This is a genomic window from Paraburkholderia sp. A1RI_3L (assembly GCF_048957895.1).
GTDB lineage: Bacteria > Pseudomonadota > Gammaproteobacteria > Burkholderiales > Burkholderiaceae > Paraburkholderia > Paraburkholderia kururiensis.
The window spans coordinates 1,195,842-1,251,219 of the sequence record NZ_JARCHA010000001.1; the positions used below are offsets into that span (position 1 = coordinate 1,195,842).

Below are 55,378 nucleotides of genomic sequence, written 5' to 3' on the forward strand. Positions count from 1 at the left end.
GGTACCCGATGTACGTCCCCGTCAGCAGCATGGTGAGCGTCGCTTCCATCGAGAACGCCGTGGCAGCGCGATTCAGATTGACGTGATGCGGCTTGTGGCTTTCGGCCAGGTACCCACGCTCGACATACGGGGCGGCCTCGATGGTTTCCATCAGGTTTACGCCGGTTGCAGTCGACAGCGGATGGTCGCGGCCGCAATAGAGTCCCTGCTCTTCGGAAAAGAGCGGCGTGTAGACGAGCCCTGAAAGATGGTGGTGAAACGCGCCTACCGCGAGGTTCAGCTTCTCGTCCAGCACCGCCTTTTCAAGGTCGCCTGGGGGCATCACATGGACGGTGAGATGCGTGCTGGCGGAGCGTTCCCTGAAGCGTTGCAGCGCCGTGACGGTAGGCGTGCCGGGGAAGGAGAGGAGGCCGTCGACAAAGCCGATGTCAAGCCGCGTTTTGGGCTGACCGCTCAAAGCGCCGATAGCGTCCAAAAAACGGCTTACGTCTGAAAAAAGCACGCGTGCGGCCTCGTAGACCGCGAGCCCTTCTTCGGTCACCTGGAACCCCTGGCGCCCACGGTGACATAGCGTCGTGCCGAGCCGTACTTCGAGATCGCGCACGGTGATGCTCAGGCGCGGCAGGCCCATATTCAGGACCGTCTGTGCAGAAGTGAACCCGCCGGCTTCGACTATCGTGCAAAAGATCCGAAGCGACTTCAGATCCACGTCTGACAGGTTTCCAAGCATGGTCTAGCTCGCCGGGTTTCTTCGGAGCGGTGGCCGCAAAGGTACCTCAGGGAACGCACCTCAATCTGTGACGACAGTACGTCGTTCGCCGGCGATTGTACGATACTGGGCCTGAGCTTCCGCTATCACGCAAAGCAGTTCGAACATCATGGTTGCGCCCACGAGTGCCGTACCGCCGGTGGGATCGAACGGGGGCGACACTTCCACAACGTCGGCGCCGATCAGGTGCAGGCCGCGCAACCCGCGGATCATCTGCTGCGCTTCTCGTGTCGTGATGCCGCCAATTTCCGGTGTGCCGGTACCCGGGGCGAAGGAAGGGTCGAGTGCGTCGACATCGAAGCTGACGTAGGCGGGTCCGATACCTGCGACGCGCCGTGCTTCGGCAATCGTCCCGGCAACGCCCAGCGCGGTGAATTCTTCCATTTCGATGATGCGCACGCCCGCATCTCTTGCGAAGTCGAGGTCGTCCGCGGAGTACACCGAGCCGCGAATGCCGATCTGAACCGTGCGCTTCGGGTCCAGAAGCCCCTCTTCGATTGCGCGGCGAAACGGCGTGCCGTGCGTATACGGGTTGTGGCCGAAATAGGTGTCGTTAGTGTCGGAATGAGCGTCGAAGTGAATCATCCCGATGGGCCGGTGCTTCGCAATGGCGCGAAAGATGGGCAGCGTCACCAGATGATCGCCGCCTGCCGAAATCGGAATGGCGCCCGCACGATGAACGGCGCTGTAGAAATGCTCGATCTGCCGCAGCGAATCGAGAAGGTCGATGGGATTGACCGGGGCATCGCCGACATCGCCCACTCTCAGCAGATCGTACGGCGCGATCCTGCTGACGTGATGGACCTTGCGCATGAGGCTCGACATGTTGCGAATTTCGCGCGGCCCGTGCCGTGCTCCGGCCCGGTTGGTGGTGCCGCCGTCCCAGGGGACGCCAATCAGCGCAATATCGACGTCCGCGAAGTTCGATACGGCAGGAAGGCGCATGAACGTGGAAAGACCCGCAAATCGAGGAACAAGTCCGGCGTCGACGGGTTGCGGCAGGCTGCTGGTCATGTGTGGTCCTTCGACAGACTGGTGAGAACGGCCTTCACGGTAGCACCTGGCGCCCGCGCTGAAATTCCCCAAACGCGCAAGCCAACTTTCGCGAAACCAGAACTTCTCTGCCTGACTCACCGGATTGCTCTCTGGTTGCGCGAAGTCGACTTCCTTCATGCGACATTGAACCGGCATCCTTGCCTGAATACATTGAAGCCACGCCTGTGGCATGCGGAATGCAGCCGGCTACCTATTTTTCAGGAGGGATTTCTCGATGAGCACAACGATCAGCGACGCCAGTCTGTCGAACTTCTGGATGCCGTTCACGGCGAACCGGCAGTTCAAGCGCGCGCCGCGCATGTTCAGGTCCGCGAAGGGTATGTACTACATAACGGACGATAACCGTCGTGTGCTGGATGCAACGGCTGGCCTGTGGTGCGTCAACGCAGGTCACGGTCGTCCGGAAATCATCGAGGCAGTCGCCGCTCAGATCAGAACCATGGACTACGCGCCGACGTTTCAGATGGGGCACGAGCTTGCGTTCGAAGCAGCGGCCCGAATTGCGGATTTCATGCCGGGGACCCTCGACCGGATTTTCTTCACGAACTCCGGCTCGGAGTCGGTCGACACGGCGTTGAAGATGGCGCTCGGCTTCCGTGCGATCAACGAAGATACCGATGGAGATTTCCGCCTCGATCCGCTGGGCCCACTCGCGGGCCTGCTGCTTGGTATCGAACGTCCGGTAGATAGGTTTGTGTCCGCGCTTGCGGAATTCGGCGCGCCAGTAGGCGCGGCGCTGGCTGATGTATGCCATCCAGAGACTCCATGCGAAAGGTTAGGCTCGCTTGGTCTGGATTCTCCGTTCCGGCAAATTTCCGGCAAAGGGTACGTTTTAGACATCGCCGGCCCATCTCTGGGCGAAAAAAAAGCACTGACGCTCGCGCGTAAGTGCTTGATTCCCTTCAGTACCCACCCGATAGGGTAGGTGGTAGGCCGTACTGGATTCGAACCAGTGACCAACGGATTAAAAGTCCGCTGCTCTACCAGCTGAGCTAACGACCCGAAAGAAGCGGGATTGTACCGGCGCCCCCCAGGCCTGTCAATCCGCCGCGCCGTCGGGAACGTTGCGCAGAGGTGCCCGTCGTCGTACGTAAACACGTGCGGCAGAAGCGAATACGAAAAAGCCCGGAACACCTCGTGTTCCGGGCTCTTCGTCGAGAGGCGCGCGTAGCGTTGTGATGCGGTGCGCGTTGCTTTGCGTGGCAGCGGGGCTGCCTTGTTATTTGATTTGCGAAAGCCTGCTTTGTGCCGATTGCGCGACGCTGGAACTGCCGTATTGCGCGAGGATCTGTTCGAGCGTCTTGCGGGCCGCTGCTTTCTGGCCCTGCTCGAGCTGATTGTTCGCGATGGCGAGCAACGCTTCTGGCGCACGCGGACTCTGCGGGTAGTTCTTCACGACGCCGTCCCATGTGGACGTCGATCCCTTGTAGTCCTTGAGCGCATAGAGCGCATTGCCGAGCCAGTACTGCGCACTTGGCTGATAGGGGCTTTGCGGGTACTTCGCGATGAAACTGCGGAACGATGCTGCCGCGTTCTTGAAGTCGCCGTTGCGGAACTGCTGCGAGGCGGCGTTGAACGCATCCGTTTCGCCGGGCTGCACGATTCCCTGCACGCCATCGACGGTCTGCTGCTGCGGCTCGAACTTCTTGAGCCGCCCGTCGAGGTCCGTGTAGTAGTCCTTCTGCTGCTTCTGCAGGATGGACAACTGATTCGCCAGGTCTTCGTTCTGTCCACGCAACGTCGCCACCTGCTGGTTGAGCTGGTCGAGACGGTTGGACTGGTCGAGGATCGTGCGTTGTGCCGCGGACAACTGGCTGGTCAGGTTATCGGTCTTGGTGCGCAGGTCGAGAATGGCCTGACGCGCTTCGTTGTCGTCGAAGAGGCCAGCATGCGCCGGTGCCGCCGCAAAGGCGGCGCCGGCGACGGAGGCAGCTGCGGCGAACCGCAGCCAGGAGATACGGTGTGACATACGCCCCTTCATCCCATGCGTTCGTTACTGTTGGTACACGAGGTCGGCACGACGGTTCTGCGACCACGATGCTTCGTCGTGACCGAGGGCAACCGGCTTCTCCTTGCCGAGGCTCACAGCTTCCATCTGCGAGTCGGGCACGCCGAGCAGCGACAGCGAGCGACGCACGGCTTCGGCACGCTTCTGGCCGAGCGCGAGGTTGTACTCGCTCGTGCCGCGTTCGTCGGTGTTGCCCTGGATCAGAACGTGACGCTGCGGGTGCGTCTTCAGGTATTGCGCGTGCTGTTGCAGCAGCGGCTGGTACTCGTCCTTCACCGAATAGCTGTCGAAGTCGAAGTAGACGCTGCGCTTGGCGAGCGGGCTGTTCGGATTGTTCAGCTCATCCACCGTCACCGGTGCGACCGCGTTCGGGTTCGGCTGCGTGCCCGACACCGCACCCTGGTTCGCGTTGGGATTGACGGGGGGCGTGGACTTACAGGCGGCCAGTGCACCAATCATCAGTACGGCCAAACCCAAGCGGAACTTTTTCGACATCATTATTGCTCTCCTAAGTGTCATTGCATGAAAGGACCCCAGGACGGCTCGCGTACGCTGCCGCCCGGAACGGACAACACCTGGCGAACACGACCGTCGGTCGAGACTGCCGCCAGCACGCCACGGCCGTTCACCTGTGTGGCGTAAAGAATGTACTGACCGTTCGCCGCAAAGCTCGGCGATTCGTCGTGCACTGTGTCGGTCAGGCCTGTGGCCGTACCGGAATCGAGGTCCTGAACATACAGCTTGAATGCGCCGCCCACGCGTGAGATGTACGCGAGCTGTTTGCCGTCGGGGCTGACGCGAGGGCTGGTGTTGTAGTTGCCGGTGAAGGTTACGCGCTGTGCCGCGCCAGCGCTTTCACCCTGAGCCGGCATGCGGTAGATCTGCGGCTGGCCGCCGCGATCGCTCGTGAAATAGATCCACTTGCCGTCAGGCGAGAAGGTGGGTTCGGTGTCGATCGCGCTGCTTTGCGTGAGGCGGCGCAGGCCGGAGCCGTCTGCGTTGACGGCGAAGATCTGCGTATTGCCGGTGCGCGAAAGGGCGACGGCGAGCGTGCGGCCGTCCGGCGACCACGCGGGCGCACTGTTGTTGCCCTTCTGGTCGGACACGATGACGCGGCGACCCGTGGGCAGGTCATGGATATAAACGATCGGCTTCTTCTTTTCGAAGGAGACGTATGCGACCTTGGTACCGTCCGGCGACCATGCCGGCGAGATGATGGGTTCCGGGCTGGAGAGCGCGATGTGCGCGTCCTGACCGTCGGAATCGGAAATCTGCAACTGATAGCGGCCGCCTGTCCTGATGACGTACGACAGCCGTGTGGCGAACACGCCCCGCGTGCCGAGCAGTTTGTCGTAGATGTAGTCGGCCACCTTGTGGGCGCTCATTCTGAGGCCGCTTTCGGGGCTGACGAGAACGAGGCCGCCAAGGCTTTGCTGCTTGACCGTGTCGTACAGCCGGAAGCGCACTTCGTACTGGCCGTTCGGCAGGCGGTTCACGCTGCCGGACACGAAAGCGTCTGCGCCCTTTGCCTTCCAGGCGCCCAGATCGACCGAGTCGGTTTCCGAGACAGGCGTGCTGCCCGCATCGATGTTGCTGAATTTGCCGCTGCGTTGCAGATCTTGCCGGATGATCGTGCTCACCTGCTGCGGCGCGCTCGCCTCATTGGCGAAGTTCGCCGTGGCGATCGGAAACTGCGTGGAGCCGACGCCCGTCACGAGGACATTGAGCTGCGCGTGAGCGGCGCCGCAGGCGGCAATGAGGCACGACGCGAAAAGGGTCCGCAGGCCAGGCTTCGTCATCAAACTCATGCTGTGTCGCTTCCCGAAAAGTCAATTCTCAACACTTTGTAACAGCAAAGAGACCGGCTGTAGCCAGAATCGTTCCCGCTTGTTGCCGTGCCGCAGGGCCGCAGGGCCATCAGCCGGCCGGTCGCAGGGTAATCGTAAAGCTTGGCGGCGTCTTGCCGTTCGTATCGAGCGGCATCGGGTCCGAGCGCTGGACGGCCCGCAACGCGGCGTCGTCCCACTGCGCGTTCCCGCTGCTGCGCGTAATGGTCGCAGAGAGCAGCGTGCCCGTCGGCGCGCAGCGTACCGCAACCACAGTTTCGAGGCCCTGCGTTTCACCCGACCACACGACATTCGGACGCACACGCCGCTGCACCTTCTCGGCGTAGCCGGGCGACGCCGCAGTCCCGCCTGCGCCGCTGCCGGTGCCGCTTTTCGCGAGACCGTTGCCGCTTGCGCTGTCACCGCCGCCCGCCATGCCCTGCATTTGCGCAATGCGCGCGCGTCGTTCCTGATCGAGCTTCTTCGCCTGCGTTTCAGCCTGGGCCTTCGCCTGAGCCGCCTTTGCTGCGGCGGCCTGTTTCTGCGCCTCAGCTTGCGCCTGCTTTTGCTGTTCGATCTTCTGCTGCTCGAGTTGCTGCTGCTTTTTCTGTTCCGCGAGCTGCTGTTGCTTGAGCTTCTCGGCGGCCTGTTGTGCCTGCTGTTCCTGCTGCTGCTTGAGCTTTGCGGCCTTCTGCGCGGCCAGTTGCGCCGCCTGTTCGGCTGCGAGCTGCTGCTGGCGCCGTGCTTCGGCCTCTTGCTGTTGCTGTAGTTTCAGGCGCTGCTGTTCAGCAAGCTGCGCCGCACGCGCCGCCTCTTCCTGCTTGCGTTTCTTTTCCTGCAACGCGATGTCGGCTTCTTCGTCGCGCACCGGCGGGGCCGGCGCGGCGGGAGCCGGAGGCGGCGGCGCGGGTTGCGGCGTCGAGAGGTTCGGCACCTCGGTCCAAAGCTCCGCCTCGGCGCCGGCGGGCGTGCTGTTTTGCCAGTGGATGCCGTGGTACAGGAAGAACCCCAGCAATACATGCATCACCAAAGCGAGCAGGAACGCTCGACCCGTGCCGCGTTCGCGCGGGGGCCGGAGCGGATAGCTTGAAGTCCTGCGGATCATTGCGATTTGACGAGCAGTCCGACGCGTTTGACGCCGCGAGCCTTGAGGTCGGACATCACATTCATGACGGCTTCGTACTTGACGGTCTTGTCGGCGGCGATCACGACCGGCTGATCGGGATGCGACTGTTCGCGATCCACGATGAAGCTGTTCAGATCGGCGCGGGCCATGTTTTCCTGCTGCGTGGCGCCGCTGTCGTCCTTGTAGCGCACGCTCATGTTGCCGTCCGCGCGGATGTTGACGACCACGGGCGGCGTTTGCTGCTGCGGCGCGGCGCCGCCGACGGTGGGCAGGTTCACGATGGAGGGCGCGACGAGCGGCGCGGTCACCATGAAGATCACGAGCAGCACCAGCATCACGTCGATGTACGGCACGACGTTGATGTCGGACATCGCGCGGCGCTGGCGGCCGCCACGCATGCTGGAACGAACGGGGGTTGAACCGGCCATCGTGGACTCCTGATGCTTAGTGCGCCTGGCGCTGCAAAATGTTCGAGAACTCTTCGATGAAGGTCTCGAAACGGATTGCCAGCCGGTCGATGTCGTGCGCGTAGCGGTTGTAGGCCACCACAGCCGGAATGGCCGCGAAGAGGCCGATGGCGGTTGCCGTGAGGGCCTCCGCAATGCCCGGCGCGACGTTTGCGAGCGTGGCCTGCTGCACGTTGGCGAGACCGCGGAACGCGTTCATGATCCCCCACACCGTGCCGAAGAGACCGATGTACGGGCTTACCGAACCCACCGAAGCGAGGAACGCGAGATTGGCTTCGAGCGCGTCCATTTCGCGCTGGAACGCTGCGCGCATCGCGCGGCGAGCGCCGTCGAGAATTGCACCCGGATCGTTGAGCCGCTTCTCTTTGCCTTTCAGAAACTCGCGCATGCCGGACTCGAAAATGCGTTCAAGCGCCCCGATGGTGTGGCGGTTGTTCGCGGCGCTTTGATAGAGCGCCTGCAGGTCGCCGCCCGACCAGAAATCACGTTCGAAGCGTTCGGTCTGCGCGCGGGCGCGGCGAATCGCGAACCACTTGCGGAAGATGAACGTCCACGACATCAGCGACAGCAACAGGAGCAGCCCCATCACTGCTTGTGCCAGCAGGCTCGCATTGAGAACGAGAGAAATGATCGAGAGATCTTGTGTAGTGTTCATAGAGGTTCGTTTTGGCGTTCCCCAGAGGGGCGTCCGGGTGCAAGGCGTCCCAAAGCGTTTTGTCGGCTAACCGGAAGCGTCGCTGAAAGCCTTGTGCAGCATGGCTTCCGCATGGTTTGGCCGATGTGAGTTCACTGGCGTCGTAACAACGGTGCTCAGGCGCTAGCCGTTGACGAGCCGGCTATGCTTTTTGCTGGTCCGCGCCGCAGCGCGTCGAGCACACGCGGGGGAATAGCGGCCGGGCGAAGGGTCGCGCCGTCCACGCAACCCACACGGATGTTGCCCGTGGCGAGCAGCGCGCCGTCGCGCCACGCTTCCTGTGCGAAGTCGACCGAGGCGCGGCCGATTCGCTCGATACGGCTCAAGGTCGTGATGACGTCGTCCAGCCGGGCCGGCGCCCGGTAGTCGACGGCAGTGCTGCGTACGATGAAAAGCGCGCCGGCTTCTTCGGCGAGCCTGTGCTGGTCCACGCCGCATGCGCGCAGCCACTCGGTGCGGGCTCGCTCGAAAAACTTCAGGTAATTCGCGTAGAACACGATGCCGCCCGCGTCCGTGTCTTCGTAGTACACGCGGATCGGCCACATAAAACCGGTCCCTGTACCGGACTGGCTGGTCGACATATTCATGCCGCGCATTCTACCGGAACGAAGAGGCATGTTGCTTTTTCGCTGCAAACCGCCCGGAATGCCGCTTTTGCGTCTGCCGGAGCGGCCAGCACAGTGACATGCCTCCACGCTGCGCCTTCGTGCCTTATCCGCGGTGGATCGTGAGCCCGGCGAACGATTGAGCGACCGGCATCAACTCGATCGTGTTGATGTTCACGTGGGCCGGACGCGTTGCGATCCAGTAGATCGAATCCGAGATGTCTTCCGGCGTGAGCGGCTGCACGTCCTTGTAGACGGTCGCGGCCTTCTCGTCGTCGCCACGAAAGCGCACGTTGGAGAACTCCGTGCCGCCACACAGACCCGGTTCGATGTCGGTGACGCGTACCGCCGTACCGGCAAGATCTGCACGCAGGTTCAGACTGAACTGGCGCACGAAGGCTTTTGTGGCCCCGTACACGTTGCCGCCGGGATACGGCCAGGTCCCCGCCACGGAGCCGAGATTGAACACGTGGCCGCGGTTGCGCTCGACCATGCCGGGCAAGAAGGCGCGCGTCACGTGCACGAGGCCGGTGCAGTTGGTATCGATCATGGTTTGCCAGTCGTCGAGCAGGGCCCGCTGCGCCGGTTCGAGCCCCAGCGCGAGGCCGGCGTTGTTCACGAGCACGTCGACTGCGGCGAATTCGGCGGGCAGGGCAGCCGGAGCGGCTGCGACCGCTGCGCTGTCGCGCACGTCGAGCTCGAACGGCAGAACCTTGTCGCCCAACTCGGCGCACAGCGCGTCGAGGCGGTCTTTGCGGCGCGCGGCGGCTACCACGCGGTGACCGCCCTTCACAAAGGCGCGGGCGATGGCGGTGCCGAATCCTGCGGACGCCCCGGTAACGAACACGATCATGGCTGCTCCTCGTCGATATAGGACGAATTAACGAAGGCCAAAGCCTACTTCCAATGCCGCGCTGCGGCAATAAAGGCCACGTCGGGCGTGGTGCGGCGGCGCTCACGGCCCGTGAAAGGCGCGCCGACACCCTCGGTTGCCTATTGCCGGCGCTTCCAATAAACTAACGCGCTCGACCCTGCGTGACTGGCGATAGAACCCTTCAGGGTTCAAGGTGGAACGACCCACCGTGAAGCGCAGGGAGCCGTTTTGCCGTTCGCCTGGGCAGCCGTGATCCGCGCGCCGATGTATGCGCTGCCGGTGGCTGTCCTGCCTCGTGTGTGGCACCTCTTCATCCGCCACGTCAAGGCTGGCTCCTCCGCCAGCAGCGCCGCGTACCCGCTACGCGTTTCGCGCGAAATCCGGTCAACCTGAACACACTTAACGGAACCCGTATGTTTGACAGAGCCGAAAGCACCATCGCCAACGTCGATCCCGAAGTCTGGGCGGCGATCGAACAGGAAAACCGCCGTCAGGAAGACCACATCGAACTGATCGCGTCGGAAAACTACACGAGCCCGGCGGTGATGGCCGCTCAAGGTTCGCAACTGACGAACAAGTACGCGGAAGGCTATCCCGGCAAGCGTTACTACGGCGGCTGCGAGTACGTGGACATCGTGGAGCAGCTCGCGATCGACCGCGTGAAGCAGCTCTTCGGCGCCGAAGCCGCGAACGTGCAGCCGAATTCGGGTTCCCAGGCCAATCAGGGCGTGTTCTTCGCCATGCTGAAGCCGGGCGACACGATCATGGGCATGAGCCTCGCGCACGGTGGCCACCTCACGCACGGCTCGCCCGTCAATATGTCGGGCAAGTGGTTCAACGTCGTGAGCTATGGTCTGAACGAAGCGGAAGACATCGACTACGACGCCGCCGAAAAACTCGCGAACGAGCACAAGCCGAAGCTGATCGTGGCCGGCGCATCGGCGTTCGCGCTGCGCATCGACTTCGAACGTCTTGCGAAGATCGCAAAGAGCGTGGGTGCCTGGCTGATGGTGGACATGGCGCACTATGCCGGCCTCGTTGCCGCGGGCGTCTATCCGAACCCGGTGCCACACGCCGACTTCGTGACCACGACCACGCACAAGAGCCTGCGCGGTCCGCGCGGCGGCGTGATCCTGATGAAGGCGGAATACGAGAAGGTGATCAACTCGGCGATTTTCCCCGGCATCCAGGGCGGTCCGCTGATGCACGTGATTGCGGCGAAGGCCGTGGCGTTCAAGGAAGCGCTGTCGCCTTCGTTCAAGGCGTATCAGCAGCAGGTAGTGGAAAACGCGCGCGTGCTGGCCGAAACGCTCGTGAAGCGCGGTCTGCGCATCGTGTCGGGCCGCACCGAAAGCCACGTGATGCTGGTGGACCTGCGTCCCAAGCACATCACGGGCAAGGCGGCGGAGGCCGTGCTCGGCGCGGCACACATCACCGTCAACAAGAACGCGATTCCGAACGATCCGGAAAAGCCGTTCGTGACGAGCGGCATCCGCCTCGGTTCGCCCGCCATGACGACGCGCGGCTTTGGCGCGAAGGAAGCCGAGCAGGTGGGCAACCTGATTGCCGACGTGCTCGACAATCCGGAAGACGCGGCCACGATCGAGCGCGTGCGCGCCCAGGTGGCGGAGTTGACGAAGCGCTTCCCCGTCTACCGCTGATCGGTCATGCGCTGCCCCTTCTGCCGTCATGAAGACACGCAGGTCATCGATTCCCGCGTGTCCGAAGATGGCGCTGCCATTCGCCGGCGCCGTCGCTGCTCGGCCTGCGACAAACGTTTTACGACGTACGAGCGGGTCGAGCTGGCGATGCCGGCGGTGGTCAAGAAGGACGGCAGCCGCACTGAATTCGACCGGCGCAAGATTGTTGCCAGCATGAAGCTGGCGTTGCGCAAGCGTCCCGTCTCCGCGGACGCTATCGACGCCGCCGTGGCCCGTATCGAATATCAACTGCTCGGCAGCGGCGAACGCGAAGTGCGCAGCGAACGGCTTGGCGAACTGGTCATGAACGAGCTGCGCGAACTCGACAAGGTCGCGTTCGTGCGCTTTGCTTCGGTGTATCGGCGCTTCGAAGACGTGTCCGAATTCGAGGACGTGATCGAGGAGTTTCGCCGGATGGCTGGGCCGGCTGCGCCGGACAAGCCTGGTCGCAAGCGCTGACGGTTCTTCTTTCCTCATTCGCAGTTCCTCTCTCTTTTCTCTGGCGCCGGCCGACGCTACCGGCATGAGCACACATTGTTGTGCGTCGGTCGCCTGCTTGCCACCTGGCCGTTCGGCCGATTGTGACGTGTGCCCGCCTGCCGCTAGATTCACTGCATCCTTTTTTGTGGGGACTGCGGATGAATCGGTACGCCACTCACTTTCTTCAGGCTCGCGCCTTCACGCTGACTGAAACGCTCGTCGTCGTGGCGTTGCTTGCCGTGCTTGCCGTTGCGGCGACCCCTGGCATCGTCGCGTGGCGGGCGCGCGATCAGGTAGACGCGCGTGCGCGGGTCTTGCTTGGCACGTTTGCTTACGCACGCAGCGAAGCGGTCCGGCGAGGCGCACGCGTCACGGTTTGCCGCGCGGACGCCGGCGGCAACTGTCTTGCCGCAGGGGCGGCTTGTCCCTCAGGCGCCGCCGACTGGTCGTGCGGTTGGGCCGTGACGGTGACGCAGGGTGGAGCCGTGTCGGCGCTTCGCATTCAGGCTGGCTTGCCGTCCGTGAGTGTGAGTGGCGCACTGACTGCGATTGCATTTACGCCACCGGCCGGGCAGGCGATCGGCAGCTTGCGTAACTTCGAACTTTCTCCTCGACCCGCAACAGCTGCAATGAGCGGCAACCGTTGGCGGCGCTGCATTCGCATAGCGGCAGGCGGCCGCGCGCGGATGACCGAGGGCGCGTGCGGAGCATCGTCGTGAATTCGGCCCGAAGAGCACTCAACCGCGGGACGTCGCTGATCGAAGTCATGCTTGCCGTCGCGCTCACCGCTGTCTCGGCACTCGGGCTCATGGCGACGCAGCTGTGGATTGCGCGGCATGGGCATGACTCGGAACTACACGAGCGTGCGGCCCTGATCGCCGATGCAGTAGCGGAATCCACGCATTCGTCCGACGCATCGGATGCCATCAATAGAGCGGCCGTTGAGCAATGGAAGCGTCGCGGCGCAGACACCGCGCCCGGAGCGGCGGTATCTGTTCTGCCGAGCGGCAACGCGTCTGTTGCAATGGTTATGTGGCCCGCTATCCGAAACGCGTCAGCCGCTGGCCAGATCATCGATCCGGCCACTGAGTGCGGCGACGCGCCAGCGCCGCCGGGCATGGCGTGCGTGGCCATCGCGTTTGCGCAATGAGGCCGCCCATGCACCGTATTGGCGACCACGCACGAGGCTCGGCCAAGGTCCACACAAAGAGTCGTCAGAAGGGCCACACGTTGCTCGAGCTAACGATCGCGATCGCGCTCGGTCTCGCCATCACGATGGGCGCCGTTGCGCTGTACCGGTCGCAGCGAGCGGCGTTCACCGCAGCCGCAGATCAGGAGCGAATGCGCGAAGCCGGCATGGCGGCACTCGTGCTGATTGGCGATCAGATCCAGATGGCGGGCTTCGTGCCTGCCACTACGCCTAAGGGCCAGGTGGCCATGCCGCTATTCGGTTGTGCCGGCGCGCGCCCCATCGGCCCCGACGACGCGCTCGCCTGCGAGGCCCTACCGGGAAGTGCGAGCTCGGACGGTCTCGCTGTGCGCTACATCGGCGACGGGGCATCGACGTGGCCTTCGGCGACCGGGCAGCCGACCGACTGTCTGGGCCAGTCCGTGGCGGACTCCGAAGCCGGGCTCAACGCGGGTTCCACCACGATCGTCAACCGCTACTACGCGAAGACAAGCGGTTCGACCAGCGAGCCGGAACTCTATTGCGAAGGGACCGGAAGACCAGGCGTTGCTCAGCCTCTCGTCGAGGGTGTGGAACGACTACGCGTTCGCTACTGGCTTGCCGGTGTGCAGGAGGCGGTCGAGGCTTCCGCCGTGGCGCGCGATCAGTGGAGCCGCGTGGTCGGCGTGGATGTGTGCGCACAGGTGCGTGGCAGCGCGACCGGACGCCGCGTGCGCTATGTGGACTGCGATGGCGTTGCGATTGGGCCCTCGGACGGGCGGGCGCGAACCACCTTTTCGAGTTACGTGACGGTTCGCAACAGTCCGGCGAAATCGCCATGACGAACCGCTCTCGCATGCCATGCCTGCAGCGGCAAACGCAGTCTGCGAAGCCGCCGCTTTCCGCCCATGCGGCAACGCGGGTCTGCCGCGCCGACGGGGCAAAGCGCGGCGCAGCGTTGCCCGTCGTGCTGGTGGTGATATCGACCATGCTGGTTTCATCCGCGGCATGGCTTGAGATGTCGTTGATGTCTTCGCGACAGGCGAGCGCGGTTGCGGATCATCTCCAGGCGTTTCACGCTGCGGACGCAGCGCTCACGGTTTGCGCGCGAAGACTCGTTTCAAGTCGTCGCGCGAATGGCGACGCAACGCTCATAGCGAGCCTTGCGCAAAGCGACCCGCAAAACTGGAAGAGCGAGACGTGGTTCGAGTCCAATGCGTTCGCACCTGTCCCGCAGTGGCCGGGGTCGGTCACACCGCCGCAGTGTGCGGTTGAAGCTTGGTCCATTCCCTCGCGTCCGCAGGCCGAGGCATTCGCCGTCACGGCGAGGGGATATGGCGCAACGCGCGAGACCCAGGCGTGGCTTCAACTGCAACTCGTGATCGAGGATGGCCACGTGGAGCGGCACTGGCGGCGTATTGCCGCGCGGCCGTTTTAACCGGAGGAGACGAGCGGGATGAGACCGAACGCAGTACGTGCCTTCACGCTGCTCGAACTTGCCATTGCGCTGGCGATTGCCGGGGTGCTCGCTGCATTCGCAATTCCTTCGTACCGAAGTCAGGTGGCAAGGGCACATCGGGCTGATGCGGCCGCAGCGCTGTATCGCGCTGCACAGTTCGTCGAAGCAGCGGCACCGGCCAGCATTCAGGAATTGCCCGCGGGCCTGGATCAGGCGCCGTCATCGGGGGCTGCAATCTACAAGCTTCGCCTGCTGGCCGCCGACAACACCAACGGAGGCTACGCGATCGAAGCGGAGCCGGCCGACGCAGGGCCGATGCACGGCGACGCGTGCGGCGCCTTCGTGCTAGAAGCAACGGGCCGTCGGTCGAATCGTGGCGGGCCGGGAACAGGCACGACTAGCACGGATGATTGCTGGAGCGCCAGATGAGCCCACGATACGAACAGGCATGGGCGGAAACGGTGTCTCGCCCGCATCCTCTGCCGCCGATGAACGCGGGCAGGGAATGCGGCGAGCCTATGCCCGTGAGCAGCGTCGCCCAGGCAGACGCAGGGGCGACGCCAGGCTATTCCGCAAGGCCCACATCACCGTCTGCGGCGTCGGCCGAGTCTTCGGCTTCGCGCTTTTCCGCCTGGATCTGCCGCCAGATGCGGAATGCTTCCCACGCACCCAGCGCGACGGCGCCCCACTTGAGAGCCGGCTTTGCGCCCTTGGCGATGCCCGCACGGAGCGGCTTGGCGAGCAGCAGCGAAAGGAGCGAGCCGACAAGCGGATGGTCCCGCAGCAGCAGGCCAATGCCCGCGCCTTTTGCGCCGCCTTGCCCGAACATCGGCAAGAGGAATCGCAGCCAGCGGAAGTGCGTCACGGCGTGTTTCAGTTCGAACGTCGCCTCGGCGAGTTCCATGCGCTCCACGTCGGCACGCACGAGCAACAGTTCTTTGCGCAATGCCCGCAGTTGCGGCGCGGAGAGGTCCTTCGGCGGAGGACGTTTGGGACGAAAGGCGGTGTCCGGTCGGTTCTGGCTCATGGCGAGGGCGGAGGCAAAAAAGTTGAGGCGACGGATTCAGGAGCGGACCCGGCTACCGGTTCAGGCGGCTGGCGAGACGGCGGCCTCGCCAGCGCCGATGCAACGCGCGAACGCAACACATGGACGCAATGCAGTACGCAACACATGAAGGCCAGGGCGAGCGCATGCACCTGCCCTCAGTCTTTCCTGAACAACTCGCGGTCCTTTTCGAACTCGGCGAGGGTGGATTCGAACACGAGCGGCGCGTTGCGCAGTCCGTTGCGCGCCTTGAGCGCGCAGAACAGTGCGGCGATTGCGTACACCGCCGTGATCGCGGCTAGCGCCTGCCAGCGCCAGGTGTCCCAGAACGCGATGGCCACCAGTGCCGTGAGCGCGATCAAGGCCATCGTGGCCAGCATCATTGCGGCGAGTCCGAGGAACAGTACGCCGAGCAGGCGATCTTTCTCCTCGGCCAGCTCGATGCTGATGAGCTCGAGCCGCGTATGCAGGATGGAAAATATGGAGCCGACTATGCGGCGCACCGGACCGTGACCCGCACGTTGCGATTGAGTATCTGTCGTCATGGCGAGAGTGCGTTGCGCGCGTCTGGGCGCGAGAAGATGCGGACCGGCGCGCAATCGGCCGGCACGAGAGCGCGGCGGCACACCGGAGCGAAACTCCGGCGGCCACGCCGTGCGTTACTTGCGGTTGATCAGCAGGCCGATCAGCACGCCGACGCCGGCGGCGATGCCGATCGAAGACCACGGATGTTCGTGCACGTAGTCGTCGGTGGCGCGGGCCGCCTTCTTGCCTTTCTCGATGACCACCACCTGGACGTCGGCGGCCTTTTCCTTCGCCTGTTTCAGACGGGTGAGCGCGGTCTCGCGCAGTTCGGAGGCTCGCTCGCCGGTGGCGCTCGCGGCCTGCTTCAGCAGGTCTTCAGCGTCCGCGAGAACAGTTTTGATATCCGACATCAGTCTCTCCTTGTTGACTTCTGACATTGACAGCTCCCTTCGGGTCACGCTACGCATGAATCGTAGTCAAAGAAACGATCGGTGGCGAGCAAGCCGCACGGCACGTGCCGGGGGCGACGCAGGATCCGTTCCTGGCGCCACAGGCTGCCCGGTCCACCGTTGACCATTGATGATCCCATGACGGAGTGGATCTGTCCCGCAAAGTTTCCCTCATCGCGCCCGAAATTACAAAATCTCATAAAGTAGTGACGCGATGTTTGTTCGTGGTGCGGGTCGGCGCTCGTATGCTGTAAATTTATCAGTCCGCCCAGGGCGTTCCTGGACGGGCACGAACCCATCAAGGAGCCGCATCATGAGTCTACGTCTTGGCGACATCGCGCCCGATTTTGAACAGGATTCGACCATTGGCCGCATCAAGTTTCATGAGTGGCTGGGCGATAGCTGGGGCGTGCTGTTCTCGCATCCCGCCGATTTCACGCCGGTGTGCACGACGGAACTCGGCCTCACCGCGAAGCTCGCCAGCGAATTCGAGAAGCGCAACGTGAAGACGATCGCGCTCTCCGTCGACAACGTCCAGTCGCACAAGGACTGGATCAACGACATCAACGAAACCCAGGCCGCGAGCGTCGGCTTTCCGATTCTGGCCGACGGCGATCGCAAGGTCTCGCAGCTGTACGACATGATTCATCCGAACGCGAACGAAACGCTCACGGTGCGCTCGCTCTTCGTGATCGATCCGAAGAAGAAGGTGCGGCTCATCATCACCTATCCGGCCAGCACGGGTCGCAACTTCGACGAAGTGCTGCGCGTCATCGATTCGCTGCAACTCACCGACAACTATCAGGTTGCCACGCCGGGCAACTGGAAGCAGGGCGAAGACGTGGTGATCGTGCCGTCGCTGCAGGATCCGGACGTGATCAAGCAGAAATTCCCGAAGGGCTACAAGGCGCTGCGTCCGTACCTGCGCCTGACGCCGCAGCCGAACAAGTAAGCGACAAGGCCGCGCGTCACAACGAAAAAGCCACGCCGGCGAACCGGCGTGGCTTTTTTCTATGCTGCTACTAACGACGCATCAGCAACGCGGCGGCCCACCACCACACCACGCGAGCGAACCTCCCGCAAACACGCTCGCGCACGGGCCTTCAACTCAGAAAAATGCCTGAATCCCCGTCTGTGCGCGGCCGAGAATCAGCGCGTGAATGTCGTGCGTGCCCTCATAGGTATTCACGACTTCGAGGTTCACCAGATGCCGCGCCACGCCGAATTCGTCCGAGATGCCGTTGCCGCCCAGCATGTCGCGCGCGAGCCGCGCGATGTCGAGCGCCTTGCCGCATGAATTGCGCTTCATGATCGAGGTGATCTCCACGGCCGCCGTGCCTTCGTCCTTCATGCGTCCGAGGCGCAGCACGCCTTGCAGGCCGAGCGTGATTTCGGTCTGCATGTCGGCAAGTTTCTTCTGCACCAGCTGATTGGCGGCGAGCGGACGACCGAACTGCTTGCGGTCCAGCACGTACTGCCGCGCCGTGTGCCAGCACGATTCCGCCGCACCCAGCGCGCCCCACGCAATGCCATAGCGGGCCGAATTGAGGCAGGTGAACGGGCCGCGCAGGCCGCTCACGTTCGGCAGCATGTTCTCCTGCGGCACGAACACTTCGTCCATCACGATTTCGCCCGTGATCGACGCGCGCAGCCCCACCTTGCCGTGAATGGCCGGCGACGAAAGTCCCTTCCAGCCCTTCTCCAGAATGAAGCCGCGGATGGTGTCCTGGCCGTCTTCCTCGAGCTTCGCCCAGACCACGAACACGTCCGCGATCGGCGAATTGGTGATCCACATCTTCGCGCCCGAGAGCGAGAAGCCGCCGTCCACCTTCTTCGCGCGCGTGACCATGCTGCCCGGGTCGGAGCCGTGGTTGGGCTCGGTCAAACCGAAGCAGCCGATCCATTCGCCCGTGGCGAGCTTCGGCAGGTACTTCTCCTTTTGCGCGTCCGAGCCGAATTCGAAGATCGGCACCATCACGAGCGACGATTGCACCGACATCATCGACCGGTAGCCCGAATCGACACGCTCCACCTCGCGCGCGATCAGCCCGTAGCTCACATAGTTGAGGCCGGGGCCGCCGTACTGCTCAGGAATGGTCGGGCCGAGCAGGCCCAGCTCGCCCATCTCGCGGAAGATGCCCGCGTCGGTGCGTTCGTGGCGGAAGGCTTCGAGCACGCGCGGCGCGAGCTTGTCCTGCGCGTAGGCTTGGGCGGCGTCGCGCACCATGCGCTCGTCCTCGGTGAGCTGCTGGTCGATGAGCAGCGGGTCGTCCCAGTGGAACCGGGCGGTATCGGCCATGACGTCTCTCCTCGATCTGGCTGGAATCGTGCTTGACTGATGTTCCGCTATGCAGAACAATGTTTTGCAAATCAGCGCTCAGTGTACACGCGTTGTGCGGCCTATGCAGCTACCTGGCGTTGACCGGCCAGACCCCTGTTCCTGCATCCGCCGCATTCACCGCACCCAGCCATCCCTTGCTCGCCGCCATGTCCGCCCCCTCCGACATCACCGCACCCGATTCCTCCGCTCCCATCGACGAGCGCAAGTTCGTCGTCGCGCTTGCCCGCGGGCTCGATCTGCTGCGCGCGTTCCGTCCGGGCGAGACGCTGCTCGGCAATCGCGATTTCGTCGAACGCACGGGGCTGCCCAAGGCCACCGTCAACCGGCTCGCCTATACGCTGACCGTGCTCGGCTATCTGCGTTTCGACGAGGCGCTGGGCAAGTACGCGCTGGATGCCGGCGTGCTCTCGCTCGGCTTCGCGCTGCTCTCGGGCACGGACACGCTCGAACTCGCCCGGCCGCACATGCGCACCTTCGCACGCGAGGTGGGCGCGGCGGTTTCGCTGGGTTGCCGCGACGGCCTCGACATGATCTATCTCGACACGATTCGCAGCGAAACGGCGCTCACGCTCGGGCTCGCGCCGGGTTCGCGGCTCTCGATGCTCACGAGCTCCATGGGCCGCGCGTATCTCGCCGTTCAGCCGGAGGACGTGCGCGCGTCGTTGCTCGTGGAGTTGAAGAAGGCGGCGGGCAAGGGCGGCGCGGCGCAGGTCGCGGCCGCGCAGCACGAGATCGACGCGTTTGCGGGCGAGGGCTGCTGCTATTCGTTTCGCGACTGGCACGACGACGTCAACGCCGTCGCGGTGCCCTTGCGGGAGCCGCGCGACGGCCGGCTGCTCGTGCTGAGTTGCAGCGGACCGGCGTCGTCGATGGACGAGGCGGTGTTTCGCACACGCGTGGCGCCGAAACTCAAGGCGCTGGCGCGAAAACTCGGCGCGACGGGCTGATACGTCCAACACCTGCGCCCGAAAGACGCCACGAAGAAGAAAACGCCTCGCCCTTTCAGACGGCCTTGTTGCTGTGCCGCGCGAAGAGCGGCCCCTGCACGAAGCGCACGTCGTACTGCTGGAGCAGATCGAACTGCGCCGCATCGCGCACGCCGCTGAAAATGAGCGGAATGCGCAGCTTTCCCGCGTAGCCCACCAGCGGCTTCACCATCGAATCGCGCAACGCCGCGGCTGCGTCCATCTTGATGAAGTCGAGCCGCGCCATGTCCGACACCGACAGAATCTGCCCAGCGTTCGGCAGATTGCCCGCCACCTTGAACCCGTAAAGCTGATAGCTCTTCGTGAGATAGCCGAGAAACGTCTTGTGCGCCACCGCCGCGGGCGGCAGCTCGATCACGACGCGCGCCGGATTCAGTCCGAACGAGACGAGCACCGTCGAGAAGTGCCGCCCGTGGTCGTACTTCACGCTCTTCAATAGCCGCTCGTGCACGCGCAGGAACAGCAGTCCGTGTTGCTGCGCCCCGAAGAAATTGATGGCGTGCATCGCGCGCGCCATACGGTCGAGCGCAACAAGCTGCTGGTCGTCGGTCGCGTAGTCGAGCGGCTCGAATGGCTCGGGCCGCTCGCCGTCGGTGCGCTTCGTGATGGCCTGAAAGCCCAGTTCGTCGCCGAACCGGTCGGCGCTCTCCGGTTCGGACGAGAGCGACTGCGCGAGCCCATGCACGCTGATGTCGAAGATGGGCTCGTAGGCGCTGCCGATCTCCACACCGCCGAAGTGCGCGACCGCATGCCCCTCGTGCGCGCCGGTACCCATGGCGAGGTGCTCGCCGAGGAATGGATGCTCCGCGGCACGGGCGACAAGTTCTGAAGTGGTGAGGGCAATCATCGTGGTGGGTGTGGGCTTGAAAGGCGCATGGTGAGGCGCATTCGGGCCGCGCAGCAGGGCCCTCGGTTGGGCCGCGGGACGGGCCGCTTTATGCGTCGATGGTAGCAGTCTGCGCTCGCGGCACATGGACTTATTGGTCATATCCATATCGGTGTCGCGGCCTTCCGGGTGCAGGCCAGGGTTTACGTTGATTTCACTAAACGTAATTCGTTTTACTATGCGTAAATTGCGCCGCTGCGACACATAGGCGCACCCGAGAGACTCCACAAAAGACCCCCCACAAAAGCCCCCGAAGCGAGGAGACGCATCGATGACCCCCACCCCCGGCTTTTCCCCCGCGCCACGGCAATCGCAGGCTCCGGCCGCCACGCTCGACGTGGAGCGCGTGCTTGCCGAAGCGCATCGCCCCGGCTTCCAGGTCCTGTTGCTCGTGCTGTGCGGCCTGTGTCTCGTGATCGACGGTTTCGACGCGCAGGCCATGGGCTACGTGGCGCCCAGCGTGATTGGGGAATGGCATGTCTCGAAGGCTGCGCTGGGCCCGGTCTTCAGCGCGAGCCTCTTCGGCATGCTGCTCGGCGCGCTCGGGCTGTCCGTGCTGGCCGACCGTATCGGACGGCGTCCGGTGCTCATCGGCGCCACGGCGTTCTTCGCCGCCGCGATGCTTGCCACGCCGTTCGTGACCACGATTGCCCAACTCATGGTGCTGCGCTTCGTCACGGGCCTTGGCCTTGGCTGCATCATGCCGAACGCAATGGCGCTGGTCGGCGAATTCTCCACGCCCGCGCATCGCGTGAAGCGGATGATGCTGGTCTCCTGCGGCTTCACCGTGGGCGCGGCGCTGGGCGGCTTCGTGAGCGCCGCGCTGATTCCCGCCTATGGCTGGCGCGCGGTGTTCTGGGTGGGCGGTGTCGTGCCGTTGCTGCTGGCTGGCGCGATGGTGGCGGTGCTGCCGGAGTCGCTGCAATTCCTCGTGCTTAAGGGCCATGTGGCGCGGGCCCGCCGCTGGCTCGCGAAGTTCGACCCGACGCTCGCCGTGTCCGAGGCAACCCGTCTCGTCGTGCGCGAGAAGGCCGATGCCGGCGCGCCTGTGGCCGAACTCTTTCGCGCCGGCCGCGCGCCCGTGACGCTGATCCTCTGGGGCATCAGCTTCATGAACCTGATCGATCTGTACTTCCTCTCGAACTGGCTGCCCACGGTGATGCGCGCAGCGGGCTATACGCCTTCCACGGCGGTGATCGTCGGCACCGTGCTGCAGACGGGCGGTGTGATCGGCACGCTGCTGCTCGGCTGGTTCATCGAGCGGTTCGGTTTCGTGCGCGTGCTGCTTGCGTGCTTCGCGGGTGCGGCCGTGTTCGTGGGCGCGATCGGCAGCGTGGCCCACATGCTGCCCTGGCTGCTCGTCGCCGTGTTCGCGGGCGGCTTCTGCGTGGTGGGCGGACAGCCCGCCGTCAACGCGCTCGCCGGCCACTTTTACCCCACCACGCTGCGCTCCACGGGCATCGGCTGGAGTCTCGGCATTGGACGCGTGGGCTCGGTGATCGGGCCGCTCGTCGGTGGGCAACTGATTGCGCTGAACTGGTCCAACGCGGCGCTGTTCCATGCCGCTGCGGTGCCCGTGCTGTGCTCGGCGCTGCTCGTGGTCGTGCTCGCCGGCCTGTCGCGGCCGGGCACGAGTGCCGCCGTGGACGCCGCGTGAATTTCGCTTAAACCCTCGGCTTGATCCCGCAGCCTGAACCCCCGGCCTGAACCCTCGGCCTGACCCCGACCCATATCGCCTGAATTTTCATTGTTCCAGGGAGAACCGTTCCCATGACCCAAGCTCAATCGCTTCGACACGAGATCGAACCGGGCTACCAGTCCGGCTTCGCCAACGAATTTGCCACCGAAGCGCTGCCCGGCGCGTTGCCGGCGGGCCGCAACTCGCCGCAGCGCGCGCCTTACGGGCTCTATGCCGAGCAGCTTTCGGGCACGGCGTTCACCGCGCCGCGCGCGCACAATCGCCGCACGTGGCTGTATCGCATCCGTCCCGCCGCGATGCACCAGCCGTTCACGGCGTTACCGTCGGAGCGTCTTGTCGCCGACTTCGGCACGGTGCCGCCCACCTCGCCGAACCAGCTGCGCTGGGACCCGCTGGCCATGCCCATCGCGCCCACGGACTTCGTGGACAGTTGGGTCACGATGGCCGGCAACGGCTCGGCCAACGCGATGAGCGGCTGCGCGATTCATCTGTACGCCGCGAACCGCTCGATGAAAGACCGCTATTTCTACGACGCTGACGGCGAACTCCTGATCGTCCCGCAGCAAGGGCGCCTCGCCATCGCCACGGAAATGGGCCGGCTCGATATCGAGCCCTTCGAGATCGCCGTAATTCCGCGCGGCGTGCGTTTCGCGGTGAGCCTGCCCGATGGCGAGGCGCGCGGCTACATCTGCGAGAACTTCGGCGCGTTGCTGCGCCTGCCGGATCTCGGGCCGATCGGCTCGAACGGGCTCGCGAATCCGCGCGACTTCCTCACGCCGCAGGCGGCCTACGAAGACCGCGAAGGCGCCTTCGAACTCGTCGCGAAGATGGACGGCCGCCTGTGGCGCGCGGACATCGGACACTCGCCGCTCGACGTCGTTGCGTGGCACGGCAACTACGCGCCGTGCAAATACGATCTGCGCCGCTTCAACACGATCGGCTCGATCAGTTACGACCACCCGGACCCGTCGATCTTCCTCGTGCTCCAGTCGCAGAGCGACACGCCCGGCGTGGACGCAATCGACTTCGTGATCTTCCCGCCGCGCTGGCTCGCCGCGGAAGACACGTTCCGTCCGCCCTGGTTCCACCGCAACGTGGCGAGCGAGTTCATGGGCCTCGTGCACGGCGTCTACGACGCGAAGGCCGAAGGCTTCGTGCCGGGCGGCGCGAGCCTGCACAACTGCATGACGGGCCACGGGCCGGACGCCGAGACGTTCGAAAAAGCCTCGGCCATCGATACCTCGAAGCCCAACAAGGTGGCCGACACGATGGCCTTCATGTTCGAAACGCGCACGCTGATCCGCCCGACGCGTTTCGCGCTGGAGACCGCGCAGTTGCAGGCGCATTACTTCGAATGCTGGCAAGGCCTCAAGAAGCACTTCAACCCGGAGCAACGATGACTTACGCGACACCGTCCGCCGCCGCGGAAGCCCTCAAGGCGACGCTCGATCCTTCGCGAAAGAGCTGGATCGAAAGCGCCAACCATCCGCTGTGCGACTTTTCCATCCAGAACCTGCCGTTCGGCGTGTTCAGCGACGCACGTAATGGCCGGCGCCGCATGGGCGTGGCGATTGGCGACGCCATCGTCGATCTGGCCGCGCTCCACGACGCAGGTTTGCTCACGTTGCCGGGCTTGTCGGCCGATGCGGCGCGCGAGGTTCTGGCCGCCGCCACGCTGAACGCGTTCATGGCCGCGGGCCGCGACGTATGGCGCAGCGTGCGCATTCAGCTGAGCGACCTGCTCGCGCGCGATAACGACAACGCCGCGCTGCGCGACGCCGCCGCTTTGCGCGAGCGCGTGCTGGTGCGCATGGCCGACGCCACGCTGCATCTGCCCGTCGACATTCCGGGCTACACGGACTTCTATTCGTCGAAGGAGCACGCCACCAACGTCGGGGCCATGTTTCGGGATCCGAAGAACGCGCTGCTGCCGAACTGGCTCGAAATGCCGATCGGCTACAACGGGCGTGCGTCGTCGGTGGTGGTGAGCGGCACGCCGGTGCGCCGCCCCAACGGCCAGCTCAAGTTGCCCGAGCAAGAGCGCCCCGTATTCGGCGCGTGCCGCAAGCTCGACATCGAACTCGAAACGGGCTTCTTCATCGGCTGCGGCAGCGCGCTCGGCGAACCCATCGCATGCGAGACCGCCGAGGACCACATCTTCGGCATGGTGCTGCTCAACGACTGGAGTGCGCGCGACATTCAGCAGTGGGAATACGTGCCGCTCGGCCCGTTCAACTCGAAGGGCTTCGCCACGACGATCTCGCCGTGGGTCGTGACGCTCGACGCGCTCGAACCGTTTCGCGTCCAGCAGCCCGCTCAGGAGCCGGAGCCGCTCGCCTACCTGCGCCACGGCGGCCGCCACGCATTCGACATCGCGCTCGAAGTGCGGCTGCGTGCCGAGGGCGCGCGCGAGGCCACCACGATCTGCCGCACGAACTTCCGCCACATGTACTGGACGATGGCGCAGCAGCTCGCGCACCACACGGTGGCCGGTTGCAACACGCGCGTGGGGGATCTGATGGGATCGGGCACGATCAGCGGGCCGACTGAGGACTCGTCCGGCAGCCTGCTGGAACTCACGTGGAACGGCCAGCGGCCCGTCGCGCTGAAGGAAGGCGGCACGCGCAGCTTCATCGAAGACGGCGACGAACTCACGCTGGCGGGCTGGTGTGAGGGCGAAGGGTATCGCGTCGGCTTCGGCACCTGCGTGGGGATGATCTTGCCGGCAGTGCCTGTGGGCCAGTAAGCGGCGGGGCGGGGTTTTGCCTCGCCTTGCAATCTATGCGGGGGGCCTGCGCGGCTCGGCTCCGCGCTGGCATTGCCTCGCGCCAATCGAGGCTTAACCACAGCATCGCCTCGGCCCAATCGAGGCCCCACCGCCGCCTCACCTCACTGCGCGACCTGCGCTCCGCCGCGCCGCTTCTCCAGCACCGCTGCGACGAGGAACGCCAGGGCGCCCGCGAACAGCACGCCGATGAGCGCATCGTTGCCCACGCGCTTCATCAGCGCGCCCGCAATCAGCGGGCCGCCGAAGCTCGCCGCGCTCCACGTGGCACCCAGCAGCGCACTCGCGGACACCAGCGCGCCGCCGCGAAAGCGCTCGCCGCATGCAACCACGGCGAGCGTATAGACCGCGCCCGCCGCCGCGCCCAGCACGAACAGCAGCGGCCAGCGCAGCCACGACGCGCCCACGGTCCAGGGCAGCAGCGGCAGAAGCAGCAGCACCACGAGCCCCGCGCCGAGATGCACGCGCTCGCGGCCCAGGCGGTCCGCGAGCCAGCCAATCGGAAATTGCAGCATCGTGTCGCCCGCGAGCGTGACGGAGGCGAACAGCACCGCCACGCCGCCCGGAATGCCGTGCGCCATCGCGAAGAGCGGCATCAGCGAAAGCGCGAGGGTGTCGAAGAGCGCGAAGAACGCTGTGGCGAGCACGAGCGCGGGCATGAGCGGCAGCACGTGACGCCAGGTGCCGTGCGGCTCGTGTCCGCCCGCTTGCCGCGGTGTGGTGCGGATGGTGGCCAGCATGGGCAGCGCGGTCACGAAGATCGCGCCGCACAGCACGAAGCGCCACGCCGTCAGATTCGCGATCTGGCTCACGAGCACCGGCCCCGCCATCTGGAACAGCGTGAACGTGGTGGCGTAGAGAGCGACCACGCGGGCACGCGTGGCGTCGTTGGCCAGCTCGTTGACCCACGCTTCGCCGATCGTGAAGAGCAGCATCAGCGCCGCGCCGCAGAGCGCGCGCAGCGCGGCCCAGACCCACAGGTCGGGCGTTGCCTGCATGAGCGCCGTGGCCGCGGCCACCACGAGCACGGCACCGAAGATCACCTGCCGTCCGCCGAAGCGCTGCGTGATCCAGGCCGTGACGGGCACCACCAGCAGACCGCCGCCGGCCTGGGCCGCGGTGAGCAGACCGACGACGTCTGTGCCGTAGCCTGCGTCGGTGAGCGCGAGCGCGGTGAGCGGAAGCGTGGCGCCGGAGCCGAGCCCGACCACGGCTACGCTGAGAATGAGCGCGAAGAAATCGCGAGTGAGGATCGCCTTCATCGGGCGGCATGCTACTACGGGAACGGGCGCGAGGCCCGCGGCGGGTGCTGTCCGCTACGCGCAGGTAGTCGGCCCGGCAACCGGCACCCGTTGCGCGCGCCGCTCCAGCGTCGCCGAAACGAAGGTGAGCGCAAGCGCCCCCACTGCCATCGAGACGCCCACCCACGGCAGCGAAGTGAGCGGCGCGCCGGCGCCGATGGCGGCGCCCCCCAGCCACGCGCCCGTCGCGTTGCCCAGGTTGAAGGCGCCCTGGTTGAGCGTGGAGGCGAGATTGGGCGCATGGCTCGCGCGATCGACGATCAGCATCTGCAGCGGCGGCACGATCGCGAACGCGAGCACGCCCCACACGAACACGGTGGCCATGGCGCCGACGGCGGAATGCATCGTCACCGCGAACACCGTTTCGATCGTCGCGATCAACACGAGCACGGTGAGCAGCGACGGCATGAGCCGCCAGTCCGCGAGCCGGCCGCCCAGCGTGCTGCCCACCGTGAGCCCGAGGCCGAAGAGCAGCAGCACGAGCGTGACGGCGTGCGGCGTGAAGCCCGTCACGTCTTCGAGAATCGGCGTGATGTAGGTGAACACGGAGAAGAGACTCGCCGACGCCAGCACGCTGATGCCGAGCACCATCAGCACCTGCGGGTTCTTCAGCACTGTGAACTCGTGCACGAGGCTCGCCTTCTGCATTTCGATCTTCGCGGGTAGGCAGACGGCGAGCGCGATGGCTGCCGCCACGCCGATGCCCGTCACGGCCCAGAACGTGGCGCGCCAGCCGGCCAGCTGACCCAGCGCGGTGCCGAGCGGCACGCCCAGCACGTTGGCGAGCGTGAGCCCGGTGAACATGAGCGCGATGGCCTGCGCACGGCGATTCGGCGCGACGAGCCCCGCCGCGACCACGGACCCGATGCCGAAGAACGCGCCATGGCAGAACGCCGTGACGATGCGCGCGCCCATCAGCACCGCGTACCCGGGCGCGATGGCGCACAGCAGATTGCCCACGATGAAGATGCCGATGAGCCGCATGAGCGCCTGCTTGCGCGGCATGTTGGCCACGACGATGGCGACGATGGGCGCGCCGATCGTCACGCCGAGCGCATAGGCCGACACGAGCATGCCCGCGGCCGGAATGGAGACGGCGAGGTCGCGCGCCACGTCGGGCAGGAGCCCCATGATGACGAACTCGGAGGTGCCAATGCCGAATGCGGCAACGGCAAGAGCAAGCAGGGGCAAGGGCATGATGGCGCGGCCGTGGGCGTGGGGTGCGTGGGAGTTGCGGGGAGGCGGGCGCTCGCGCGTTCTCGGGACAAGGAAGCGGGCGACGGCCAGGTGAAAATCAGTAGGGGATTTTACCTAAGCCGAAAACACGTTGAAGCGCCCGTTGAAGCGGCGGCTGAAGACTGTTGTTTTTCACCTAATCCATTCATCGGAAAGGGTTTTCACAGGCCTTCCGGCATTCGGGCTGCGGCTGTCCAGGGCAGGGACCTCGACAGCCGCAGCCCGATTACGAGCCTCTGTCATCGAACTCCTTGCCGTGCCGTCCCGCGCCTGCCGAGAAGCGTGCCGCGCCGGCCGCGCCTTCGTCGATCAGCGCCTGGTAGCCGCCGGCGCCTTCGCGACGCAGCGCTTCGGCCATGTCGTCGAGCGGGCTGTTTTCCAGCGCCGAGCGGCGGTCCGCGCGCAAGGCGCCTTGCGGCAGGGCGGCGAGTTCCGCCGCGAGTTGCTGGGCCGCTGCGAGCGCCTCGCCTTTCGGCACGACGCGATTCGCCAGCCCGAACGCGAGCGCTTCATCGGCGTGGATGGCCCTGCCGGTCAGGATCAGATCGAGCGCGCGGGAGAGCCCGATGAGCCGCGGCAGCCGTATCGTTCCGCCATCGATCAACGGAATGCCCACACGCCGGCAGAACACGCCGAGCACTGCGTCGGCCTCCACCACGCGCAAGTCGCACATGACCGCCAGTTCGAGCCCGCCCGCCACCGCGTAGCCGGTAATCGCGGCGATGACGGGCTTCGAGCGCGTCATGCGCGTGGGCCCCATCGGGCCGGGGCCACTGCCGTCGGCATGAATCTCGTTGCGGCGCGCGTCGTCGGCGAGCGCCGTGAGGTCCGCGCCGGCGCAGAACGTGCCGCCTGCGCCGAATAGCACAGCCACGTGCCAGGCGACGTTTGCCTCGAAGCGGCGAAACGCGGCGGCGAGCGCCTCGGCGGTCGGACGGTCCACCGCGTTGCGGCGCGCGGGACGGTCCAGCACGATCGTCGCCACTGCACCGGTCGCTTCGATTCGCACGTATTCGCTGAAGGTTTCGCAGATCATGCCGTTCTCCATGTATGGACTGCGGTATGCGTCTTGCTTCTACGGTGCATCTTTGCTTGCGATGCGGCTCCCATGCACCTCGCATGGGCTTCGCGAAGGCGCGTGCGAGCTTGCGCAGGCATGCCTTGCGTGTCACACGCGTTTCACCGGCCGCTCGTAGCTTAGGCGCTTTTTTGAGGCCGCGAAGCTGCGGCAGCTGTGGCCGCGTGTGCGGCGAGAATTGAAATCGCCCTTGGGGCGATCGTCGTTGGAATAGTTCTGATCTCTGGTTCTGGTCTTGTCATGCTCATGTCCGATTCGAGTGCTGTGCCGCGCGGCTTCACCGAGCCGCTCTGGACCATTCCTCTGGCCAATCACCGGCACTACGACTACGTGCGTCTGAAGCGCGTGTTCACGTCGGACGGTTCGCGCCACGAGGTGGTGATCGTCGACGTGCGCAAGCTGCTGCAGTGTGCGGACCGCGACGACACCGACTATGTGCTCAAGCCTGTGCACGAGTGGCACGTGGGTAAGGAGCGCGGCATCCGCGAGTTCCTCGACCCGGACAACGAGCGCATTCCCGAGATGCCCTACGTGACCGTCACGCGGCGCCGCTCGCCGGGCTTTCTCGGCTGGATCGGCGTGGAGCACGTGGGCGTGGTGGCGTTTCGCAACGGCCAGCACCGTGCGCGCTATCTCGCCGATGCCGGCGCCGAGTGGCTGCCCGTCGAGGTGCACGAGCGCGAGGCCAGGCTGCTGCGCGAGTATTGCGGCTTGCCCGAGCCCGCACCGGAACTCGTGCTGTACGGTCAGGCCGGCAGCTGAACGAGGTTGCGCGGCTCGCCGTCGCGCCACGCCGCGAGGTTGGCGAGCGTGGTGCGGGCGATTTCGTCCATGGCCTCGCGCGTGAAGAACGCCTGGTGCGCCGTGACGATCACGTTCGGAAACATCAGAAGGCGCGCGAGCACGTCGTCTTGCAGCGGGCGGTTCGAATGGTCTTCGAAGAAGAGGCCGCCTTCTTCCTCGTAGACGTCGAGCCCCAGGTGGCCCAGCTGGCCGCTCTTCAACGCGCCGATCAGCGCGTTGCTTTCCACCAGTCCGCCGCGGCTCGTGTTGATGAGCATGGCGCCGCGCTTCATCTTCGCGATGGCCGCTTCGTCGATCAGATGATGCGTGGAGGGCAGCAGCGGACAGTGCAGGCTCACCACATCCGCTTCGGCCAGCAGCGTGTCGAGCGGCACGTATTGCGCGCCGAGCGCGAGCAGGTCGGCGGCGGGCGTGCCGGGGTCATAGGCGAGCACGCGCATGCCGAAGCCCGCCATGATGCGGCCGAACACGCGACCGATCATGCCCGTGCCGATCACGCCCACCGTCTTGCCGTGCAGGTCGAAGCCGAGTAGGCCATGCAGCGAGAAGTCGCCTTCTCGCGTGCGCGCCACGGCGCGCGGCAGCCGGCGGTTCAGCGCAAGAATCAGCCCCACCGCGTGTTCGGCCACGGCATAGGGCGAGTACGCGGGCACGCGCGCCACGGGCAGTTGCAGACGCGCGGCCGCAGCCAGATCCACATGATTGAAGCCCGCCGAGCGCAGCGCGATGAAGCGCGTGCCGCCTTCGTGCAATCGTTCGAGCACGGCGGCGTCGAGTGTGTCGTTGACGAACGGACACACCGCGTCGAAGCCGCGCGCCAGCACGGCAGTGTCCGCGTCGAGGTGCGACTCTTGGAAGCGAAGATCGAAGCCGAAGGCGGCGTTGGCCGCATTGGCCACGTTGAAGGTATCGATGTCGTACTGGCGGCTGCTGAAGAGGATCATGCGCATCGTGATGCTCCGGCTGGGTGAGATCGTCGCGCCGTGCCGGCGGGCAGGGCAGGCGCGATGGCGGGTCGGTGTCGGCGGTATGAAGCTGTCCGAGGCAGGCGCGCCAGCGCCTCGGACAGCGATGGCGAGCGTGCCAGCGTTGGCGCGCGAATGCAAACGCGGACGCCGCGACGCCAGGCAAGGCGCGCACGCGGTTCTTGCGCGAACGGGCGGCGAACGGCCGAAAAACTTGCGCAATCCCGGCAATGGGAGAATGATCTTTTGCTCCGGTTGTTTGCCTCGCCCGCAGCGCTTTATCCCCTCATCGCCAACATCATGTCTACTTCGTCATCGTCTTCCGTACCGTGTCCCGACGTCGAATCGCTCGACGCCATCCTTCCCGAAGAGCCGCTTCTGATGATGGGCGCCGGTCCCGTGCCGATTCCGGCCGCCGTCGCCAAGGCCAACGCCATCGTCATCAACCATCTGGGCGGCACGATGGCGAAGGTGGTGGACCAGGTGAAGACGATGGCGCGCTACGTTTTTCAGACGCACTCCAAGTGGGTGCTGGGCGTGGCGGGGCCCGGCTCCGCCGCGATGGAAATGGCCATCTGCAACCTCGCCTGGAGCGGCACGCGCATGCTGGCCATCCAGAACGGTTTCTTCAGCGCGCGGATGGCCGAAATGGGCCGCCGCGTTGGCGCGCAGGTTGCGACGCTCGATGTGCCCGATCGCGAGATCGTGTCGCTCGAACAGGTGGAAGCGGCGCTGCGCCGCGAACGGCCCGAGATCGTCACGATCGTGCAGGGCGAGACTTCGAACACGGTGTGGAACCGGCATCTCAAAGACGTCGCCGCGCTCGCGAAGGCGCAGGGCGCGCTGGTGATCGTCGACGCCGTCTGCACGCTGAGCACGATGCCGCTCGAGATGGACGCGTGGGGTATCGACGCCGTTATCACGGGCGGCCAGAAGGGCCTGTCGTCGATCCCGGGCGTCTCGCTGATCGCGTTCTCCGAGGCCGCCTGGCAGCGCATGAAGGGCCGCGACACGCCGAACACGCACTGGTGTCTCGACGCATCGCTCGCGGAAAACTTCTGGCACAACGCGGGCTATCACTACACGGCGCCGGTCTCCGGTGTGCTCGCGTTGCACGAGGCGTTGCGGCTGGTCTGTGCGGAGACGCTGGAGAAGCGCTTCGCGCGTCACCACAAATGTTCCGTGGCGCTGCAGGAGGGCGTGACCGCGTTGGGGCTCAACCTGTACACGCCCGCGGCGTGCCGGCTGAGTTCGGTGGTGGGCATCGAGGTGCCGCAGGGCCTGAGCCCCGGCGACATCTGCGCGTACATCTCACGCCAGCATCAGGTGGAGATTTCGGGCTCGTTCGGCCTGCCTATCGTGCGGATCGGCCAGATGGGCGAGCAGTGCCGCGAGCACAACCTGTTCAGGACGCTGCACGCGCTGGGCCGCACGATGATGGAACTGGGTGCGCCCGTGGATCTGCCCGCGGGCGTCGCGGCGCTGGAGAAGTCGCTGTCGGGAAGCGCGCGGACAGCGGCGCGCCAATAAACGCGCGTGCCTCAGGTGGCAACGTCGGGTGGCAGCCTCCGGTGGCAACGTCAGGTGGCAGCCGGCGCGTTCGGCACCTTGGCGTTGCGCGAGTTGAGCATCGCCGCCAGTGCCACGCCGCCGGCGGCTGCGAGCGCCGCGAACAGATACACCGTCGCATAGCCGAACTCGCCCGCCACGTAGCCCGCGAGCGGACCGGTCACGCCAAGCGAGAGATCGAGAAACACCGAGTACGCCGAGAGCGCGGCGCCGCGGCTCGCGGGCGGCACGAGCGCCACGGCTTCCACGCCGAGCGCCGGGAAAATCAGCGCGAAGCCGAAGCCGGTGAGCGCCGCGCCCACGAGCGCCACGTGCGGCACGGGCGCGAGCCACAGCAGCACAAGTCCTAAGCATTCGCACGAGAACGAGACGATGGCGACGCGAAAGCCGCCATAGGTCTTGATGGTGTTGGCGAACAGCAGCCGTGCACCGATGAAGAGCGTGCCGAACACCGTGAGCGAGAGCGCCGCGTTCGGCCAGTGCTTCGCGGCGTAGAAGAGCGTGATGAAGGTCGCGATGGAGCCGAAGCCCGCCGACCCCAACGCGAGCCCCAGACCGTGCGGCAGCACGCGCGTGAAGACGCTGCGGTACGACATGCGCTCGCCGTGCACGATCGGCACGGTTGCCATCGGCCGGGCCAGCGCGTAGCCCAGCGCCGCCAGCGCGATCACGACGAGGCCGAGCGACCAGAACCCCACCGTGTGCGCAATGGCCACGCCGAGCGGCGCACCGAGCGCCAGCGCGCCGTAGGTGGCAATGCCGTTCCACGAAATCACGCGCGCGTTGTTGGTCGTGCCCACGCGCCCGATGCCCCACAGAATCGCGCCCGTGCCCACCAGGCTTTCGCCGAAGCCGAGCACTAGGCGGCTCAGCACGAGTAGCGTGAGGCTCACCGCGGGCCAGTGTCCCGCGAGCACGGCGAGCAACAGCAGCGCGCCGCTCGTGCCGCAGCCGATCAGCCCGATCGACACCGTCTTCTTCGGCCCCAGCGTGTCCGCCGAGCGGCCCGCAAGCGGCCGCGAGGCGAGCGTCGCGAAATACTGGACGCTGATGGCGGCCCCCGCGAGGATCGTGCTGAACCCGAGGTCGTCGTGCACGTAGCCGGGCAGCACCGCGAGCGGAATGCCGATGGTCAGGTAGCAGAGGAAGGTGAAAGAGACGACCGGAATGATCCGCAGGGTCGTGGCAAACTCGCTGCGAGGACGCGCTGAATCGGTGGACATGGGGAAAACGAGGGGTTGAAAACGGCGCAAAGGCGTGATTGTCACATGGAACCGGTTCTCCTGCAGGCGTGCCCTTTTTATTTTTCCCCCTGATCCCGGAACCTTTGCCGCGCCTGCGCCCGCCCATGAATCGCCTATCGGCGCACTTATCGGTGCCGCGATATGCCGCCCATGCTCCTGCCGCTATGGGTTGCCAATATTGACGGTGATAGCGTTCGAACCGTCCCCCGCAGCAGCGGCGCCTGCCTGCCCAGTCTGCCCGACCACCGGGTCTACGCGACCAGGTCTGCCCGACCGGGTCCATTCGACGAGCCACGAAACATGAGTCAGCCGATCCGCTTCTATCACCGCAACGCCATTCGCGAAGTCAGCGACGCGCCGGTCACCCGCACCGTTCTCCAGTACCTGCGCGAAGACGCGCGCTGCACCGGCACCAAGGAAGGCTGCGCCGAGGGCGACTGCGGCGCCTGCACGGTCGTGATCGGCGAGCCGGACGGCGCGGGCGGCGTGGCGTTCAAGGCAGTCAACGCCTGCATCCAGTTCCTGCCTACGCTCGACGGCAAGGCGCTCTTCACCGTGGAAGACCTGCGCCAGCCCGACGGCTCGCTGCACCCCGTGCAGCAGGCCATGGTGGATTGTCACGGCTCGCAGTGCGGCTTCTGCACGCCGGGCTTCGTCATGTCGATGTGGGCGCTTTACGAGAAGCACGGCCACGAGCACGCGGCGTGTGCTGCGGGATGCGCGCAGGCCACCGTGCCCACGCGCGACGAAATCGCCAACGCGCTCACGGGCAATCTCTGCCGCTGCACGGGGTATCGCCCCATCATCGAGGCGGCCGAACGCATGTTCGAAGCCGACCCGCCGAAGGCGCCCGTCGATGCAGCCGCGCTTGCGCGCACGCTTGCTTCCATCGCGCGCGCGCAAACCTTCGAGTACGAACACGCGGGCCAGCGGTTCGACGCGCCGCGCACCGTCGACGCCCTCGCACAGATCAAGGCCGCACGGCCCGAGGCGCGGATTCTCGCCGGCAGCACGGACGTCGGCCTGTGGGTCACGAAGCAGATGCGCGAGCTGGGCGACGTGGTCTACGTGGGGCAGGTGGGCGAGATGCAGCGCATTGCGGTGTCCGAGGAATGGATCGAGATCGGCGCGGGCGCGACCCTTGAGCGCGCCTATGCCGAACTCGCGAAGCATTACCCCGAACTCACGGAGATGTGGCTGCGCTTCGCGTCGCTGCCCATCCGCAACGCGGGCACGCTGGGCGGCAACGTGGCGAACGGCTCGCCCATCGGCGATTCGATGCCGGGGCTCATCGTCCTCGGCGCGCGCGTGGTGTTGCGCGGCGGCAGCGTGACGCGCGAGCTGCCGCTCGAAGACCTGTACCTCGCGTATCAAAAGAAGGACATGGCCGCGCACGAATTCGTGGCCGCGCTCAAGGTGCCCACGCGTACGGGCGCGCGGCGCGATCTGCGGTTTCGCACCTACAAGCTCTCGAAGCGCTTCGACTCGGACATCTCCGCGGTGTGCGCCGCGTTCGCCTTCATCGCGGACGGCGACACGATTCGCGAGCCGCGCGTCGCGTTCGGCGGCATGGCGGCTACGCCGAAGCGCGCCGCGCGGGCGGAAGGGGTGCTCGCGGATGCCCAGTGGCACGAAGCCACGGCGCAGGCCGCGATGCTCGCGCTCGCCGAAGACTACGCGCCGCTCACCGACATGCGCGCGACGAGCGACTACCGGCTCGAAGCCGCGAAGAACACGCTGTACCGCTTCTGGCTCGAAACGCGGCCGCACGATCCGCTGCCGAAGTGCGCGCTGGACGTGCGCGCGGTCGTGGCGGAAGACGCGGCCGAAGGGGTGGCCTGAAGCGTAGTGGGAAAACCACCGTTCAACCCGTCGCGTGCCCAACCCCACCCGCACCCCACCCGCACCCAACAAACCGACAGCTATCCCGGGATACGGAGATTCACCAAATGAACCAGCAAGCCGAACCGTTCCTGAAGGAGCCCGCCGATCTCGCGGCGTTCGCGCAGGTCCACGTCTCGCATCCGCACGAGTCCGCGCATCTGCACGTGAGCGGCCGCGCCACCTACACCGACGACATTCCGCTCGTGGCCGGCACGCTGCACGCGGCGCTCGGGCTTTCGGAAAAGGCGCACGCGAAGATCGTTTCGATGTCGCTCGACAAGGTGCGCGCAACGCCCGGCGTGGTGGCCGTATTCACCGCCGAGGACATCCCCGGCGAGAACGACTGCGGCCCGATTGTCCACGACGATCCGGTATTGGCCGACGGCGTCGTGCAGTACGTGGGTCAACCCATGTTCATCGTGGTGGCCACGTCGCACGAAGCCGCGCGTCTTGCCGCGCGCCGCGCGGAAGTGGTCTATGAGGAGCTGCCTGCCGTGCTCACCGCGCAGCAAGCGCGCGCGGCGCAGCAGTACGTCATGCCGCCCATGAAGCTCGCGCGCGGCGACGCGGGCGCGAAGATCGCGCGCGCCGCGCACCACGTGGCGGGCGAGATGACGCTGGGCGGCCAGGAGCAGTTCTATCTGGAAGGGCAGATCGCCTACGCCGTGCCGAAAGACGACGACGGCATGCACGTGTGGTGCTCCACGCAGCATCCGAGCGAAATGCAGCACCTCGTGGCGCACATGCTCGGCGTGCCGTCGCACAACGTGCTCGTGGAGTGCCGGCGCATGGGCGGCGGCTTCGGCGGCAAGGAATCGCAGTCGGGGCTGTTCGCGTGCTGCGCGGCGCTTGCCGCATGGAAGCTGCTGTGCCCCGTGAAGCTGCGCCCGGATCGCGACGACGACATGATGATCACGGGCAAGCGCCACGACTTCCACTACACCTACGAAGCGGGCTACGGCGACGACGGCCTGATCGAAGGCGTGGCCGTGGACATGACCTCGCGCTGCGGCTTTTCGGCGGACCTCTCCGGTCCCGTGATGACGCGCGCCGTCTGCCACTTCGACAACGCGTACTGGCTGCCGGACGTCTCCATCGCGGGCTTCTGCGGCAAGACCAACACGCAGTCGAATACGGCATTCCGCGGCTTCGGCGGGCCGCAGGGCGCGTTCGCCATCGAATACATCATCGACGACGTGGCGCGCAATCTCGGCCTCGATCCGCTCGACGTGCGCCGCCGCAATCTCTACGGCAAGACGCACAACAACGTGACGCCGTACGGCCAGACCGTGGAAGACAACGTCATCCACGAATTGATCGACGAACTCGCGGCGTCGAGCGACTACCGTGCGCGACGCGAGGCCGTGCGGGCGTTCAATGCGCGCAACGCGGTACTGAAGAAAGGCATTGCGCTCACGCCCGTGAAGTTCGGCATTGCGTTCAACGTCACGCATTTCAATCAGGCCGGCGCGCTCGTCCACATCTATACGGACGGATCGGTGCTCGTGAATCACGGCGGCACCGAGATGGGCCAGGGGCTCAACACGAAGGTCGCGCAGGTGGTGGCGCACGAACTCGGCGTGAGCTTCGCGCGCGTGCGCGTGACGGCGACCGATACCAGCAAGGTGGCGAACACATCGGCCACGGCGGCGTCCACCGGTTCCGATCTGAACGGCAAGGCCGCGCAGGACGCCGCGCATCAGTTGCGCGCGCGGCTCGCGGCCTTTGCCGCGGAGCGCTACGGCGCGGGCAGCGTGAGCGCCGCCGACGTGCGCTTCGCCAACGACACCGTCGTGGTGGGCGAGGCCGTGCTGCCCTTCGACGACGTGGTGGCGAAGGCGTACCTTGCGCGCGTGCAGCTGTGGTCGGACGGCTTCTACGCCACGCCGAAACTGCATTGGGACCAGGCGAAGCTCCAGGGGCGGCCGTTCTTCTACTACGCGTATGGCGCCGCGGTCTCCGAGGTGGTGATCGACACGCTCACGGGCGAAATGCGCGTGCTGCGCGCCGATGCGCTGCACGACGTGGGTGCGTCGCTGAATCCCGCCATCGACGTCGGCCAGGTGGAGGGCGCGTTCGTGCAGGGCATGGGCTGGCTCACCACCGAGGAACTCTGGTGGAAGCCCGACGGCAAGCTCATGACGCACGCGCCGTCCACCTACAAGATTCCCACCGTGAACGACATGCCCGCCGATTTCCGCGTGCGGCTCTTCAAGAACCGCAACGCCGAAGAAAGCATCCATCGGTCGAAGGCGGTGGGCGAGCCGCCGCTGCTGCTGCCGTTCTCGGTGTTCTTCGCGATTCGCGATGCGGTGGCCGCCGTGGACGACTACAAGACGAATCCGCCGCTCAACGCGCCGGCCACGGCAGAGGAAATTCTCAAGGCGGTGCGGGCCGTGCGCGGCGGTGCAGTGGCAAGCGCGGCGAGCGCGGCAAGCGAAAGCGCCGCAGACGCGCCGCACGAAGCGGTGTAACGCGAGGCAGTACGAGGGAGCACAGCACCATGAGTCCGAGTCATCATCCTTCGCCGCATGCCGGGAGCCCGAGCGTGGCAGCGAGCCCATCTTTGCCCACGCCGCCCATGCACATCGTGCTGTTCGGCGCGGGCCACGTGGGGCATGCGCTTGTCACGCTGCTCGGCCACTTGCCGTGCGTCGTGCAGTGGGTGGACGAGCGCGACGAGTGCTTTCCCGACGAGGTGCCGGGCAACGTTCAGGTGGAAGCCACGGATACGCCCGAGGTCATCGTCGATCGCGCGCCGGCGGGCGCGTACTTCATCGTGATGACGCACAACCACGCGCTCGACTTCACGCTGACCGAACGCATCATGAAACGCCGCGACGTCGCATGGTTCGGCCTGATCGGTTCGAAGACCAAGCGCGTGAAGTTCGAGCGGCGTCTCGTCGCGCGCGGGCTGGACCCCGTGCGGCTCGCGGAGATCGTCTGTCCCATCGGCGTGCCGGGCATCGTGGACAAGGCGCCGGCTTCCATTGCGGTAGCCGTGTGCGCCCAGCTCATGCAGGTGCGTTGCGAGGCCGCTGCTAAACCCGTCCCTACACCCGCCGCCGCACCGCCTGTCGCACATTACGCGGCGCAGTAAGCGAGTCCGACACCTCGGCCATCAGCGCACGCAGCCATTCGAGATCGCTCGGCCGATCCGGCTGCGGGTGCCACAGCTGATAGCACTTGATGCGCGCAAACGCGATGGGCGCATCGAGCACCGCGAGCGGCAGCAGGCTCGCGTAGTGCAGCGCGAAACGACGCGTCGTCGTGAAAATCAGATCCGACTGCAGAAGCGCCTGCGGCACAAGCCCGAAGTAGGGCAGCGTCGCCACCACGCGGCGTGCCGCGCCTGCCTTCGCGAGGCCCACGTCGATGACGCTCGCCTTCGCGCCCGTGTAATGCGTGGGCGCGAGATGGGCCGCGTTCAGATACGCCTCGCGCGTCAGCGGCGCACGGGCCAGCGGATGGTCGGCGCGCATCATGCACACCACCGTGTCCTGAAACAGGTCGCTGCGTGCGAAGCGCGCGTCGGGCTTCGGCCAGTTGCCGATCACGAGATCGAGTTCGCCGGCATCGAGCGCGGCTTCGTGGTCGAGCGTGGGGCTCAGCGAGTGGATTTCGAGCCGCGCGTACGGCGCCGCGTCGCGAAAGCGCGCGATCACCGTGGGCATGAAGAAGTCGTTGAGATAGTCGGGGGCCGCGATACGAAACGCGCGACGCGAGCGCGCCGGATCGAAGTCGCCATGCGGCGTGGCGACGAAGTCCACGTCGCGCAGCACGCGCTGCGCGTGCGGCAGCAGCGACGCGCCGTATTCGGTGGGCACCATGCCGGTCTTGCCGCGCACCAGAATCGGGTCGCCGAGTATTTCGCGCAGCTTGCGCAGCGCCGAGCTGATGGCGGGCTGCGTCTGGTTCAGCCGCAGCGCGGCCTGCGTGACGCTGCGCTCGACCAGCAGCGTGCGCAGCACGCGCACGAGCCAGATATCGAGGGAAGCGGCGTTCGGGTCCATGTCGGTTCGGGCAAAGAGGCGCCGGCGGGGCGCGGCGGGCGCGACGTCCATAACCTTAGGCCCCATCGTGCACGGCCGCCATAGCGGACGCGGTATGGCGGGCATCACGGCTCATGGGCGTGCCACGCTCACGCGCCGTTGCGATTGCCCGCTACCTGCGGATGCGGCCTTCCGGCAGTCCCGAGGGCAGATTGCTGATGCGCTTGACTTCGGCCGAGTCGAGCCAGTTCGGCGTGCGGGCGCAGTAGAGCACCATGGGCAGCGCGTCTTCGCCCCAGAAAAGCTGCTTGTTGAGCCAGAACGTGGGCACGCCGAACACGCCCATCTGGATCGCGTCGGACGTATTGCGGCGCAGTTGCGCGCGCACTTCCTCGCGCTCGATCAGCGACGTGCCGTGCGAAATGCCCACGCGGTCGCAGAGCGCCTCGAAGCCTTCGTCGCTCGACGGGTCGCGTCCGTCGCGCCAGATGAAGCGGAAGATCTCACGCACGCAGGCGAGGTCGCCGCCCGCCGCGATGGCGAGCAACATCGGCTTGATCGAATCGAACGGGTGCGCCGCCGGCATGCGAAACGGAATGCCGAGCTGCTCCGCGCGAAAGAGCGCGTGGCGGTAGGTGAAGATGCGCTTGGCCGGGATCTCGTAGACGCTGGTCTGATTCCAGTGACGGTACAACTCGGAAAGCAGAACCGGCGTGAGGACGAAGTCGAAACCGGGCCACTTGTCGTGCTGCTCGAGCAGGAGATAGGAGAACGGCGAGACGAAGTCGTAGAACCATAAGGGCTGCCTCACGTCGACGCCGTTGATGTTGATGTCCTGGTTGTTCATTGTGTCTCTCCCGGTTTTCCGTATTCGATGCGGCCGCCGCTCGGCGCTTGCCCGTCGATTATCGTTTGGATGTTACGCAAAGGTCTGTGCAGGTGCACGGTGCGCGTGCGCGGGGTTCGCGGCTTCGCGGTGCTCATGCGCTGGCTTGCTCAGGCGCCTTCATGTGCCGGCGTGCTTGTGCCCGTTGCGTTCCCCGGCTCGCTGCGCGTCGCTGCTGCCGCGGTCGCTTTCATCCGGTTCGTTGGCGTCGTCTGCTTCTGCTGTGTCGGCTGGTTGTGCTGTCGTGTCGGCGTCGGTGGCGTTGGCGTTGGCCGACGTGGCCGCTTCGTTCGCTTCCGCCGCTTCCCCTGCTTCTTCCGCTTCGTCGTTCGCCGCCAAGCCGCGCTCGTGCGCGAGCCGCGAGCGCACGAAGCCGATATGTTCGCGCAACACGTAGAACTGGTCCGCATAGGCGAGCGGCATCTTCATCGCGTTGACCGATTCCTCGATGGCGTCGAGCCGGTCGAGCAGCTTGCGGCGCTCGTGCGTGGAGTTCTCGTTCAGGGCGCCGCGCTCGATGGCGATGAGCGCGCCGTACCACCGGTAGATGCGCGAGCGCACCCGCCACGCATAGAGCGACGGCACGAGCCGCAGCCCCGGAATCAGCACGACGATGATCGGCACCAGCAGCACGATGAGCCGGTCCGCGAGGCTCGCGAGCCAGAACGGCAGCGTGCGGTACAGGAAGCTCTTGCCCGACTTGTAGTAGCGCGCGGCGTCGTCGCTGACGGGGAAGTCCTGCGCGCGCGGGGCAGGGAACTCGCCCGCGCGCTGCATGATGGAGGCCTTGCCGTGCACTTCCTTCGCCGCCTCGATGAGCAGGTCCGAGAGCGCGGGGTGCAGCGAATCGCGTGCGACAAGCTCCACCGTGGGCGCGAGCAGATGGATGGTGGTTGCCGGCAGGTTTTTGCCGAGGTCGAACGCGCCTGCGGGAATGTCCACTCGCGTCAGATACGGAAAGCGCCGCGTGTAGGCGTCGGCCTGGGCGAAGTCGAAGAACTGCACGCCGGGCGTGCGGTAAAGCCGGCCCATTACGGGCGGCTGGGCGGAATCGCCGGCAAGAAACGCGGCGTCGATCTTGCCCGCCACGAGCGCCTGCGCCGCCTCTTCACCGGAGAGGGGCAGGAGCTTTGTGGGTCCGTTGGGTTCAATGCCGTTCGCTTTCAGCAGCGCCAACGCGAGCTGGCGCGTGCCGCTGCCTTCGGCGCCAATCGCAATGCGTTCACCCTTGAACTGCGAGAGCCGCGCCACGGTAGGCCCGTGATAGAAGATGGCGAGCGGCACGTAGGCGACGCTGCCGAGCGAGTTGAGGCCTTCCAGGGCGCTGTTGCCGTTCGTGCCGCCGGTACTGCTCGCTCCGCTTGCACCGCTCACGTCACTCGCACGGCTGGCGCTGCTTGCACCGCTTGCTCCGCTCGCACCGTCGGGACCATTGGCGCTGCCGGCGTTGCCCGCAATGCCGTCCTGCACGAAGGCGACGTCGACGTGGCTCGCGGGATCGGTGAGGCGCTTGAGGTTGTCCGCGGACCCTTCGGAGACCAGCACATTGAGCTTGATGCCGTTGCGCGCGAGGATCGTCTTGTACTTCTGCGCCGCAGTCCAGAACGAACTGCCTGCGGGGCCGGCGCTGATGGTGAGGGTGTCGGGCGGGGCGGGCTGGATGAGCCGCACAGCGATCCAGATGGCGGCTGCGCTCACCAGCAGGATCGGTCCGAACGACACCGCCAGATCGCGCCATGAAATGGCAACGAAGCGGGCGACGAGGCGAGGACGTTTGCGGCCGGAGCGTAACTTCATGTAGGACGAGCGGGATACAGCAGACGTTTAACGGAGCTTGCGGACTTCACCGGATCGAGCTGCCGGCGCGTTCTGCCTCGCGGCGTCGGCGCCGCCACGCAGAACGCGCCGGCCGGACGGCGGGCGTGCATTGACGGCACGACGTACAGGCGCTGTATCCGCCATGCCGCGGCCACATACCGGGCCGATGGTACATGAGATTCGCGGCACGGCGTCGCTTGCGGCGGATGCTTGCGCCCTCAAAGGTGTTACCAAAGGTGAAAGTGCGCCGGGCAGGCCAGGAGCCTGCTCCGGCAGTGTGGCGAGGCTCGCGCCGGCAAGGGTCCGAAGTTCGTCCGAAGTTCGCACGATGTTCGCCCCAAGCCCCCCGGAACGCCGCTCCCACGCGGCATCGCAACCGTTTGCGGTGCTTCGCTAAATCCTTTGCGCTTCGTGCGCGTCCAGGCTAAATTGTGGGTCGCCGTCACAACCAGAGGGCGCCACTCGCGCAGCCGGTCCACGCCACGAAGATCCGGCGCGCTGCAGCCCCGTGACGGCAAGGCTCGCGGCGCACAGCTTCACGCTGCCGCAGCCTTTGCCTTCCGTCTCTCGCACACCGTGTTCGAAGCCATAGCCGGCCGTCGCCCGCTGCGCCGCCTCGTCGCGCGCGTGGCGCACGGCCGCCGGAAGTCGTAACGAAGCCGCCTGCCCTGCAGCCGGTAGCCGCATCGCGGCTGCCAGACCGGCCAACGGGCACAAGCGGTCCTATCCGCGGTGAAAAAAGGAGAAATCATGAAATCGGTCAATTTGCTGAAGTCGCTGGGCGTTGCGCTGTGCATGACGATTGCGTGCAGCGCGTACGCGCAGTCGAGCGATGCGGCGGCTGCGGGCGGTGACTCGTCCATGTCGGCGCCGGCTGCCAAGAAGGCGACGAAGAAGGCGGACCGCAAGCTCGGCTATACGGTGCGCAAGGCGCTTTCGAAGTCGCAGGGCGTCGACGTGTCGAACATCACGGTGCGCTCGCGCGGCGGTGCCATCACGCTGACGGGATCGGTGCCGGACGAAAGCCAGATTGCGAAGGCCGAAGAAGTCGCGAAGTCGGTGCCGGGCGTGACCTCGGTCACCAACAAGCTGACGAAGGTTCAGCAGTAAGCCTCGTTTCGGCCGGCCGGTCTTTCCGCCGCTGTCGTGCCAGATAGCGGGACGGCGGCGCGCAGTTTCTGCGTGTCGCTGGAGGGTCGGTCGTGTGCCGTGCAGCTTCGTCTGCCCGGCACGCCGGGCGTGTCGGCATGCATGCCGTCACGCCCCGGTTTGGTTTTGTCTTTCGGTTCTGCTTTTCAACTCCCTGTCTTGCCACCGGTGCATGTGCGTTGACGCGTGATGTGTGATGCGCGCAGGCATGCCGCGTGAATGAGCGCGCGTGATAGATTGCCCCGGGCTTTTCCCCAAGATTCGCCTCGTCCTTGAAACCCACGGAGTGACAAGCGTGGCGGCATTCCAATGGATTCGCTAATCGCCGCCGCGGCGCACGCGCTTGCGGCAGGCGACCCGCTTCGCGCGCTCAACTGCGTCGCACTGCGCAACGACGCCCCGGCGCTTGCACTGCGCGGCATTGCGATGGCGCAGCTGGGCGACCTCGTGCGTGCGAGAGCGTTGGTGCGCAGCGCCGCGCGTGCCTTCGGGCCGCGCGAAGCCGTGGCGCGTGCGCGGTGCATCGTCGCCGAGGCCGAGATCGCGCTTGCTTCGCGCGACCTCGGCTGGCCGGCGAAGCCGCTCGACGCCGCACGCGCGACGCTCGACGCGCACGGCGACTATGCGAACGCCGCGCATGCCCGCTATCTGGAGGCGCGGCGTCTGCTGCTGACTGGCCGCCTCGACGATGCCGAACGCGTGCTCTGCGTACCCGACCCAGCCGGCATTCCGTCGCTGCCCCCGGCCGCGAGGGCCGCTCACGAACTCGTCGTGGCGGGGCTCGCGATGCGGCGTCTTCAGACGCACGCCGCTCGCATGGCGCTTGCCCGCGCCACGCAGGCGGCGCGCGACGCCGGCATCCCGGCGTTGGTTGCCGAAGTGGAGTGTGCCGCGCGGGTGCTCGATACGCCGGCTGCGCGCCTCGTCGTGCGCGGCGAGCAGCGGCTCTTGATGCCCGACGAGGTCGAGGCGCTGCTCAAGTCGGATGCGCTCGTGATCGACGCCTGCCGTCACGCCGTTCGTGATCCGCATACGGTGGTGTCGCTCGCCAGGCGCCCGGTGCTCTTCATGCTGGCCCGCGCGCTGGCCGAAGCGTGGCCCGACGACGTGCCGCGCGACGCCCTCGTCGCGCGCGCGTTTCGTGCGAAGCGCGCGGACGAGTCGTACCGCGCCCGGCTGCGCGTGGAAATGGGACGGCTTCGCGCCGCGCTGCGAGCGCTTGCCGACATCACGGCGACCCCGCGCGGTTTTGCCCTCGTGCCGCGCGACGCGCGCGAAGCCGTTGTGCTCGCGCAGCCGTTCGACGAGCAGCACGCGGCGGTGCTCGCCTGCCTCGCCGACGGCGAAGCGTGGTCGAGTTCGGCACTCGCGTTGGCGCTGGGCGCGAGCCAGCGCACGGTGCAGCGCGCGCTGGAAACGCTCGCGGCCGCCGGCAAGGTGCAATGGTTCGGCCACGGCCGCGCGCGCCGGTGGACCACCCCACCCGTGCCCGGATTCACGACGGTCTTGTTACTCCCCGCTCCGCTGCCCGGTGAGTAGGATGGCTTCACCCATCCACACCTGACCGGCCTGCAACGACGACAGTCCCTGAGCGACGCGGCGGTCAACGAACCGAGGACACCCTCATGAAACCCACGGCAGCAGTCATTCTTCGCGAATACGGTCCTTTCCCGGGCATCGAACGCATACACGGACTCACGTACGACGGCCAGCGCGTCTGGTTCGGCGCGGGCGAATCGCTGAACGCGTTCGATCCCGCGAGCGGCGAGATCGTCGAAACGTTCGACGTCAAAGCCCACGCGGGCACGGCCTTCGACGGCCGGCATCTGTTCCAGATTGCGGGCGACCGCATCCAGAAGGTGGACCGCGTGAGCGGCCGCGTGCTGGCCACCATTCCGGCGCCTGGCGGCGGACGCGACTCCGGGCTCGCGTGGGCCGAGGGCACGTTGTGGGTCGGGCAGTACCAGGAGCGCAAGATCCATCAGATCGATCCGCAGACCGGCGCGATTCTGCGCACGATCCAGTCCGACCGTTTCGTGACGGGCGTGACGTGGGTGGATGCCGAACTGTGGCACGGCACCTGGGAAGGCGACGAGAGCGAACTGCGCCGCATCGACCCGGCCACGGGCGAGGTGCTGGAAAGCATCGCGATGCCGGCGGGCGTGAGCCTGTCGGGCATCGAATCGGACGGCGCGGGCCAGTTCTTCTGCGGCGGCGGATCGAGCGGGAAGGTGAGGGTCGTGCAGCGGCCGCGCCGCGATGCGGCGACCGCGGGCACGGGGGCGGCGGTAATGTCCGGGGTAACGTCGGGCACGACTTCGGAGTGATGCAGGATGGGATGTTGGGCGAACAGGTGCGTTGGTGAACAGTTGGCCGCGGCGCTGGCTCTTGACCGACGAGCGCCCAGGTAACCCGCTACCGGACAGACGCCGCAGTCCCCGCGCACCGCCTCGACACGTCCCACGTCCCACGTTTCTCGCGCCGCCGAACTTCGGTTCCGGCGGCGTTTCGGCGGGTATTGATCTGCATCGCTTCAAATCGGCGATGCTCCCTCTTTCTTGCGCTTCGCCGTACGCCGTGCGGCTCTTCGCGCAATGTCCTTGGCTGCCGCAAGGCCCGTGTCCATACTCGTAGACGTCGTTGCCGGCGTCGTCAGCACTTCTTTGCGTTCCCGGTCGCCTGACGTAGACAACGTCGTCTACGAATCGGGACGAACGCGCAAGGAACGCGCGTAAAACGCACATCGAAGCCACCCCCGCAACGCACGACCACGCGCCCGCGCTCGCGCGCGAGTCCGACGGTCACGCCCGTGGTCTCGCGTCTGCGCCGCGTGGCGCATGCCGTATGAATACCGCGGCTCCTCGTAGGCGCAGAACTTGCATTCCCGCGTCGGCCTGCTGGCATGGCGTTCCGGATAGAAGAGCACAGAAGACACAACAAACCTTCGAGCATGGAGACGACGATGACACGCACCTTGCCGTTCCGACCGACCTTTGCGCCGCGTTTCACCTACGCAGCATGGATGCTCGCCGCGCTCGCGGCGTGCCACGGCACGAGCAGCGGCGGCTCGGGTCCGCAGACCAACGCGCTGCCCGCCTTCGTGGCGGGCAGCGTGCGCATCACGAGCTACGACGGCAACACCGACGACCTGCTCACCGCCGGTCTCGGCAAGACGGGCATCGGCTCGTCCACGGCGCCCGCGTTCGCGAATCCGTCGAGCCCCACCGCCGCGGAGTTGCGGCGCCTCGCGATCTGGTCGAACTACCGGGCGCTCGTCGATATGTCGGCGAACGGCGGCTACGGACGCTTCTGGGGGCCCAACGTCGACCTGAACGGCAACGACACGCTCGGCGAAGGCAAGATCGCCGGCACCGAATACCTCGCCTACGCCGACGACGGCAGCGGCACGCAAAACGTGAGCCTTCTCGTGCAGGTGCCCGCGAGCTTCGACGCCAACCATCCGTGCATCGTCACGGCCACGTCGTCGGGCTCGCGCGGCGTGTATGGCGCGATCTCGGCGGCGGGCGAGTGGGGACTCAAGCGCGGCTGTGCCGTGGCCTACACCGACAAGGGCACGGGCAACGGCGCCCATGAACTCGCGACCGATACGGTCACGCTCATCGACGGCACCGTGGCGAGCGCAAGCGCCGCGGGGCGGCTGAGCCTCTTCACCGCGAACGTGCCGGCCGCGACGCTCGCCACCTTCAACCAGACGTTCCCGTACCGCTACGCCTTCAAGCACGCGCATTCGCAGCAGAACCCCGAACAGAGCTGGGGCAAGGACACGCTCGAAGCCGTGCAGTTCGCCTACTGGGCGCTCAACCAGCAGTTCGCGCCGGTGGTCGCCGGCTCGCAGCACGGCGTGCGCTACCAGCCGGGCAGCGTGACGACGATTGCGGCGTCCGTGAGCAATGGCGGGGGCGCGTCGATCGAGGCCGCCGAAGAAGACACGCAGGGCTGGATTACCGCGGTCGTGGTGGGCGAACCGCAGGTCAACGTGGCCATGAACGCGGGCACGCAGGTGCAGGAAGGCGGCGCGCCGATCAGTGCGGCGGGCAAGCCGCTTGCCGACTACATGACGCTCGCGAACCTGCTCGAGCCGTGCGCGGCGGCCGCGAGCCAGCTGGCCACGGCGCCGTATCTGAGCGGCTTGCCGCTTGCCACCACGCAGTCGATCCGCTCGGCGCGCTGCGCATCGCTTGCGGCGGGCGGCGTGATCAGCGGCGGCGATCTGCAAAGCCAGGCCGCGAGCGCACTCGCGCAACTGCACGCAGCGGGCTACGAGAGCGACTCCGATTTCCTGCAGGCGCCCATGTGGGACTCGCAGGCGGTGCCCGCGGTGGCCGTGACCTACGCGAACGCGTACACGCGCGCGAGCGTCACCGACAACCTCTGCGCCTTCAGCTTCGGCGCCACGAGTGCGACCGGCGCGACGGGTGCGGCGGGCGTGGCGCCGGCCGTCTCGCCGATGTCCACCGTGTTCGGCCTCGGCAACGGCGTGCCGCCCACAGACGGCATCAACCTCGTCTACAACAACGGCAGTGCGGGCGCCGCGGACCACCGGCTCGCCACCTCGGACGCGAGCTATACCGGCGCGCTTTGTCTGCGGCAACTCTGGACCAACGGCAACGCGACGATGGCCGCGAGCGTGGCCGCGATCCGCGTGAACGGCGACCTGCACGGCAAGCCGGCCATCATCGTGCAGGGACGCAGCGACGCGCTCGTGCCCGTGAACCATGCCTCGCGCGCGTACCTCGCGCAGAACAGTTTCGCGGAAGGCAAACGCAGCCAGCTCTCGTTCTACGAAGTGACGAACGGCCAGCACTTCGACGCGTTCCTGCCCATCGCGGGCTTCGATACGCGTTTCATTCCCGTGCACTACTACAACCTGCAGGCGCTGAATCTCATGTGGAACCATCTGAAGAGCGGCGCGCCGCTGCCGCCGTCGCAGGTGGTGCGCACGGTGCCGCGCGGCGGTACGCCGGGCCAGGCGCCGGCGCTCACCACGGCCAATCTGCCGGCGATTGCGGCGGACCCGGGCGCAAACGCGATCAGCGTGAACGGCGGCGTGGTGAACGTGCCGCAGTAAGGTGGGGAGGGATGGCGCGAAGCGCCCGCGTCGCCGGGCTAGAGAGGGCTTGGCGAAGATTCAGCGAAGATCCAACGCGGGGGGGCAACGCGGCTGCAACACGGTTCACCAAAGGCTCAGTGTGCGTGCTGACACACAACTTACCCTGTCGCGGGTGTAGCGTGTGCACGTGCGCGTTCGCGTTCGCGTCCGGAACGATGCAGGCCGGCGAGCAGCCCACGCTGAGCGCAGACCGCGTGCACACGAGAACGCGAGGCGAGCACGAGGTGAGCGAAATGAGACACCTGACCTACACCGACCTGCCCATCGGCGACCGGGCCGCTTTCGAGCTGGTGTGCGCGCGGCACGGCTTCGCGCCGGCGCACTTCGACGTGACGGGCGACGAAGATCCGTTCGATGCCGCGCATGGGTCGCTCGTGACCGTGCGCCGCGGCGGCTGGGCGCAGTCGTATCGAATGGACACCGGCGGGCAGTGGGTGCGCCAGTTCGAAACCGACCTGAACTGCCGGTTCTTCCGCTGAACAGCGGGCGCCAGAGCGCTCGCCGGACGAAAGCTGAACGTTGAGATCGCCTTGCCGAAACGGCAGCCGTTCGGGCTGACCCGAGGCTAACCGAGGCTGGCGATCAGGCCAGCACCAGCCGCACGCCCACCAGCGTGAGCGTGGCCGCGAGCAGATTGCGCAGCAGCGCTTCGGGCGCACGCGAAGCGAGCAGGCTGCCAATCACGATGCCCGGCAGCGACCCCGTCAGCAGCGAGAGCAGCAGCAACCAGTTCACCGACCCCAGCAGCCAGTGCCCCGCGCCTGCAAGCAGCGTGAGCGGCACTGCGTGCGCGATATCCGACCCCACGATGCGCGAAACAGGCAGCGCGGGATAGAGCAGCAACAGCACCGTCACGCCGATCGCGCCCGCGCCTACCGACGTGAGTGTCACCAGCGCCCCCAGCACCGCGCCCGTCACGATGGTGAGCGTCATGGTGCGCGCCTGCGTCTGCTCCTTGCGATGCCGTGCCGCGAACGCGGCGAGCTGCGGGCGGAACACGAGCGCCGTCGCCGTGATGAGGAGCGCCGCGCCCAGCACCATCTGGATCAGCTGGCTGCCGTGCGGCGTATCCATGCCGTAGCGATGCAGCAGGAGCAGCGTGATCGTGGCCGCCGGCACGCTGCCTGCGGCGAGCCGCAGCGTCACGAGCCAGTCCACCGATCCCTTGAGCCCGTGCACGAGCGTGCCCGCCGTTTTCGTCGCCGATGCGTAGAGCAGGTCGGTGCCCACCGCCGCCGCCGGATGAATGCCGAACAGCAGCACGAGAATCGGCGTCATCAGCGAACCCCCGCCCACGCCTGTCAGGCCGACGAGAAAGCCGACGCACAGGCCGGAGAGCGAGTAGAGCAGGTCGATATGAGGTAATGACATCGCTGGGTGGACCTTTGCGGCTTCCTTGGGCGTTCCCGGTTGTAAGGCTTGCGCGAGGCCTCCCCCGGAGGGGACGAGCTGCCCGGGCCTTCATGGACAGCAGCCGGTGCGGGCGGCAAAATCCGATATTGTCGCAAAAACGGGCGCAGCTGCATCCAAAGGCGCCTGGCACCGTATCGCGCCGCGCCCGTCTTTGCCGCTCCCGCCTCTCGCACCCATATAACAATCAATGAATCCCGGCATTCTCTACGCACTGCTCGCCTTCACGCTCTGGGGCCTCTTTCCGGTCTACTTCAAGACGCTGCATCAGATCGGCGCGCTCGAAATGCTCGCGCACCGCATGGCGTGGTCGCTGCTCTTTCTCGTGGCCGTACTCACCGTGCGGCAGCAGTGGCGCTGGCTCGGGCCCGTGCTGCGCGACCGGCCGCTCGTCGCGCGCTTCGCGGCGAGTGCGGTGCTGCTTTCGGCGAACTGGGGCATCTATATCTGGGCCGTGAATGCCGACCATATCGTGGACGCGAGCCTTGGTTACTTCATCAATCCGCTCATCAACGTGCTGTTCGGCCTCGTGTTTCTCGGCGAGCGGCTGCGTCGCGGGCAGTGGCTCGCCGTGGCGATCGCGGGCGTGGGCGTGGTGTGGCTCACCTGGCAGAACGGGCATCCGCCGTGGATCAGCCTCGCGCTCGGCTTCACGTTCGCGGGCTATGGGCTCTTGCGCAAGACGGCGAAGCTCGGCGCGCTGGAAGGCCTGACGCTGGAGACCATCCTGCTCTTTCCGGTGGCGCTGCTGTATCTGCTGTGGCTTGCCTCGCGCGGCGCCAACGGCTTCGCCGCCGCACCGTTCGGCGTGCAACTGCTGCTCGCGGCGGCCGGTCCCATCACGGCGATTCCGCTGCTGCTCTTCGCGGCGGGCGCGCGGCGCATTCCGTTTTCGATGCTCGGTCTCATCCAGTACGTGACGCCCACGCTGCAACTGCTGCTCGGCGTGCTGCTGTATGGCGAACCCTTCGGCCGCGTGCAACTGATCGGCTACGGTGCGATCTGGTTCGCGCTCGCCGTCTATTCGCTCGAAGGGCTGTGGCAGGCCACGTGGCGGCGGCCGCAGCGCAGCACGCCCTAGAGTCTGTGCCCGATGTGAACCGGCCCTAGCCTGATTCTGTGTATTTCATGCCTGTTCCTGTGGATGCGAAGCTGCGCGCTGGCAATGCGCGCCGAAATGCGCAATCCTGATGCGCTTCATCGCATAACGACACGACCCGCGAGATAACCCGCGACACAATCCGCGAGACAACGAGCGCGCCGCATGCGTTGCTCATACGGTCCACCCACAGGAGCCGTCATGATCCATCTCATCGTCAACGACCAACCTCGCACCTTCGAGGGCGACCCCGCGATGCCGCTGCTCTGGTATCTGCGTGACGAAGCCGGCCTCACCGGCACCAAATTCGGCTGCGGCATGGCGCTGTGCGGCGCATGCACGGTGCATCTGGACGGCGCGCCCATCCGCTCGTGCGTGACGCCCGTGAGCGCCGCCGACGGCCGCCACATCACCACCATCGAAGCCATTGGCGCCACGCCGGCCGGCAAGGCCGTGCAGGAGGCCTGGCAGAAGATCGACGTCGTGCAGTGCGGCTATTGCCAGTCCGGCCAGATCATGAGCGCGAGCGCGCTGCTTGCGCAGAACAAGCGACCGACCGACGCCGACATTGACGCCGCGATGAACGGCAACGTCTGCCGCTGCGCGACTTACGTGCGCATTCGCGCGGCGATCCACGAGGCGGCGGGCACCCTGGCCTGAACCGCGTGATCGAGCCTCGTGCTCGAACTCGATACGCCGCGAAGCGAACCGCTGAACGAGCACCCGAACGAACGAAGCAGCCCATCCGTAGGGGACGACGACGATGAAACGCGATAACCCCCGGCATCTGGCCGCGCGCGACGCGAGCCTTGCCACCATTTCCCATGCAACCGTAGACGCCGCCGATGCCGCGCCTGGCGTCGTGTTCAACGTGAGCCGCCGCGGCTTCATGAAGCAGGCGGGCGGCCTTGCGCTGGGCGTGTGTCTCGCGCCGCTCGCCGGTGCCGCAACTGCCGCAGGCGCCGCGACGCCGAAGGCCGCAGCCGCCGCATCCGCAACGGCAGTCAACGCGGCAGCCAACGCAGCCGCCAGCCACGCCGCCTTCGTGCCCAACGCCTTCATTCGCATCGATACGGACGGCACGGTGAGCGTCGTCTCGAAGCATCTCGAGATGGGGCAGGGCACCTTCACCGGTCTTGCCACGCTCGCCGCGGAAGAACTCGATGCCGACTGGAGCAAGGTGAAGGTGGTGGCCGCGCCCGCGGACCGTGAGCGCTACAGCAACCTCGCCTTCGGCAAGATGAAGTTCCAGGGCACGGGCGGCAGCACGGCAATGGCCGCGTCGTGGCAGCAGATGCGCAAGGCCGGCGCCACGGCGCGCGCCATGCTCGTGAGCGCCGCAGCCGAGCGCTGGAACGTGCCGGCTTCGAGCATCACTGTGCGCGAGGGTGTGGTCTCGCACGCCGCGTCGGGCCGCAGCGCCGGTTTCGGTGAACTGGCCGCCGCCGCGGCGAAGCTCACGCCGCCCGCCGACGTGCCGCTCAAAGATCCGTCGCAGTTCACGCTGATCGGCAAGACCGGTGTGCATCGCAAAGACTCGCCGGCCAAGGTGAACGGCACAGCCGTCTTCACCCAGGACGTGAAGCTGCCCGGCATGCTGGTGGCGAGCGTGGCGCGTCCGCCGAAGTTCGGCGCCACGGTGAAGCACGTGGATGCGAGCAAGGCCCGCGCCATTCGCGGCGTGGTGGCGGTGGTGCAGTATCCGGGCACGGGCCACAGCGCGCCCGGCGTGGCGGTGCTCGCGGCGAACACCTGGATTGCGCGTCAGGGCCGCGACGCGCTGCGCGTCGAATGGGACGAGAGCCACGCGTTCACGATGGGCACGCAGCAGATGCTCGCGCACTATCGCGAACTCGCGGGCCAGCCCGCGGACGTCGCGGCCAAACGCGGCGACGTGGACCGCGCACTGCAGCCGGAGGGCGGCGCGAAGATCATCGAGGCCGACTATGTGTTTCCGTATCTCGCCCATGCGTCGATGGAGCCGATGAACTGCGCGATGCACGTCACGAAGAACCGCTGCGAGATCTGGAACGGCGAGCAATGGCAGACCATGGACCAGATCAACGTGGCGCGCGTGCTGGGCCTCGCGCCCGAGCAGGTGGTGATCAACCAGGTCTATGCGGGCGGCAGCTTCGGGCGGCGCGCAAACCCGACCTCGGACTATCTCTGCGAAACCGCGGCCATCGTGAAGGCCGCGCAGCAGCAGGGCGTGAAAGCGCCCATCAAGCTCGTGTGGATGCGCGAGGACGACATGCGCGCGGGCAGCTATCGCCCGTTCAACGTGCATCGTCTGCGCGCGGCCGTGAGCAGCAGCGGCGAGCTGACGGGATGGCATCACCGCATCGTGTGCCAGTCTTTCCTGAAGGGCTCCGGGCTTGAGGCGTTCATCCAGAACGGTATCGACGGCACGATCGTCGAAGGCGCGGCGGATTTGCCCTATGCCATTCCGAATCTGCGCGTGGAGCAGCGCATTCCCGAGGACGTCACGGTGCCCGTGCAGTGGTACCGCTCCGTGGGCCACACGCACACGGCTTTCGCAACCGAGACGCTGATCGACGAAGCCGCGCACGCAGCCGGCAAAGACCCGTATCAATTCCGCCGCGCGTTGCTGACGGAAAGCCCGCGCGAGCGGGGCGTGCTCGATGCTGTAGCGAAGGCCGCCAACTGGGACCAGCCGCTTGCGCCGGGTGCAGCGGGCGAGCGGCGCGGACGCGGCATCGCACTGCAAAAGGCGTTCAACACCTACGTCGCGCAGGTGGCCGAAGTCACGGTGAAGTCCGACGGCACCTTCAAGGTGAACCGCGTGGTGTGCGCCGTGGATTGCGGCGTCGCCATCAATCCAGACGTGGTGCGTGCGCAGATGGAAGGCGGCATCGGCTTCGGGCTCGCCATGACGCTCTACGGCGCGATCACGCTCAACGGCGGCGAGGTCGAGCAGTCGAACTTCCACAACTACCGGATGCTGCGCATCGACGAAATGCCCGTGGTGGAGGTGCATATCGTGCCTTCGGCGGAAGCGCCCACGGGCGTGGGCGAACCCGGCGTGCCGCCCGTCGCGCCCGCGGTGGCGAATGCGCTCGCGGCGGCCACCGGCGTTCGTATTCGCGAGTTGCCTGTGCGCACGCCGCTCGTGAAGACCTGAGCGCAACCGACGCGAGCCGGGAGGCGGGCGCCGGAAAAGACTCGAACCAGGAAGGCTCGAACCAGGAAGGCGCGGGCAGCGCTGACGGGCGGATGGCATAATCGCGGCTGATCGATTCGCCGCACGGCGGATCGCTTCTCCGTGTGCCATCTCTCGCCAGCATGCTCAATCGCCTCCAGCGGAAAACCGGCTGTCTGCTCGGATTGCTTGCAATCCTGATGCTGACGCTCGCGCCTGCTATCTCGCAGATGCTGGCTGCGGCCGACCGTATGGAGCCGAGCAGCGAAGCGCACACGCGGGCCTTCGATCTGGCGTTGTGCTCGGCGCAGGCGACGCCGGAGAGCGCGGCGCTGCTGCCCGACTCGTCCACGCATTCCGCTTCGCACGGCCTCTTCGCCCATCTGCAGGCATGCGGGTACTGCGGCTTCTTTGCTCACACGCCGGCCCTGCCCACCGCGCAGGCCATGTTCGTGCTCACCGTGCGCGCCATCGCGCACCGCGTCGCCACCCGCTTCGAAAGTCTGCGCCGGGCGTTCGCGCTCACTGCCGCGCAGCCTCGCGCCCCTCCTCTCTTCTCGTGATCGACTGAATTCGTCGGCTTGTTTTTCGCCGTCGGGTTTCGTTCGCATTCTTTCGTTTTCGTTCGATATTGCCTCGTGCGGCTTGCCGCCGGTGCCTTGTCTCGCTGGGACGCGTGAGCTTCTGTCGGTCTGCCTTCGTGCGGGCACAGCGGCTCGCGACCCGATATGCGGTGCGGGCACGGCAGGCCCACGCGATGCCTTCGCCTGCGCGATGGCATCGGTTTTGCGGCTCGCGCGGCGATATCGGTTCGCTTTCCGCTTTCCGTTCAATCGTTTCGACCTCAGGTTCATCATGAAAACCGCTTTCTTCGCCCGCGGCCTGGTTGCCGCCTTCGCGCTCGTCCTCGCCCAGTTCGCCTACGCGCACGCACATCCGAAGCAGCAGACACCGGCTGCCGGCGCCACCGTCGCGGCGCCTCACGAAGTCGTGATCGTCTTCGACGACGCGCTCGAACCCGCCTTCAGTTCCATCGACGTCACCGACGCGCACGGCCAGAGCGTGGCCGCCGCCAAATCGGCGGTGGATGCGGCGAACCACAAGCGCATGACCGTCGCGCTGCGTGAGCTCGCGCCGGGCCAGTACAGCGTGGCATGGATCGCTCTGGCGGCCGACGGCCATCGCACGCAGGGCCGCTACACGTTCACGGTGAAGTGACAGCGAAGTGACGCCGATGAACGCCATGCGCGTGCGTGTGCTTGCGGTCGCGCAGGCTTGCCGGAATGGCTAGCCTGCGCGGCTTGCTCGACGCGATGTCGGCGGCTTGGGCGGCGCCTGTGTGGCCGCGCGCGTCGACGCTGCGCGTGTGGCAGCAGCGTGCAAGGCGAACCAAGTCGTCAGGCCGCTGCGATCAGCCGCCGCGTGCCCGGCGGCGCGCGCATCGCGCCCGGCTCACAGCCTGGGTCGGGCTGCTCGCCATGTGGCTGGCGATCGTCGCGCCCGTGGTCACGCAGCTGCTGCCGACGCAGCCGGTTGCGCTCGCGTCGGCGCCAGCCGACGTACGCGCGCAACTTCGCGCGGCGCTGTGCTCCGCGCACAACGCCGCGCTGCCGCTCGAGGCTCGCGCATCGCCTCTATACGAGCCCGCACGCGATTCCGTTTTCGGCCCCCATTCGCCTTCTCACGACGATCATCACGCGAAGG

The 55,378-nt window shown here is 66.4% G+C and carries 52 protein-coding genes, 1 tRNA gene, 1 pseudogene and 1 riboswitch (2 of these 55 only partly in view); of the genes and pseudogenes, 29 read left to right on the plus strand and 25 right to left on the minus strand.

Annotated elements, in window-relative coordinates; genetic code table 11:
* Together PXJ20_RS05515 and speB are read right to left on the minus strand one after the other, a co-directional pair.
* On the minus strand, window positions 1-709 hold the 5' portion of the coding sequence (locus PXJ20_RS05515; protein ID WP_421057412.1) for a LysR family transcriptional regulator. It extends 167 nt beyond the left edge of the window; 709 of the gene's 876 nt are visible here — the first part of the coding sequence; it begins with the start codon at window positions 707-709; its stop codon lies off the left edge, out of view.
* A gap of 81 nt (window positions 710-790) precedes the next feature.
* Window positions 791-1,783 (minus strand): agmatinase, encoded by a 993-nt coding sequence (gene speB / locus PXJ20_RS05520; RefSeq protein ID WP_421030368.1) that lies wholly within the window; start codon window positions 1,781-1,783, stop codon window positions 791-793.
* Between the two features lie 256 nt (window positions 1,784-2,039).
* Here speB and PXJ20_RS05525 point away from each other — a divergent pair.
* A pseudogene (locus tag PXJ20_RS05525) lies at window positions 2,040-2,420 on the plus strand (aminotransferase class III-fold pyridoxal phosphate-dependent enzyme); the annotation flags it as partial.
* Between the two features lie 331 nt (window positions 2,421-2,751).
* On the opposite strand, the gene PXJ20_RS05530 reads toward PXJ20_RS05525, so the two are convergent.
* From PXJ20_RS05530 to ydfG, 9 genes are all read right to left on the minus strand, one after another.
* Window positions 2,752-2,827 (minus strand) — tRNA-Lys (locus tag PXJ20_RS05530).
* Window positions 2,828-3,044: 217 nt separating this feature from the next.
* Window positions 3,045-3,794 carry a tol-pal system protein YbgF gene (gene ybgF / locus PXJ20_RS05535; protein WP_026121051.1) on the minus strand — a complete coding sequence of 250 codons (750 nt, stop codon included), beginning with the start codon at window positions 3,792-3,794 and terminating at the stop codon, window positions 3,045-3,047.
* A gap of 24 nt (window positions 3,795-3,818) precedes the next feature.
* Window positions 3,819-4,331 carry a peptidoglycan-associated lipoprotein Pal gene (gene pal, locus PXJ20_RS05540; protein WP_017772893.1) on the minus strand — a complete coding sequence of 171 codons (513 nt, stop codon included), beginning with the start codon at window positions 4,329-4,331 and terminating at the stop codon, window positions 3,819-3,821.
* Between the two features lie 17 nt (window positions 4,332-4,348).
* Window positions 4,349-5,641 carry a Tol-Pal system beta propeller repeat protein TolB gene (tolB, locus tag PXJ20_RS05545; RefSeq protein ID WP_421030369.1) on the minus strand — a complete coding sequence of 431 codons (1,293 nt, stop codon included), beginning with the start codon at window positions 5,639-5,641 and terminating at the stop codon, window positions 4,349-4,351.
* Window positions 5,642-5,750: 109 nt separating this feature from the next.
* On the minus strand, window positions 5,751-6,764 hold the full coding sequence (gene tolA, locus PXJ20_RS05550; protein ID WP_421030370.1) for a cell envelope integrity protein TolA: 1,014 nt from the start codon (window positions 6,762-6,764) through the stop codon (window positions 5,751-5,753).
* A complete protein-coding gene (gene tolR, locus PXJ20_RS05555; protein WP_017772896.1) occupies window positions 6,761-7,213 on the minus strand; it encodes a protein TolR in 453 nt (150 codons plus the stop codon). Before tolR ends, tolA begins: the two co-directional genes overlap by 4 nt.
* A gap of 16 nt (window positions 7,214-7,229) precedes the next feature.
* Entirely contained in the window at window positions 7,230-7,907 is a 678-nt protein-coding gene (gene tolQ, locus PXJ20_RS05560; protein WP_017772897.1) for a protein TolQ, read from the minus strand.
* A 155-nt stretch (window positions 7,908-8,062) separates the two neighbouring features.
* Complete coding sequence (ybgC, locus tag PXJ20_RS05565; RefSeq protein ID WP_026121054.1) at window positions 8,063-8,542, minus strand: tol-pal system-associated acyl-CoA thioesterase; 480 nt, start codon at window positions 8,540-8,542, stop codon at window positions 8,063-8,065.
* 115 nt (window positions 8,543-8,657) lie between these two features.
* Window positions 8,658-9,404 (minus strand): bifunctional NADP-dependent 3-hydroxy acid dehydrogenase/3-hydroxypropionate dehydrogenase YdfG, encoded by a 747-nt coding sequence (ydfG, locus tag PXJ20_RS05570; RefSeq protein WP_421030371.1) that lies wholly within the window; start codon window positions 9,402-9,404, stop codon window positions 8,658-8,660.
* A gap of 172 nt (window positions 9,405-9,576) precedes the next feature.
* Window positions 9,577-9,677: riboswitch (ZMP/ZTP riboswitch) on the plus strand.
* A gap of 161 nt (window positions 9,678-9,838) precedes the next feature.
* Here ydfG and glyA point away from each other — a divergent pair.
* The 7 genes from glyA (at window position 9,839) to PXJ20_RS05605 (ending at window position 14,661) form a co-directional block, all read left to right on the plus strand.
* Complete coding sequence (gene glyA / locus PXJ20_RS05575; protein ID WP_114809115.1) at window positions 9,839-11,086, plus strand: serine hydroxymethyltransferase; 1,248 nt, start codon at window positions 9,839-9,841, stop codon at window positions 11,084-11,086.
* A gap of 6 nt (window positions 11,087-11,092) precedes the next feature.
* Window positions 11,093-11,584, plus strand: coding sequence for a transcriptional regulator NrdR (gene nrdR / locus PXJ20_RS05580; RefSeq protein WP_017772901.1), 492 nt, complete (start codon window positions 11,093-11,095; stop codon window positions 11,582-11,584).
* 179 nt (window positions 11,585-11,763) lie between these two features.
* Window positions 11,764-12,324 (plus strand): GspH/FimT family protein, encoded by a 561-nt coding sequence (locus PXJ20_RS05585; protein WP_421030372.1) that lies wholly within the window; start codon window positions 11,764-11,766, stop codon window positions 12,322-12,324.
* Complete coding sequence (locus PXJ20_RS05590; protein ID WP_240658882.1) at window positions 12,321-12,755, plus strand: type IV pilus modification PilV family protein; 435 nt, start codon at window positions 12,321-12,323, stop codon at window positions 12,753-12,755. Before PXJ20_RS05585 ends, PXJ20_RS05590 begins: the two co-directional genes overlap by 4 nt.
* 8 nt (window positions 12,756-12,763) lie before the next feature.
* The gene (locus PXJ20_RS05595) at window positions 12,764-13,615 is read left to right on the plus strand and encodes a PilW family protein (RefSeq protein ID WP_421030373.1); all 852 of its coding nucleotides are present in this window, start codon (window positions 12,764-12,766) and stop codon (window positions 13,613-13,615) included.
* A complete protein-coding gene (locus tag PXJ20_RS05600) occupies window positions 13,612-14,211 on the plus strand; it encodes a pilus assembly PilX family protein (RefSeq protein WP_421030374.1) in 600 nt (199 codons plus the stop codon). Before PXJ20_RS05595 ends, PXJ20_RS05600 begins: the two co-directional genes overlap by 4 nt.
* 18 nt (window positions 14,212-14,229) lie before the next feature.
* Entirely contained in the window at window positions 14,230-14,661 is a 432-nt protein-coding gene (locus tag PXJ20_RS05605) for a type IV pilin protein (RefSeq protein WP_421030375.1), read from the plus strand.
* Between the two features lie 136 nt (window positions 14,662-14,797).
* Here the strand turns inward: PXJ20_RS05605 and PXJ20_RS05610 are convergent, their stop codons facing one another.
* The 3 genes from PXJ20_RS05610 to PXJ20_RS05620 all read right to left on the minus strand — a co-directional run bounded on the left by PXJ20_RS05610 (window position 14,798) and on the right by PXJ20_RS05620 (window position 16,239).
* Complete coding sequence (locus tag PXJ20_RS05610) at window positions 14,798-15,259, minus strand: DUF3318 domain-containing protein (RefSeq protein WP_126876826.1); 462 nt, start codon at window positions 15,257-15,259, stop codon at window positions 14,798-14,800.
* 176 nt (window positions 15,260-15,435) lie between these two features.
* Window positions 15,436-15,822, minus strand: a complete 387-nt coding sequence (locus PXJ20_RS05615; protein ID WP_017772908.1) for a phage holin family protein — start codon at window positions 15,820-15,822, stop codon at window positions 15,436-15,438.
* 114 nt (window positions 15,823-15,936) lie between these two features.
* Window positions 15,937-16,239: a DUF883 family protein gene (locus PXJ20_RS05620; protein ID WP_026121058.1), complete on the minus strand. Its 303-nt coding sequence runs from the start codon at window positions 16,237-16,239 to the stop codon at window positions 15,937-15,939.
* A 325-nt stretch (window positions 16,240-16,564) separates the two neighbouring features.
* Here PXJ20_RS05620 and PXJ20_RS05625 point away from each other — a divergent pair, with 325 nt between their 5' ends.
* Window positions 16,565-17,203 carry a peroxiredoxin gene (locus PXJ20_RS05625; protein WP_126876827.1) on the plus strand — a complete coding sequence of 213 codons (639 nt, stop codon included), beginning with the start codon at window positions 16,565-16,567 and terminating at the stop codon, window positions 17,201-17,203.
* A 156-nt stretch (window positions 17,204-17,359) separates the two neighbouring features.
* On the opposite strand, the gene PXJ20_RS05630 is transcribed toward PXJ20_RS05625, so the two are convergent.
* Window positions 17,360-18,550: an acyl-CoA dehydrogenase gene (locus PXJ20_RS05630; RefSeq protein WP_421030376.1), complete on the minus strand. Its 1,191-nt coding sequence runs from the start codon at window positions 18,548-18,550 to the stop codon at window positions 17,360-17,362.
* Between the two features lie 188 nt (window positions 18,551-18,738).
* Between PXJ20_RS05630 and PXJ20_RS05635 the strand changes: the two genes are divergently transcribed.
* On the plus strand, window positions 18,739-19,539 hold the full coding sequence (locus PXJ20_RS05635) for an IclR family transcriptional regulator (RefSeq protein WP_421030377.1): 801 nt from the start codon (window positions 18,739-18,741) through the stop codon (window positions 19,537-19,539).
* Between the two features lie 55 nt (window positions 19,540-19,594).
* Here PXJ20_RS05635 and PXJ20_RS05640 read toward each other — a convergent pair whose 3' ends face one another.
* Window positions 19,595-20,425, minus strand: coding sequence for an EAL domain-containing protein (locus tag PXJ20_RS05640; protein ID WP_017772913.1), 831 nt, complete (start codon window positions 20,423-20,425; stop codon window positions 19,595-19,597).
* Between the two features lie 310 nt (window positions 20,426-20,735).
* Here PXJ20_RS05640 and PXJ20_RS05645 point away from each other — a divergent pair, with 310 nt between their 5' ends.
* The 3 genes from PXJ20_RS05645 (at window position 20,736) to fahA (ending at window position 24,909) form a co-directional block, all read left to right on the plus strand.
* Complete coding sequence (locus PXJ20_RS05645) at window positions 20,736-22,121, plus strand: MFS transporter (RefSeq protein ID WP_421030378.1); 1,386 nt, start codon at window positions 20,736-20,738, stop codon at window positions 22,119-22,121.
* Between the two features lie 113 nt (window positions 22,122-22,234).
* Window positions 22,235-23,563, plus strand: coding sequence for a homogentisate 1,2-dioxygenase (gene hmgA / locus PXJ20_RS05650; protein ID WP_421030379.1), 1,329 nt, complete (start codon window positions 22,235-22,237; stop codon window positions 23,561-23,563).
* The gene (fahA, locus tag PXJ20_RS05655) at window positions 23,560-24,909 is read left to right on the plus strand and encodes a fumarylacetoacetase (protein ID WP_421030380.1); all 1,350 of its coding nucleotides are present in this window, start codon (window positions 23,560-23,562) and stop codon (window positions 24,907-24,909) included. The genes hmgA and fahA overlap by 4 nt, the downstream gene beginning before the upstream one ends.
* A 143-nt stretch (window positions 24,910-25,052) precedes the next feature.
* Here fahA and PXJ20_RS05660 read toward each other — a convergent pair whose 3' ends face one another.
* From PXJ20_RS05660 to PXJ20_RS05670, 3 genes are all read right to left on the minus strand, one after another.
* Window positions 25,053-26,210, minus strand: a complete 1,158-nt coding sequence (locus tag PXJ20_RS05660; RefSeq protein WP_277597394.1) for an MFS transporter — start codon at window positions 26,208-26,210, stop codon at window positions 25,053-25,055.
* Window positions 26,211-26,264: 54 nt separating this feature from the next.
* On the minus strand, window positions 26,265-27,446 hold the full coding sequence (locus PXJ20_RS05665) for an MFS transporter (RefSeq protein WP_017772918.1): 1,182 nt from the start codon (window positions 27,444-27,446) through the stop codon (window positions 26,265-26,267).
* Between the two features lie 265 nt (window positions 27,447-27,711).
* Complete coding sequence (locus PXJ20_RS05670) at window positions 27,712-28,521, minus strand: crotonase/enoyl-CoA hydratase family protein (RefSeq protein WP_421030381.1); 810 nt, start codon at window positions 28,519-28,521, stop codon at window positions 27,712-27,714.
* A 282-nt stretch (window positions 28,522-28,803) separates the two neighbouring features.
* Between PXJ20_RS05670 and PXJ20_RS05675 the strand changes: the two genes are divergently transcribed.
* Window positions 28,804-29,325: a plasmid fertility inhibition factor family protein gene (locus PXJ20_RS05675; protein WP_126876835.1), complete on the plus strand. Its 522-nt coding sequence runs from the start codon at window positions 28,804-28,806 to the stop codon at window positions 29,323-29,325.
* Here the strand turns inward: PXJ20_RS05675 and PXJ20_RS05680 are convergent.
* On the minus strand, window positions 29,310-30,317 hold the full coding sequence (locus tag PXJ20_RS05680; protein WP_421030382.1) for a 2-hydroxyacid dehydrogenase: 1,008 nt from the start codon (window positions 30,315-30,317) through the stop codon (window positions 29,310-29,312). The two genes, PXJ20_RS05675 and PXJ20_RS05680, sit on opposite strands and share 16 nt — an antisense overlap.
* A gap of 315 nt (window positions 30,318-30,632) precedes the next feature.
* Here PXJ20_RS05680 and PXJ20_RS05685 point away from each other — a divergent pair, with 315 nt between their 5' ends.
* Entirely contained in the window at window positions 30,633-31,862 is a 1,230-nt protein-coding gene (locus PXJ20_RS05685) for a pyridoxal-phosphate-dependent aminotransferase family protein (RefSeq protein WP_421030383.1), read from the plus strand.
* A gap of 50 nt (window positions 31,863-31,912) precedes the next feature.
* On the opposite strand, the gene PXJ20_RS05690 is transcribed toward PXJ20_RS05685, so the two are convergent.
* A complete protein-coding gene (locus PXJ20_RS05690) occupies window positions 31,913-33,124 on the minus strand; it encodes an MFS transporter (protein ID WP_017772923.1) in 1,212 nt (403 codons plus the stop codon).
* A gap of 321 nt (window positions 33,125-33,445) precedes the next feature.
* On the opposite strand from PXJ20_RS05690, the gene xdhA reads away from it, so the two are divergent.
* The 3 genes from xdhA to xdhC all read left to right on the plus strand — a co-directional run bounded on the left by xdhA (window position 33,446) and on the right by xdhC (window position 38,129).
* Window positions 33,446-34,987, plus strand: coding sequence for a xanthine dehydrogenase small subunit (xdhA, locus tag PXJ20_RS05695; RefSeq protein ID WP_421030384.1), 1,542 nt, complete (start codon window positions 33,446-33,448; stop codon window positions 34,985-34,987).
* A gap of 107 nt (window positions 34,988-35,094) precedes the next feature.
* On the plus strand, window positions 35,095-37,503 hold the full coding sequence (gene xdhB, locus PXJ20_RS05700; protein ID WP_421030385.1) for a xanthine dehydrogenase molybdopterin binding subunit: 2,409 nt from the start codon (window positions 35,095-35,097) through the stop codon (window positions 37,501-37,503).
* A gap of 107 nt (window positions 37,504-37,610) precedes the next feature.
* Window positions 37,611-38,129 carry a xanthine dehydrogenase accessory protein XdhC gene (xdhC, locus tag PXJ20_RS05705; RefSeq protein ID WP_421030978.1) on the plus strand — a complete coding sequence of 173 codons (519 nt, stop codon included), beginning with the start codon at window positions 37,611-37,613 and terminating at the stop codon, window positions 38,127-38,129.
* Here xdhC and PXJ20_RS05710 read toward each other — a convergent pair.
* The 3 genes from PXJ20_RS05710 to PXJ20_RS05720 form a co-directional block, all read right to left on the minus strand.
* A complete protein-coding gene (locus PXJ20_RS05710; protein ID WP_421030386.1) occupies window positions 38,083-39,042 on the minus strand; it encodes a LysR family transcriptional regulator in 960 nt (319 codons plus the stop codon). The two genes, xdhC and PXJ20_RS05710, sit on opposite strands and share 47 nt — an antisense overlap.
* A gap of 151 nt (window positions 39,043-39,193) precedes the next feature.
* The gene (locus PXJ20_RS05715) at window positions 39,194-39,868 is read right to left on the minus strand and encodes a 2-hydroxychromene-2-carboxylate isomerase (protein ID WP_017772928.1); all 675 of its coding nucleotides are present in this window, start codon (window positions 39,866-39,868) and stop codon (window positions 39,194-39,196) included.
* A 159-nt stretch (window positions 39,869-40,027) separates the two neighbouring features.
* Window positions 40,028-41,704, minus strand: coding sequence for a TAXI family TRAP transporter solute-binding subunit (locus PXJ20_RS05720; RefSeq protein ID WP_421030387.1), 1,677 nt, complete (start codon window positions 41,702-41,704; stop codon window positions 40,028-40,030).
* Between the two features lie 771 nt (window positions 41,705-42,475).
* Here PXJ20_RS05720 and PXJ20_RS05725 point away from each other — a divergent pair.
* From PXJ20_RS05725 to PXJ20_RS05745, 5 genes are all read left to right on the plus strand, one after another.
* The gene (locus PXJ20_RS05725; protein WP_413213160.1) at window positions 42,476-42,835 is read left to right on the plus strand and encodes a BON domain-containing protein; all 360 of its coding nucleotides are present in this window, start codon (window positions 42,476-42,478) and stop codon (window positions 42,833-42,835) included.
* 348 nt (window positions 42,836-43,183) lie between these two features.
* Complete coding sequence (locus PXJ20_RS05730) at window positions 43,184-44,413, plus strand: helix-turn-helix domain-containing protein (RefSeq protein ID WP_421030388.1); 1,230 nt, start codon at window positions 43,184-43,186, stop codon at window positions 44,411-44,413.
* A gap of 86 nt (window positions 44,414-44,499) precedes the next feature.
* On the plus strand, window positions 44,500-45,201 hold the full coding sequence (locus PXJ20_RS05735; RefSeq protein ID WP_421030389.1) for a glutamine cyclotransferase: 702 nt from the start codon (window positions 44,500-44,502) through the stop codon (window positions 45,199-45,201).
* Between the two features lie 695 nt (window positions 45,202-45,896).
* Complete coding sequence (locus tag PXJ20_RS05740; RefSeq protein WP_421030979.1) at window positions 45,897-47,963, plus strand: D-(-)-3-hydroxybutyrate oligomer hydrolase; 2,067 nt, start codon at window positions 45,897-45,899, stop codon at window positions 47,961-47,963.
* 275 nt (window positions 47,964-48,238) lie between these two features.
* On the plus strand, window positions 48,239-48,484 hold the full coding sequence (locus PXJ20_RS05745; protein ID WP_017772935.1) for a hypothetical protein: 246 nt from the start codon (window positions 48,239-48,241) through the stop codon (window positions 48,482-48,484).
* A 103-nt stretch (window positions 48,485-48,587) separates the two neighbouring features.
* Here the strand turns inward: PXJ20_RS05745 and PXJ20_RS05750 are convergent, their stop codons facing one another.
* Window positions 48,588-49,376, minus strand: a complete 789-nt coding sequence (locus PXJ20_RS05750; RefSeq protein WP_421030390.1) for a sulfite exporter TauE/SafE family protein — start codon at window positions 49,374-49,376, stop codon at window positions 48,588-48,590.
* Window positions 49,377-49,605: 229 nt separating this feature from the next.
* Here PXJ20_RS05750 and rarD point away from each other — a divergent pair, with 229 nt between their 5' ends.
* The 6 genes from rarD to PXJ20_RS05780 all read left to right on the plus strand — a co-directional run.
* Window positions 49,606-50,496 (plus strand): EamA family transporter RarD, encoded by an 891-nt coding sequence (gene rarD / locus PXJ20_RS05755; RefSeq protein ID WP_017772937.1) that lies wholly within the window; start codon window positions 49,606-49,608, stop codon window positions 50,494-50,496.
* Window positions 50,497-50,715: 219 nt separating this feature from the next.
* Complete coding sequence (locus tag PXJ20_RS05760; protein WP_020480652.1) at window positions 50,716-51,174, plus strand: (2Fe-2S)-binding protein; 459 nt, start codon at window positions 50,716-50,718, stop codon at window positions 51,172-51,174.
* 103 nt (window positions 51,175-51,277) lie between these two features.
* On the plus strand, window positions 51,278-53,656 hold the full coding sequence (locus PXJ20_RS05765) for a molybdopterin cofactor-binding domain-containing protein (protein WP_421057413.1): 2,379 nt from the start codon (window positions 51,278-51,280) through the stop codon (window positions 53,654-53,656).
* A 161-nt stretch (window positions 53,657-53,817) separates the two neighbouring features.
* A complete protein-coding gene (locus PXJ20_RS05770; RefSeq protein WP_017772940.1) occupies window positions 53,818-54,237 on the plus strand; it encodes a DUF2946 domain-containing protein in 420 nt (139 codons plus the stop codon).
* Between the two features lie 292 nt (window positions 54,238-54,529).
* The gene (gene copC / locus PXJ20_RS05775; protein ID WP_026121066.1) at window positions 54,530-54,892 is read left to right on the plus strand and encodes a copper homeostasis periplasmic binding protein CopC; all 363 of its coding nucleotides are present in this window, start codon (window positions 54,530-54,532) and stop codon (window positions 54,890-54,892) included.
* Between the two features lie 65 nt (window positions 54,893-54,957).
* Window positions 54,958-55,378 carry the 5' portion of a DUF2946 domain-containing protein gene (locus tag PXJ20_RS05780; RefSeq protein ID WP_421030391.1) on the plus strand. It continues 176 nt past the right edge of the window, so the window shows 421 of its 597 coding nt (coding positions 1-421); the start codon lies at window positions 54,958-54,960; its stop codon lies beyond the right edge, outside the window.

Excerpts from the sequence above, each read along its gene's own strand:
- speB (WP_421030368.1), bottom strand. The coding sequence starts at position 1,783 with ATGACCAGCAGCCTGCCGCAACCCGTCGACGCCGGACTTGTTCCTCGA.
- ybgF (WP_026121051.1), bottom strand. The coding sequence starts at position 3,794 with ATGTCACACCGTATCTCCTGGCTGCGGTTCGCCGCAGCTGCCTCCGTC.
- pal (WP_017772893.1), bottom strand. The coding sequence starts at position 4,331 with ATGATGTCGAAAAAGTTCCGCTTGGGTTTGGCCGTACTGATGATTGGT.
- tolB (WP_421030369.1), bottom strand. The coding sequence starts at position 5,641 with ATGAGTTTGATGACGAAGCCTGGCCTGCGGACCCTTTTCGCGTCGTGC.
- tolA (WP_421030370.1), bottom strand. The coding sequence starts at position 6,764 with ATGATCCGCAGGACTTCAAGCTATCCGCTCCGGCCCCCGCGCGAACGC.
- tolR (WP_017772896.1), bottom strand. The coding sequence starts at position 7,213 with ATGGCCGGTTCAACCCCCGTTCGTTCCAGCATGCGTGGCGGCCGCCAG.
- tolQ (WP_017772897.1), bottom strand. The coding sequence starts at position 7,907 with ATGAACACTACACAAGATCTCTCGATCATTTCTCTCGTTCTCAATGCG.
- ybgC (WP_026121054.1), bottom strand. The coding sequence starts at position 8,542 with ATGCGCGGCATGAATATGTCGACCAGCCAGTCCGGTACAGGGACCGGT.
- ydfG (WP_421030371.1), bottom strand. The coding sequence starts at position 9,404 with ATGATCGTGTTCGTTACCGGGGCGTCCGCAGGATTCGGCACCGCCATC.
- glyA (WP_114809115.1), top strand. The coding sequence starts at position 9,839 with ATGTTTGACAGAGCCGAAAGCACCATCGCCAACGTCGATCCCGAAGTC.
- nrdR (WP_017772901.1), top strand. The coding sequence starts at position 11,093 with ATGCGCTGCCCCTTCTGCCGTCATGAAGACACGCAGGTCATCGATTCC.
- PXJ20_RS05585 (WP_421030372.1), top strand. The coding sequence starts at position 11,764 with ATGAATCGGTACGCCACTCACTTTCTTCAGGCTCGCGCCTTCACGCTG.
- PXJ20_RS05595 (WP_421030373.1), top strand. The coding sequence starts at position 12,764 with ATGCACCGTATTGGCGACCACGCACGAGGCTCGGCCAAGGTCCACACA.
- PXJ20_RS05600 (WP_421030374.1), top strand. The coding sequence starts at position 13,612 with ATGACGAACCGCTCTCGCATGCCATGCCTGCAGCGGCAAACGCAGTCT.
- PXJ20_RS05605 (WP_421030375.1), top strand. The coding sequence starts at position 14,230 with ATGAGACCGAACGCAGTACGTGCCTTCACGCTGCTCGAACTTGCCATT.
- PXJ20_RS05610 (WP_126876826.1), bottom strand. The coding sequence starts at position 15,259 with ATGAGCCAGAACCGACCGGACACCGCCTTTCGTCCCAAACGTCCTCCG.
- PXJ20_RS05615 (WP_017772908.1), bottom strand. The coding sequence starts at position 15,822 with ATGACGACAGATACTCAATCGCAACGTGCGGGTCACGGTCCGGTGCGC.
- PXJ20_RS05620 (WP_026121058.1), bottom strand. The coding sequence starts at position 16,239 with ATGTCAGAAGTCAACAAGGAGAGACTGATGTCGGATATCAAAACTGTT.
- PXJ20_RS05625 (WP_126876827.1), top strand. The coding sequence starts at position 16,565 with ATGAGTCTACGTCTTGGCGACATCGCGCCCGATTTTGAACAGGATTCG.
- PXJ20_RS05630 (WP_421030376.1), bottom strand. The coding sequence starts at position 18,550 with ATGGCCGATACCGCCCGGTTCCACTGGGACGACCCGCTGCTCATCGAC.
- PXJ20_RS05635 (WP_421030377.1), top strand. The coding sequence starts at position 18,739 with ATGTCCGCCCCCTCCGACATCACCGCACCCGATTCCTCCGCTCCCATC.
- PXJ20_RS05640 (WP_017772913.1), bottom strand. The coding sequence starts at position 20,425 with ATGATTGCCCTCACCACTTCAGAACTTGTCGCCCGTGCCGCGGAGCAT.
- PXJ20_RS05645 (WP_421030378.1), top strand. The coding sequence starts at position 20,736 with ATGACCCCCACCCCCGGCTTTTCCCCCGCGCCACGGCAATCGCAGGCT.
- hmgA (WP_421030379.1), top strand. The coding sequence starts at position 22,235 with ATGACCCAAGCTCAATCGCTTCGACACGAGATCGAACCGGGCTACCAG.
- fahA (WP_421030380.1), top strand. The coding sequence starts at position 23,560 with ATGACTTACGCGACACCGTCCGCCGCCGCGGAAGCCCTCAAGGCGACG.
- PXJ20_RS05660 (WP_277597394.1), bottom strand. The coding sequence starts at position 26,210 with ATGAAGGCGATCCTCACTCGCGATTTCTTCGCGCTCATTCTCAGCGTA.
- PXJ20_RS05665 (WP_017772918.1), bottom strand. The coding sequence starts at position 27,446 with ATGCCCTTGCCCCTGCTTGCTCTTGCCGTTGCCGCATTCGGCATTGGC.
- PXJ20_RS05670 (WP_421030381.1), bottom strand. The coding sequence starts at position 28,521 with ATGATCTGCGAAACCTTCAGCGAATACGTGCGAATCGAAGCGACCGGT.
- PXJ20_RS05675 (WP_126876835.1), top strand. The coding sequence starts at position 28,804 with ATGCTCATGTCCGATTCGAGTGCTGTGCCGCGCGGCTTCACCGAGCCG.
- PXJ20_RS05680 (WP_421030382.1), bottom strand. The coding sequence starts at position 30,317 with ATGCGCATGATCCTCTTCAGCAGCCGCCAGTACGACATCGATACCTTC.
- PXJ20_RS05685 (WP_421030383.1), top strand. The coding sequence starts at position 30,633 with ATGTCTACTTCGTCATCGTCTTCCGTACCGTGTCCCGACGTCGAATCG.
- PXJ20_RS05690 (WP_017772923.1), bottom strand. The coding sequence starts at position 33,124 with ATGTCCACCGATTCAGCGCGTCCTCGCAGCGAGTTTGCCACGACCCTG.
- xdhA (WP_421030384.1), top strand. The coding sequence starts at position 33,446 with ATGAGTCAGCCGATCCGCTTCTATCACCGCAACGCCATTCGCGAAGTC.
- xdhB (WP_421030385.1), top strand. The coding sequence starts at position 35,095 with ATGAACCAGCAAGCCGAACCGTTCCTGAAGGAGCCCGCCGATCTCGCG.
- xdhC (WP_421030978.1), top strand. The coding sequence starts at position 37,611 with ATGCACATCGTGCTGTTCGGCGCGGGCCACGTGGGGCATGCGCTTGTC.
- PXJ20_RS05710 (WP_421030386.1), bottom strand. The coding sequence starts at position 39,042 with ATGGACCCGAACGCCGCTTCCCTCGATATCTGGCTCGTGCGCGTGCTG.
- PXJ20_RS05715 (WP_017772928.1), bottom strand. The coding sequence starts at position 39,868 with ATGAACAACCAGGACATCAACATCAACGGCGTCGACGTGAGGCAGCCC.
- PXJ20_RS05720 (WP_421030387.1), bottom strand. The coding sequence starts at position 41,704 with ATGAAGTTACGCTCCGGCCGCAAACGTCCTCGCCTCGTCGCCCGCTTC.
- PXJ20_RS05725 (WP_413213160.1), top strand. The coding sequence starts at position 42,476 with ATGAAATCGGTCAATTTGCTGAAGTCGCTGGGCGTTGCGCTGTGCATG.
- PXJ20_RS05730 (WP_421030388.1), top strand. The coding sequence starts at position 43,184 with ATGGATTCGCTAATCGCCGCCGCGGCGCACGCGCTTGCGGCAGGCGAC.
- PXJ20_RS05735 (WP_421030389.1), top strand. The coding sequence starts at position 44,500 with ATGAAACCCACGGCAGCAGTCATTCTTCGCGAATACGGTCCTTTCCCG.
- PXJ20_RS05740 (WP_421030979.1), top strand. The coding sequence starts at position 45,897 with ATGCTCGCCGCGCTCGCGGCGTGCCACGGCACGAGCAGCGGCGGCTCG.
- PXJ20_RS05745 (WP_017772935.1), top strand. The coding sequence starts at position 48,239 with ATGAGACACCTGACCTACACCGACCTGCCCATCGGCGACCGGGCCGCT.
- PXJ20_RS05750 (WP_421030390.1), bottom strand. The coding sequence starts at position 49,376 with ATGTCATTACCTCATATCGACCTGCTCTACTCGCTCTCCGGCCTGTGC.
- rarD (WP_017772937.1), top strand. The coding sequence starts at position 49,606 with ATGAATCCCGGCATTCTCTACGCACTGCTCGCCTTCACGCTCTGGGGC.
- PXJ20_RS05760 (WP_020480652.1), top strand. The coding sequence starts at position 50,716 with ATGATCCATCTCATCGTCAACGACCAACCTCGCACCTTCGAGGGCGAC.
- PXJ20_RS05765 (WP_421057413.1), top strand. The coding sequence starts at position 51,278 with ATGAAACGCGATAACCCCCGGCATCTGGCCGCGCGCGACGCGAGCCTT.
- PXJ20_RS05770 (WP_017772940.1), top strand. The coding sequence starts at position 53,818 with ATGCTCAATCGCCTCCAGCGGAAAACCGGCTGTCTGCTCGGATTGCTT.
- copC (WP_026121066.1), top strand. The coding sequence starts at position 54,530 with ATGAAAACCGCTTTCTTCGCCCGCGGCCTGGTTGCCGCCTTCGCGCTC.